The following is a 57,671-nucleotide window of genomic DNA, read 5'->3' as shown; positions in this document are numbered from 1 at the left end:
CCGATTGTCCCGCGCCGCGCCACGGTACCGGCGGGTGCCCCACCGCGCCCGGTACGGCCGGACCCCGCTGGCCGGTCGCCACCCGGGTCGACCGAGCAGGTCCCGGCTCGCCCGGCGGAGCGTCTCGGCCGCGCCGCGGCGGGACAGGCCGGGCGCGCAGCGCAGTTCGAACCGGCCGTCGGGGCCGCCGTCGACCCGCAGCATCCGGGCCCGGCCGTACGGGTCGGCGAACACCGTGACCGAGCGGATCCGGCTCAACGGCACCGTTTCCGTACGCCAGCCGGTGTGCCGGCCACGGTGCCGCAGCATGATCTCGTCGTCCGAGACGCGCAGCACGATCTCGCGGGTGGCGCGGGCCCGCAGGGTCAGCGCGGGCACCAGGACCACGATCGCGGCGAGGACCAGCGCGACCAGCGGCGCGCCGACGAACTCGCGCTTCAGGAGTACGAGGGCGATCAGGACGAGCAGGCCGACCGCGCCGCCCGCGGCCCCCAGTCCGGCGGCGAGGCCGGCCGCGGGCGCGCCGGGCAGCAGTACGGTGCGCAGCTCGTACCCGCGGGCGGGTGCGGGCGGGTTACGGGCGAGGGCGGTGCCGCGCAGGTCGCGGCGGCGGATCCCGTCGGCGAGCCAGCCGGCGGTGTGCCCGACCAGGTAGCCGGCGAGAGCGCCGAGCACGATGCGCAGCCACTCCGGCCCGGGTCCGAGGCCGTACCCGGCGGCGCCGCCCGCGACGAGCAGCGCGAGCGTGGCGACCAGCCGCGGCGCCGCGCCGACGGTACGGCCGGTGACGAGCAGCGTCACCCATCCGGCGACGGCGAGCACCGCGAGCACCAGCGCGACCCATGTCCACGTACCCGGCATGGCCGCCAAGAGTACGGGGAGGGTCTTGCCCGCGGCGTACCGAGCGGCGCAGAATAGGAATTCAACGGACGATGAAATAGCTGCCGGAGGTGGCCGTGAACGTCCCGACGGAGCCCCGCGCCGCCACGGCGGCGATCGACGAGCCCGCGATCGAACTGTCCGACCTGGTGGTGGAGCGCGGCGGCCGCCGGATCCTGCACGGGCTGACCGCGCGCATCCCGCGCGGCGCCGTCACCGGCCTGCTCGGCCCCAGCGGCAGCGGGAAGACCACGCTGATGCGCTGCGTCGTCGGCGTCCAGCGGATCCGGTCCGGCAGCGTCCGGGTCCTGGGCGCCCCCGCCGGCAGCCGCGCCCTGCGGTCCCGCGTCGGCTACCTGACCCAGGCCCCCAGCGTCTATCCGGACCTCACCGTCCGGGAGAACGTGCGCTACTTCGCCTCGCTGTACCGGCGGCCCGCCGACCCCGACGAGGTGATCGCCACCGTCGGGCTGGACGGGAACGCCGGGCAGCTGGTGCGTACCCTGTCCGGCGGGCAGTGGGCGCGCGCGTCGCTGGCCTGCGCCCTCATCGGCCGGCCCGAACTGCTCGTCCTCGACGAGCCGACCGTCGGCCAGGACCCGGTACTCCGCGACGAGCTGTGGCAACGGTTCCACGCGCTCGCCCGGGCCGGTACCACGCTGCTGGTGTCCAGTCACGTGATGGACGAGGCGGGCCGCTGCGACCACCTGCTGCTCGTCCGCGAGGGCCGGATCCTCGCGCACGACACGCCGGCCGCGGTCCGCGCCGCCGCCGGTACCGACGACCTGGACGAGGCGTTCCTGCGGCTGATCCGCCGCGGCGAGGAGGTGGCGTCGTGAGGACCCTGCGGACCGCGGCGCGGGTGCTGCGCCAGCTCACCCACGACCGCCGCACCATCGCGATGATCGTGCTCGTACCGTGCGTGCTGCTGGTGCTGCTGCGGTACCTGTTCGACTCGTCGCCGGCCACGTTCGACCGGGTCGGGCTGGTCATGCTGGGCGTGTTCCCGCTGATCATCATGTTCCTGATCACCAGCGTGGCGATGCTCCGCGAACGCACCAGCGGCACCCTGGAGCGCCTGCTCACCACGCCCATCGGCAAGCTCGACATCCTCCTCGGGTACGGGCTGGCGTTCGCGCTCGCCGCCGCCGTACAGGCCGCGCTGGTGTCGCTGGTGGCGTACCTGGCGCTCGGGCTGGACACGGCCGGCAGTGCCGCGCTCGTCGTCCTGCTCGCCATCGGCAACGCCGTACTCGGCATGGCGCTCGGGCTGTTCTTCAGCGCGTTCGCGCGCAACGAGTTCCAGGCGGTGCAGTTCATGCCGGCGGTGATCCTGCCGCAGGCCCTGCTGTGCGGGCTGTTCGTCCCGCGGGCGGCGATGGTCGGCTGGCTGCACGCGATCTCCGACGTGCTGCCCATGTCGTACTCGGTGGAGGCGTTGACGGAGGTCGGCACGCACACCCGGGCGACGACGCTGATGTGGCAGGACGCGGGCATCATTCTCGCGGTGGCCGTGGTGGCGCTGCTGGCGGGAGCGGCGACGCTGCGCCGGCGTACCGGATAGGGGTTCTCGGTGACACGGACAGGCCGGCGGCCGGGCAACCCCGGCACCCGCGAGGCGATCCTCACCGCCGCCCGCGACGCCTTCTCCCGCCAGGGGTACGCCGGGGCGTCGGTGCGGCGGATCGCGGCCGCGGCCGGCGTCGACCCCGCCCTCGTGCACCACTACTTCGGTACGAAGGACGAGCTGTTCACCGCCGCGCTGGAACTGCCGTTCACGCCGGCGAAGGTGCTGCCGCAGGTGATCGCCGGCGACCCGGACGGCATCGGCGAACGGCTGCTGCGCACGTTCCTCGGGATCTGGGACGGGCCGGGCGGCCAGCAGGGACTCGCCGCGCTGCGCACGATGCTCGCCCGGGACGCCGAGGTCGGGCTGTTCCGCGAGTTCCTCATCAGCCAGGTGCTGCGGCGCGCCGTCGAGGAGTACGGGCTGCCCGACGCGGCGGTCCGGGTGCCGCTCGCCGCGTCCCAGCTCATCGGCGTCGTCCTCGTCCGGTACGTGCTGCGCCTCGAACCGCTCGCCGGCGCCTCCGTCGACTGGATCGTCGCCACCGTCGGCCCCACCATCCAGCGGTACCTGACCGGCGAGCTGCCCGCGCCCGGTCCCGCCGACTGACGCGACCCCTCAGCGGTGCTGCCGGAAGAAGGTACGCGACGGGGTCGTGTTCAACAGCACCAGGAACGCCACCGGCAGCGCCAGCGGCGCGAGCGTCGGCAGACCCGGACCCGACCAGTACGCCCGGCCGGCGAGGGCCAGCAACGCCAGCCCGCTCAGCGCGAGTACCAGGACGCGGGCCCAGCGGCGGCCCTGCTGCAGGAAACGGGCCAGCAGCCACCAGCACACCGCGTCGACCAGCAGTACCACCGCGCCCGCGGTACCCGCGGCGACCAGCTCCGGCGGCAGCCCCTCGGCGGTACCGGTCGTGCCCTGCCCCGCGGCCCAGACCGCGGCCCCGGCGAGCGCCGTCGCCAGCCCCGCCAGGTACATCACGAACGCCGTCAGGTGGACCGGGAACGGGGCCGAGCGGCGCGCACCGAACCGGTACCGGGGGATCGGGTGCATCATCGGTGCCTCCTCACAGGTCGGCCACCGCCGATGCTGCACCCGTACGGAGCCGGTGACCTCACCGATCAGTGCCGGATCACGGCGATCGGCGGGGCCGTCCCGGGCGGGCCGTGCCTCGCGGACCGTGCCAACCGGAAGCGTGCAGTCTGGCACACAAGGTGCATGCCCGCCGACCCCGTTTCACCCGGTCAGGCGCGTTCCCGTCACCCGTCCGCGGTCCCGGTGCCGTACGCGGGGCTCAGCGGGTCTGTTCGAGCCAGGACGCGTGCAGTCGCGCGTACACCGAGCCGGGCTGGGCGACGAGGGTGGCGTGCGGTCCGCGCTGCACGATCCGGCCCTTGTCGAACACCAGCACCTCGTCCGCGGTCTCCGCGGTCGACAGCCGGTGCGCGATCGTCACCGTCGTACGGCCACGGGTGACGGCGTCCAGCGCGCGCTGCAGCCGTACCTCGGTGGCGGGGTCGACGGCGCTGGTCGCCTCGTCCAGGATCAGCAGGTCCGGGTCGGCGACGGCGGCGCGGACCAGCGCGACCAGTTGCCGTTCGCCGACCGACAGGTGCTCGCCGCGCTCCCCGACCGGGGTGTCCAGCCCGGACAGCAGGGCGGCGAGCCAGTCGGCCAGCCCCAGCTCCGCGAACGCCTCGGCGATCCGCTCGTCGGACAGGTCCGGCCGGACGAACGCCACGTTGCGGCCCACCGTCGAGTCGAACAGGAACCCGTCCTGCGGCACCATCACCACGCGGCGGCGCAGATCGGCGAACGACACCTCGCCCAGCGGTACGTCGGACAGCTCGACCCGCCCGCCGGTCGGGTCCATCAGCCGGGTCAGCAGCTTCGCGAACGTGGTCTTGCCGCTGCCGGTCTCCCCCACCACCGCCACCCGCGACTTCGCCGGCAGCGTCAGGTCCACGTCCGACAGCACGTCCGGCCCGTCCGGGTACGCGAAGCGCACGTCGGCGAACCGTACCGACAGGGGGCCGGACGGCAGCGGACGACCGGTCTCGCCCGGGTCGGCGACGTCCGGCCGGGTGTCGAGGATGTCGAGCACCCGGCGCCAGCCGGCCACCGCGTTCTGTGCCTCGGACAGCGTCTCCGTGAACACCTGGATCGGCTGTACGAACAGGCTGACCAGGAACACGAACGCGGTCAGCTCGCCGACGCTCAGGGCGCCGCCGACGCCGAGCGCCCGGCCGACCCCGGCACCGAGCAGCACGCCCGCGACGACGACCAGCGCGTTCGCCAGGCCGGACGCGCCTTCGCCCAGCGTGGTGATCACCACGCTGCGGCTCTGCGCCCGGTACTGGCTCGTCCGGTACTCGTCGACCGCACGGTTGAGCCGGGTGCGGGTCCGCTCGGCCGCCCCGTACGCCCGGATGACGGGGGCGCCGACGACCGACTCGGCGATCGCCCCGTACAGCACCGCGACGGACGCGCGGACCCGCCGGTACGCGGACTGCTGCCAGCGCTGGAACCGCGGCATCAGCAGCGCCAGCGGCAGGAACACCAGATAGACCAGGATCGTCAGCTGCCAGCTGTAGACCAGCATGACGACGGTGGCGACGAGTACCTGGCCGGCGTTCACCACCAGGCCGACCCCGGAGTACTGCAGGAAGCGGGAGATCTGGTCGATGTCCGAGGTGACCCGGCTGACCAGCGCGCCGCGCCGCTCCTCCTGCTGGTGCAGCACCGACAGGTCGTGCACGTGCCGGAAGGTGCGGGTGCGCAGCGCGGCGAGCGCGGTCTCGGTCGACCGGTAGAGCCGGTAGTTCATCAGGTACGCCGAGGCGACGGTCACCGCGAGCAGCACCGCGGCCAGCGCCGCGACCAGACCGATCACGCCGAGGTCGGGACCACCGGCCGCGCGTACGCCGCGGTCGAGGCCCTGCTGGACGGCGACCGGCACGGCCACCTTGCCCAGCGTCGACGCCAGCGCCAGGGCCAGCGTGCCGGGCAGCCCCGCGCGCAGCTCCGGCGACAGCGCCACGCCGCGCCGCAGCGTCGCCCAGGTGCCCTCGTCCGGGGTGGTCGGGGCGGTCACGCCGACACCTCCTCGGCCGTCTCGTACGCCGTGACGAGCGCGGCGTAACCCGGGACGGTCGCCAGCAGCTCCTGGTGCGGACCGCGCGCCACGACCCGCCCCTCGTCCAGGTAGACAACCTCGTCGGCGAGCGCGATCGTGGCCCGCCGGTACGCCACCACCAGAACCGTCGTGTCCGCGCCGGCCGCCCGCCGCAGGCCGGCCAGGATCGCCGACTCGACCCGAGGATCGACCGCGCTCGTCGCGTCGTCCAGTACCAGCAGGCGGGGCCGCCCGGCCAGGCCGCGGGCCAGCGTGATCCGCTGCCGCTGGCCGCCGGACAGGCTCGTGCCGCGCTCCCCGACCGGGGTGTCCGCGCCGTCCGGCAGCGCACCGACGAACCCGTCCGCCTGCGCCAGCGCGAGTGCCGCGGCCACCTCGTCCGGCCCGACGTGGGCCCGGTCCAGCGCGACGTTGCCCGCGACCGTGTCGTCGAACACGAACGGCACCTGCGACACCAACGCCACCGTACGGGCGAGCGCCGGTGCGGACAGCTCCCGCACGTCCACGCCGTCCAGCGTCACCCGGCCGGATCCCGGGTCGACCAGCCGGGCCGCGAGCGCGGTCAGCGTCGACTTGCCCGAACCGGTCGCGCCGACCACCGCCACCGTCCGCCCCGCCGGTACGTCGACGGTGACGCCGCGCAGCACCGGCTCACCGTCCCCGTACGCGAAGGTGACGTCGTCGAACGAGAGCGCGACGGCGCCGGCACCGGGCACCTCACCTGTGCCGTACCGCATCTCGCCGGTGGCGGACAGCACGCCGTGCACCCGCTCCCAGCCGGCCACCGACCGGGGCAGGTCGCCCAGCACCCAGCCGATCGCGCGCACCGGGAACGCCAGCACGCTGAACAGGAACGCCGCACCGACGAGGTCCTGGACCTGGATGTCGTTGCCGGCCAACCGGATGCCGCCGACCACCAGGACGGCGAGCGTGCCGAGGTTGGGCAGCGCGTCCATCAGCGGGTCGAACAGCCCGCGCACCCGGCCGGCGGCGATCGACGCGTCGCGCAGCTCGTCCGACACGGCGGCGAACCGGGCGGTCTCGGCCGCCTCCCGACCCGCGGTCTTGACCACCAGCGCGCCGTCGAAGCTCTCGTGCGCCACCGCGGCGACGTCACCGCGCAGCCGCTGGGCGCGCGCCTGCAACGGCGCGGAACGCCGCGAGTAGACGACGTTGACGGCGAACACGGCGGGGAACACCAGCAGCCCGACGACCGCCAGCACCCAGTCGGTGACCAGCAACGACACGATCGCGGCGAGCAGCATCGTCACCGTGCCGACCGCGAACGGCAGCGGCGCGATCGGCATGTACGCGCTCTCCACGTCGTTGTTCGCCACCGACAGCAGCGACCCCGTCGGGTGCCGGTGGTGCCACGACACGGGCAGGTCCAGGTAGCGCGCGGTCACCTCGCGCCGGTACCGCGCCTGCAACCGGTACTGCATCGCGCCGGCACCGAGCCGGCGACCGAAGATGCCGATGATCTTGAGAAGGCTGACGCCGAGGATCGCCGCCGCGCCGAGCGCCAGCGCCCCCGCGGTGACCCGGCCGGCGGTGATCGCGGGCACCGCGACCGACCCGACGACCGCGCCGATCACCTTCGCGCTCGCCACCGTCATCAGCGCGAACAGCACGCTGCCCAGCGCACCGACGGCGAAGGTCACCGGCTCGTCGCGGATCGCCCGGCCCAGCACCCGCAACCCGCGTCCCAGCACCCCGCCCCCGTACACCGCGTACCCCTCTCGTGTCGGCCGCGTCCGGGCCGTCCGGTCGTTACAGTCTTTCCCACGCCTGTGACATTCCGGCCGGGCGCGCGAGCTAGATCACGGCCGCCGGCGCCGGACCTTACGATGTCGGGGTGACGGCATACGCGCACCGTGAGCGGCTGGCACTGGTCGACCTGCTCCGCGAGACCGGCCCCGACGCGCCGACGCTCTGCGACGGCTGGACCGCCCGGGACCTCACGGCGCACCTGCTCGCCCGCGAGCGCCGCACGTACTCGGCGGTCGGCATCGTGGTGCGCCCGCTCGCCGGCCTCACCGAGAAGGTCCGCCGGGCGTACGCGGGGCGTGACTTCGCCGAGCTGGTCGACGAGCTGGCCGCCCCGCCGTGGTGGAGCCCGCTGTCCAACCCGCTCACCGACGAGCTGATCAACACCGTCGAGATGTACGTGCACCACGAGGACGTACGACGGTGCCGGAGCGGGTGGGAGCCCCGGGAGCTGCCCGCGGACCTGGAGCGGGTGCTCTGGCGCCGGGTGTCGCTGCTGGCCTCGGCCCGGCTGCGGCGGATGCCGGTCCGCGTCACCCTCGTCGCCCCCGGGTACGGGGAGCGTTCCGCCGGCTCCGGCGCGCACGTGCACCTGACCGGCCCGCCGAGCGAGCTGCTGCTGTTCGTGAGCGGCCGGCAGGCCGCCACCAGGCTCGACGCGCAGGGGCCGGAGGAGTCGATCGAGGCGCTCCGCGGGGCAAACCTCGGCATGTGAGGCGTTCGACCCGGCCGCGCGTGACCGCGGCAGGTGAGGCGTCGCCCCGGCCGCGCGTGACCGCGGCAGGTGAGACCTCGTCGCGGCGCGGTGGCCGGCGGGTGCCGCGTCAGGCGACCACCGCGGGCGGGACGAGCCGCCCGGTCGGTACGGCGTCGAGGTCGGCGCGGGCGGCCGCGATCCGGCGTACGGCCTCGGTCAGTTCGTCGGCGGAGCGCGCGTACGGCAGGCGGACGAAACGTTCGAACGTGCCCTCCGCACCGAACCGTGGACCCGGCGCGAGCCGTACCCCGTAGGCCTCGGCGGCGCGGGCGAGCGCGCTCGCGACCGGGGCGTCGAGCTCGACCCACAGGCTGATCCCGCCCGCCGGTACGGCGAAGCGCCACTCGGGCAGGTGCTCGCGCAGCGCGGCGACCAGCGCGTCCCGCTGGGCGCGCAGCATCGCCCGGCGGGCCGGCAGGATGGTGTCCGCCTTGGCCAGCAGGTTGAGCGTGACGAGCTGGTCGAGGACGGCACCGCCCATGTCGACCGCGGCGCGTACCGCGGCGAGGCGTTGCACCAGCGCCGGGGCCGCCCGCAGCCAGCCGACCCGCAGGCCGCCCCAGTACGACTTGCTCATGCCGCCGACGGTGACGACGCGCCGGTGCCGGTCCGCGGCGGCCATCGGCGGGGCCGGCTCGCCGTCCAGCCAGATGTCGGTGAACGTCTCGTCCGCGACCAGCGTCGTGCCCCCGGCGTACGCGGCGGCGGCGAGCGACGCGCGCGTCTCGTACGGCATGAGCAGGCCGGTCGGGTTCTGGAAGTCGGGGATCAGGTAGCCGAGGCGGAACCGGCCGGCGGCAAGCGTACGCAGCACGGGTTCGGTGTCCCAGCCGTCCGGGCCGACGCCGAGGGTCTCGACGCGGGCACGGGCGTGGCCGAGCGCGGCGAGCGCGTTCGGGTAGCTGGGGGACTCGACGAGGATCCGCTCCCCCGGCGCCACGAGCAGCCGCAACGCCAGGTCGAACGCCTGCTGCGCGCCGCTGGTGACGAGGATCTCGGCGGGGCTGGTCGGCACCCCGCGGCGGGTGTAAAGATCGGCGACGGCGGCACGCAGCGCCGGCACCCCGCTCGGGTGGTACCCGTGGGCCGAGGCGTACCGCGGGAGGTCCTCGGCGGCGCAGCGGGCGGCGGCGCCCAGCTCGGCCGGGGCCGGCGGCGCCGCGCAGCTCAGGTCGAGCAGCACGTCGTCGTCGGGCGCCCACATGCCGGTGGTGGACATCCGGTGCCCCTCCGGCAGGGCGGTGTCGCTGCCCGCGCCGCGCCGGCTGCGCAGGTACCCCTGCTCCCGCAGCAGCCGGTACGCCGCGGACACGGTGGTACGGCTGGCGCCGAGCTCGTCGGCGAGCACCCGCTCCGCGGGCAACCGTACGGACAGGCCGAGGCGGCCGTCGCGGATCAGGCCGCGGACCGCGGCGGCGAGCGCGGTGTAGTCCGAGCCGCCGGCGACCCGGCCCGCGCGGCGCCAGTCGCCGAGCTTGCGCGCGAACGTGACGGCACTCAGCCGCTGCACCGGTTCCATGCCACTACCCCAGCACAACGATGCCAGTACGGCAACATTGGCCCTTTCCAGTAGCGGAATTGGCCTGCGAGACTGGCCGCCATGCGTATCGACCTGGCCGGGTTACCGGCCCGTCTCACCACGGCACCGCGGGCCGCCCGCGGTCGGCGGCTCCCCCGCCGGATCGGCCAGCTCTACATCGGCCTGATCTGCTACGGCGCCAGCGCGGCGCTCATGGTCCGGGCCCGGCTCGGCCTCGACCCGTGGGACGTGTTCCACCAGGGCCTCGCCAAGCGCCTCGGACTGCCGCTCGGCTGGCTCGTCATCGCCGTCGGCGTCCTCGTCCTGCTCGCCTGGATCCCGCTGCGGCAGCGCCCCGGCCTCGGCACCGTCAGCAACGTGATCCTCGTCGGCCTGTCCCTCGACGCCACCCTGCACGTCGTACCGGCGCCGGGACCGCTGTGGGCACGGTGGGTGATGCTGCTCGCCAGCATCGCCCTCAACGGCCTCGCCACCGGCCTGTACATCGGTGCCCGGTTCGGCCCCGGCCCGCGCGACGGCCTGATGACCGGGCTCGCCGCCCGCGGCCACTCGATCCGGGTGGTACGCACCGGTATCGAGCTGGCCGTCGTCGCCGCCGGGTTCCTGCTCGGCGGCCAGGTCGGCTTCGGCACCATCCTGTACGCCGTGGCCATCGGGCCGCTCGCGCACGTACTGATCCCGCTCTGCACCGTCCGTCCGGGCCCCGCCGCGACACCCGCCCCGGAACCGGCCTGACCCGTCACGCCGCGCCGGAGCGGGCGTACCGGCCGGGGGTGGTGCCGACCAGCCGGGTGAAGTGCCGGCCCAGGTGCGACTGGTCGACGAAGCCGGCGGCCACCGCGGCCTGCGCCGGCGGTACGCCGTCGAGCAGCAGCCGGCGCGCCCGGTCCACCCGCCGGGTCGTCAGGTACCGGTGCGGCGCGATCCCGTACTCCGCGCCGAACGCGCGTACCAGGTGCGTCGGGTGCGCGTGCAGGACGGCGGCGGCCTCGGCGAGCGTGACGCCGGGCACCACCCGGGCGTCGAGCAGGTCGCGCAGCCGCCGTGCCACCCCGCGGTCGGCACCGGGTCGGGTGAGCGTGCCGCGCGGATGCAGGTGCCGGCCCAGCCGTTCCACGATCAGCGCCAGCCGGCTCTCTGCCGCCAACTCCTCGCCGACGTGCGCGAACGCCCCGTGCAGCTGGCCGATCCGCTGCCGCAGCAGCGGATCGGCCAGGTCCGGGTCGTCCACCGCCGGCCCGATCAGGCCCGCCGGCAGCGCGTCCGGCTCCAGGTACACGACGCGCTTGCGGAACCCGTACGCGGTGGCGGGTGCGCCGTTGTGCGGCACGTGCGGCGGCAACAGCGTCACCGTCCCGTCCGGGGTGCCGTGCTCCCGCCGACCCAGGTCGTACCGGACGGCGCCGGCGTCCACGATCAGCAGCGTCCACGTGTCGTGCACGTGCATCGGGTACGCGTGCTCGGTGAAACGGGCATGGAACACCTCGGCGACACCCGGCACCCGGGGCCGCCAGGCGCGGATCTCGGCGACCATGCAAGGAACGTACAAGACCGGGGCGGGCGGCCGGCGGACGCTTCGGTCATGACCCGTTTCGACACCAAGATCGCCGTACTCCTGCGCGACGACCTGGCCGCCTGGCAGCGCCTCAACGTCACCGCGTTCCTCGTCAGCGGACTCGGTACGGCGCACCCCGAGATCGTCGGCGCACCGTACGAGGACGCCGACGGCACCGGCTACCTCGCAATGTTCCGCCAGCCCGTACTCGTCTTCGAGGGCAGCAAGGAGACGCTGACCGCCGCGCACGGCCGCGCCCTCGCCCGGTCGCTGACCCCGGCCGTGTTCACGGCCGACCTGTTCGCCACCGGCAACGACGACGACAACCGCGCCGCCGTCCGGGCCGTACCGGGCGGGTCGCTCGACCTCGTCGGACTCGCCGTGTACGGCCCGCGCAACGCCGTCGACAAGGTCGTCAAGGGCGCCCGGATGCACCCCTGAGCGTCCTGGCTAGGGTGCGGACATGACGAACCCCCGGGGAGTGGCGGTCGTGACCGGCGCCGCGCAGGGCATCGGCCGGCAGATCGCCGAACGGCTCGCCGCCGAGAACTACGCCCTCGTACTGGCCGACCTGCGCGAAGCCACCGACACGTTCGCCGCCGTACGCGGGCGCGGTGCCGAGGCGGTGACCGTCACCGGTGACGTGTCCGACGACGCCGTCGTCGACGCACTCGCCGCCCGCGTCGACGACCTGTACGGCCGCGTCGACGTGCTCGTCAACAACGCCGGCGTCTCGCTGCTCCGGCCCGCCGAAGAGACCACCGCCGCCGAGTGGCGCCGCGTCCTCGACGTCAACCTGACCGGGCCGTTCCTGCTGTGCCGGGCGTTCGGCGGCCGGATGCTCGCCGCCGGCCGCGGCGCCATCGTCAACGTCGCGTCCATCGCGGGACTGCGCGGCGTCTCCGACCGCGCCGCGTACAACGCGTCCAAGCACGGGCTCGTCGGCCTCACCCGTACGCTCGCCGGCGAATGGGGCGGGCGCGGCGTCCGCGTCAACGCCGTCTGCCCCGGCTGGGTCAAGACCGAGATGGACGCCGCCGACCAGGCGTCCGGCGGCTACACCGACGACGACATCGTCGACCAGGTACCCATGGGCCGGTTCGCCGCGCCCGGCGACATCGCCTCCGCCGTCGCGTTCCTCGCCGACCCCGAACGGTCCGGCTTCATCAACGGCGCCGCCCTGCCCGTGGACGGCGGCTGGAGTGCCGACGCCAGCTGGACCTCCCTCCGCCTCCGTAAGCGTTAGGGTCGCTGCGCCGGCCTGGTTTGCCCGCTGGACTGCGCCGATCCCGACCTTGTGGCTGACGCGGCTCGGCTTGCCAGCAGACAAACCAGGCTCGGCTCGCTTCTGTCTCCCCACATCACCGGTGGGAGACTTCGGAGCCGATGTCAGCGGACGGGGTGGCCGGCTTCGGCCAGGGCTTCCTTGACCTCGCTGATGCGTACGTCGCCGAAGTGGAAGATGCTCGCGGCCAGGACGGCGTCGGCGCCGGCGGTGACGGCGGGCGGGAAGTCGGCGGCGCTACCGGCGCCGCCGCTCGCGACCACCGGTACGTCGACCACCGCACGGACCGCGGCGATCATGGCCAGGTCGAAGCCGTCGCGGGTGCCGTCCGCGTCCATCGAGTTCAGCAGGATCTCACCGGCGCCGAGATCGGCCGCCCGGACCGCCCAGTCGATCGCGTCCAGGCCGGTGCCGCGCCGACCGCCGTGCGTCGTCACCTCGTACCCGCTGGGCGTGTCGCGGCTGCGGCGCGCGTCGACCGACAACACCAGTACCTGCCGGCCGAACTGCTCCGCCACCTCGCCGATCAGCTCCGGGCGCGCCACCGCCGCCGTGTTCACGCCGATCTTGTCGGCGCCGGCACGCAGCAACTCGTCCACGTCCTCGACGCTGCGTACGCCGCCGCCGACGGTCAGCGGAATGAACACGCTCTCCGCGGTACGCCGGACCACGTCGAACATCGTCGACCGGTCCTCCGCCGACGCCGTCACGTCCAGGAACGTCAGCTCGTCCGCGCCCGCCGCGTCGTACGCCGCGGCCAGCTCGACCGGGTCGCCCGCGTCCCGCAGATCGGTGAAGTTGACGCCCTTCACAACCCGGCCGTCCGCCACGTCCAGGCACGGAATCACGCGTACCGCGACACCCACGTCAGCCCTCCGCTCCCGCATCGACCGCCGACGCGCGCAACACCGCGAGCGCCTCCGCCACCGTGAACGCACCCGTGTACAGCGCGGTACCGGCGATCGCGCCCTCCACGCCCAACGGCTCCAGCGCCGACAGCGCCCGCAGATCGTCCACTGTGGACACCCCGCCGCTGGCGATCACCGGCGCCTGCGACCGCTCGCACACGTCCCGCAGCAGATCGAGGTTCGGCCCCGACAACATGCCGTCACTCGCCACGTCCGTCACCACGTACCGCGCGCAGCCCGCCTTCTCCAACCGCGCCAGCACCTCGTACAACTCGCCGCCGTCGCGCGTCCAGCCGCGCGCCGCCAGCTTCGTCCCCCGTACGTCCAGGCCGATCGCCACCCGGTCACCGAACTCCCCGACCACCCGGTCGCACCAGTCCGGATCCTCCAACGCCGCCGTACCGATGTTGACGCGGCGGGCACCCGTCGACAGCGCGCGGCGCAACGACTCGTCGTCACGGATCCCGCCCGACAACTCGACCTGTACGTCCAGCGAACCGATCACGTCCGCCAGCAGTTCCGCGTTCGAGCCGCGCCCGAACGCCGCATCCAGATCCACCAGGTGGATCCACGACGCACCCTGCTCCTGCCAGCGCAACGCCGCCGCCCGCGGCTCACCGAACACCCGCTCCGAACCGGCCTTGCCCTGAACGAGCTGGACCGCCCGCCCGTCCGACACGTCCACGGCCGGCAACAGCGTCAACATCTTACGTACTACCCCTTGTCTACGCTCATGAGCGTTTTGCCGGTTTCCCCGGATTGTTCAATTGTTCAACTGTCTCATTGTCCAATTGTTGAACAGTTGAACAATCTAAATCAGGCGAAACATGACACCGTGGACATCGACTACAGGCCGGACACCCAGTTGGACAGCAGCGTCGCACCCACGTCGCCGGACTTCTCCGGGTGGAACTGTGTCGCCGACAGCGCCCCCCTCGACACCGCCGCGACGAACACCTCCCCGTGTACGGCGGTGGCCAGCGTCGCCCCGGCCTCGCGCAGCGCCCGCGTGGGCCGGGCCGCGTACGAGTGGACGAAGTAGCAGCGCGCGTCGGGTTCGATGCCGGCGAACAGCGGGTCGCCGGGCTGCCAGGTGACGGTGTTCCAGCCCATGTGCGGGACGCGGGGCGCGAGCAGCCGGGTGACTTCGCCGGGGAGCAGGCCGAGGCCCTTGGTGAGGATGCCGTGTTCGCGGCCGGCGTCGAAGAGGATCTGGAGTCCGACGCAGATGCCGAGTACGGGTCGGCCGGCGGCGACGCGTTCGGTGACGATGGAGCGGCCGCCGACGGCGTCGAGCTGGTTGACGCAGTGGGTGTACGCGCCGACGCCGGGTACGACGAGCCCGTCGGCGTCCCAGGCGTCGGCGGGCCGGTCGGTGACCTCGACGTCCGCGCCGACCCGTTGCAGCGCCCGGCGTACGGAGTGGATGTTGCCGGAGCCGTAGTCGAGGACGACCACGCGACGTGTCATTGCCGTACCTTCCTCACAGCGTGCCCGCCGGCAGCAGCCACGCGACGCCGCCGAGCACGGCGAGTACCGCGAGCGCGACGAACCCGATCAGGACGCCCTTCGATCGGCCCTGCTGGCGCATCGACCACGCTCCGCCGAGCAGTACTCCGCCCAGGGCGAACAGCAGGATGGGCAGGATGCTCTGCACCGCTGTCCTCTCCGCCCGCGCACCGGCGGGCCGTCGGTCGTTCCGGTTAGAGCAGTCCCTTGGTACTCGGCACGCCGCCGCCACGCGGGTCGGGCGTCACCGCCTGCCGCAGCGCGCGGGCGACCGCCTTGAACTGGGCCTCGATGACGTGGTGCGCGTCGGGGCGCTGGCCGGGCCGGGCCCCGCGCAGGACGTTGACGTGCAGGGTGATCTTCGCGTTGTGCCCGAACGACTCCCAGATGTGCCGGGTCATGCTCGTCGGGTACTGCGGCCCCACGTACGGGGCGAGGTTCTCGGGCTCCTCGTGCACCACGTACGCCCGGCCGGACAGGTCGACGACGGCCTGTACCAGCGCCTCGTCGAGCGGGACCACGGCGTCGCCGTAACGCTGTATCCCGGCCTTGTCTCCCAGCGCGGCATGGAACGCCTGGCCCAGCGCGATCGCCGTGTCCTCCAGCGTGTGGTGCGCGTCGATGTCCAGGTCGCCGACGGTGTGCACGACGAGGCCGAAGCCGCCGTGCTTGGCGAGCTGGTTGAGCATGTGGTCGAAGAAGCCGACCCCGGTGGCGACGTCCGCGCCGCCCATGCCGTCCAGGTCGATCTCGACCAGCACCTTCGTCTCACCGGTGGAACGCTCCACCCGTGCGGTCCTCGTCATGCTCCGCTCCGCAGCTCGGCGATCAGTCAGTGGTCACCGGACGTGATGCGTCCGGTCCGTCACCCGCTGGCCGCGTCGAACGTAGCGCAGCGAGGAACGCGTCGGTCTCCTCGGGGGTACCGGCGGTCACGCGCAGCCAGCCGGGCAGGCCGACATCACGCACCAGTACGCCGGCGTCCAGCAGGTCGCGCCACAGCCGGCGCCCGGTCTCGGCGTCGAACCCGCCGAACAGGACGAAGTTGGCGTCGGACTCGGCGACCGTCAGGCCCATCGCCCGTACCTCGGCGACGATGCGGTCCCGCTGCGCCTTGATCGCGTCGACCGTGCCGAGCAGTACGTCCGCGTGGGCGAGCGCGGCCCGCGCGGCCGCCTGCGTCAACGCCGACAGGTGGTACGGCAGGCGCACGAGTTGCAGCGCGTCCACGACGGCCGGGTCGGCGGCCAGGTAGCCGACCCGCGCGCCGGCGAACGCGAACGCCTTGCTCATCGTCCGCGTCACCACCAGCCGCGGGAACTCGGCCAGCAGCTCCAGCGCGGTCGGTGTGCCCGGCCGGGCGAACTCCGCGTACGCCTCGTCGACGACGACCATGCCCGGGGCGGCCGCCACGATCGCGGCCAGCGTCGCCGGGTCCACCGCCGTCCCGGTCGGGTTGTTCGGCGAGCACACGAACACCACGGCCGGCCGCTCCGACCGGATCACCTCGACCGCCGCCGCGCCGTCGATGGTGAAGTCGGCCCGGCGCGGCCCGTCCACCCAGCCGGTCCCGGTGCCCAGCGCGATCAACGGATGCATCGAGTACGCCGGGGTGAAGCCGAGCGCGGTGCGGCCCGGCCCGCCGAACGCCTGGAGGAGCTGCTGAAGCACCTCGTTCGACCCGTTCGCCGCCCACACCTGCGCGGGCGTGATCCGCCGGCCGTGCCGCGCCGTCAGGTACTCCGCCAGGTCGGTACGCAGGGCGACGGCGTCGCGGTCCGGGTAGCGGTTCAGGTCGTGGAGTTCGGCGCCGACCGCCTTCGCGATCGCGTCGGTCACCTCGGCCGGCAGCGGGTACGAGTTCTCGTTGGTGTTGAGCCGGACCGGCACCGACAGCTGCGGCGCCCCGTACGGCTCGCGGCCGCGCAGGTCGTCGCGCAGCGGCAGGTCCGCCAGCGTGATGCGGTCGCTCACCGGCCACCGCCGAACCGCGCGGTGACGGCCTGCCCGTGCGCCGGCAGGTCCTCCGCCGACGACAGCGCGACCACGTGCGGCGCCACCTCCCGCAAGGCCTGCTCCGTGTACTCCACCACGTGGATGCCGCGCAGGAACGTCTGCACCGACAGCCCCGACGAGTGCCGCGCACAACCACCGGTCGGCAGGACGTGGTTGGAACCGGCGGCGTAGTCGCCCAGCGAGACCGGCGAGTACGCCCCGACGAAGATGGCGCCGGCGTTGCGGACCCGGGCCGCGACCGCCGCCGCGTCCGCCGTCTGGATCTCCAGGTGCTCCGCCGCGTACGCGTCGACGACGCGCAGTCCGTGCGCCAGGTCGTCGACCAGGACGACACCGGACTGCTTGCCGCCGAGGGCGGTGGCGACCCGCTCGTGGTGGCGCGTCGCCGGGACCTGCCGGCCCAGTTCGGCCTCGACCGCGGCCAGCAGCGCCTCGCTCGGCGTGACCAGTACGCTCGCGGCGGCCGGGTCGTGCTCGGCCTGGCTGATCAGGTCGGCCGCCACGTGCACCGGGTCGGCGGTGTCGTCGGCCAGGATCGCGATCTCGGTCGTACCGGCCTCGGAGTCGATGCCGACCACGCCGCGCAGCATCCGCTTCGCGGCCGTCACGTAGATGTTGCCGGGGCCGGTGACCAGGTCGACCGGCTCGCACAGCCACCCGCCGTCCGCGCCGCGCAACCCGTACGCGAACGAGGCGACCGCCTGGGCGCCGCCGATCGTGTACACCTCGTCGACGCCGAGGAGGGCGCAGGCCGCGAGGATGCCGGGGTGCGGCAGGCCGGTGTCGCGCTGCGGCGGGGACGCCAGCGCGATCGATCCGACGCCCGCGACCTGCGCGGGCACCACGTTCATCACGACCGAGGAGAGCAGCGGGGCGAGCCCGCCCGGCACGTACAGCCCGACGCGGTTGACGGGAACCCAGCGCTCGGTCACCGTGCCGCCCGGCACCACCTGCGTCGTCACGTCGGTACGCGCCTGGTCGGCGTGCACCGCGCGGGCCCGGGTGATCGACTCGGCCAACGCGTCCCGTACCGCCGGGTCGAGGGTGTCGGGTGCGGTGGCGATCGCCTCGGCCGGTACCCGCAGGGACGCCGGGCGCACCCGGTCGAACCGTTCGGACGCGGCCAGCACCGCCTCGACGCCGTGCTGATGGACCCCCTCGACGGTCGGCCGGATCTGTTCGATCGCGGCCGCCACGTCGAGTTCGGCCCGGGGCAGCACGTCGCGCGGGTCCGTGAGGGAGCCGCGCAGGTCGATACGGTTCAGCACGGTATCGAGTCTATGCGTCCCGACCTGCGGGAACCCGGGGCGTACCACCTCGCGGGGTCACGGACACCGGGGACGGAGTTCACCAAACCGCGGCAAGCCCGGCACCGCGCGGCTGGTGTCACCGGGCCGGCCCGTCTCCTAGGCTCGACGACGTGACCGATGCCATCCCGCTGTTCCCGCTCGGGACGGTGCTGTTCCCGGGGATCGTGCTGCCCCTGCACATCTTCGAGCCGCGGTACCGGGCGCTCGTGGCGCACCTGCTCGCCCTCCCGTCCGGTACGGACCGCGAGTTCGGTGTGGTCGCCATCCGCCGCGGGGCCGAGACCGGCAGCCACGACGACTCCACCCTCTACCGGATCGGGTGCAGCGCCGAACTCCGGCAGGTCAAGACCTACACCGACGGCCGGTACGACCTGGTCACGGTCGGCCGGCGGCGCTTCCGGCTGCACGCCGTCGACGACACGTCCGCGCCGTACCTGCGGGGCGAGGTCGAGTGGCTCCCGGACGAACCGGCCGGCACCGCCTCCGCCCGCCGCGCCGAACGGCTCGCGCCCAGCGTGCTCGCCGCGTTCCGCAGGTACCTGCGGCTGCTCGCGGACGCCTCCGACGGCGGCTCCGACGGGGCCGACCCGAGCGGCGACCAGCTACCCGAGGACCCCGCCGTACTGTCGCACCTGGTCGCGGCGAGCGCCTCGCTCACCGTCGCCGACCGGCAACGGCTGCTCGCCGCGGTCGACACCGCCACCCGGCTCGGCACCGAACTGGCCCTGTTGCGCCGCGAGACAGGCCTGATCGCCGCGCTACGGGCGGTACCGGCGCCGCTCGCCGAGTTCGAGGTACCCACCAATCCGAACTGACCCGATCACTCCGGATGGCGGTCCGGGGCGTCCGGCCACTCGACCGGGCCGGGCGGCGCCGGCGGCAACGGCGGCGGCTCCGTACCGTCGGCAGGATCCGCGACCGTGGGCCGACCGTCACCGTTCGCGGCCTGCCCGGCGGGAGGTCGCGCGGCCGGGCTCTGCGCGGCGGGAGGTTGCGCGGCCGGGGGCTGCGCCGCCGGCGGATCGGGCCAGGCGACACCGGGCACCGCCACGTCCGGCTCGGCCGGTGGCGCCGGCGACTCCGCGGGCGCCTCCATGACCCGCGCCCGCGTCAGCGGCAGCCGTACCGGCTCCACCAGTTCCGGTACGGGCGGCTCGACGCTGCGGCGCGTCGCCGTCGCGCGCAACGCGGGGAACCGCGAACACCCGGCGAACACCGTGTACAGCAGCACACCGGCCAACGGCTGCGCCGCGTACGCCCCGTGCGCGGCGAGCTGCAGCGGGATGCCGAACCGCCAGCCCACCTCCGCGTGCCCCAGCAGGTACTGGTAGTCGGCGAGGCCGACGCGGCTGCCGACCCAGGCGGCCAGCAGCGCCGAGCCGAACCCGCCGACCCCCAGCACCGCCAGTACGAGTGGCCCGCGGTACCGGCGCAGCACGATCCAGCACAGCACCGCGGCCACCAGTCCGGCCCCGGCGGTGATCAGAACGAACCGGACGTCCGCGCCGGCGAACGTCTCGGTCTCCGGGTCGTACATGGCGCCGTCGCCGGTCATCACCATCGGCACGCGCCCCGACAGGGCGGACCACAGCAACCCGAGCGGCGCACCCGCCGCGGCGACCACCACCGCGGCAGCCGCGAGTACCAGCGCCTCGACGCTCCGGGAGGGCACCGTCCGCGCCGACGGTCCCGTCGTCATATCCATCGCGGCGATTGTCTCAGAGCCCTCCGGACGGCCACGCCCCGCAGTGGTCGGCACTACTCCAGGCAACCCGCGCCGAGCAGGCTCTTGAGCTCCGACATGAGCCCCGGGCCCGGGGTGACCCGCAGCCCGTCGTCCAGCGCGAGCAGGTGGTTACGGTCGCGGCCGAGCAGTTTGACCCGCACGGCCGTCTCGCCCCGGTTGTTCAGCAACGTGCGCTTCAGCTCGCCGACCAGGTCGGGGTCGACCTTCTCGGCGGCGATGGCGACCACGACGGCCGGTTCGGCGTTCAGGTCGGCGTCGGTGATCTCCAGGGTGCGCATGTCCATCGCGACGATGCTGATCTCCTGGTCCCGCCGGTTGATCCGGCCCTTGACCGCGATCGTCAGGTCCGGCGCCAGGAACGACCCGACCAGCTCGTACGTCTTCGGGAAGAACAGCACCTCGATGCCGGCGTCCAGGTCCTCGACGGTCGCCTTGGCCCAGGCGTTGCCCTGCTTGGTGACCCGGCGTTCCAGCGCGGAGATGATGCCGGCGATGGTCACCGGCGTACCGTCCGGCGTGTCGCCGGCGACGATGTCGGCGATCCGCTGCTCGCTGTTCTTGCGCAGGACCCGCTCGGCGCCGTCGAGCGGGTGGCCCGACACGTACAGCCCGAGCATCTCGCGCTCGAACTCCAGCGCCGTCTTGCGCGGCCAGTCGTCCCCGGACAGGTCGACCTCCATGCCGACGACCGTGTCCGGCGCGGTGTCGGTCATGCCGCCGAACAGGTCGAACTGGCCCTCGGCCTCGCGCCGCTTCACCCCGGTCATGGCCTCGACCATGGTTTCGTGGTGCTCCAGCATCGCCCGCCGCGGATGCCCCAGCGAGTCGAACGCGCCCGCCTTGATCAGCGACTCGACCACCCGCTTGTTGCAGACCGGCAGCTCGATCTTCTGCATGAAGTCGGTGAACGAGGTGAACGGCTCCTTGTCGCGGCGGGTGGCGATGATGCTGGACACCACGTTCGCCCCGACGTTACGGATGGCGCCCAGGCCGAAGCGGATGTCCGAGCCGACGGCGGTGAAGTAGTTGTCGGAGTCGTTGACGTCCGGCGGCAGTACCTTGATGCCCATCTTGCGGCACTCGGCGAGGTACACCGCCATCTTGTCCTTGGAGTCGCCGACCGACGTCAGCAGCGCCGCCATGTACTCGGCCGGATAGTTCGCCTTCAGGTACGCCGTCCAGTACGAGACGACGGCGTAGCCGGCGGCGTGCGACTTGTTGAACGCGTACCCGGCGAAGGGCAGGACGGTGTCCCACAGCGTCTGGATCGCGTCGTCGGAGAAGTCGTTGGCGCGCATCCCCTTCTGGAACGCGGCGAACTGCTCCTCCAGAACCTCCTTCTTCTTCTTGCCCATCGCCTTGCGCAGGATGTCGGCCTGGCCCATGGTGAACCCGGCGACCTTCTGCGCGATGAGCATGATCTGCTCCTGGTACACGATCAGGCCGTACGTCTCGGCCAGGATGTCCTTGAGCGGCTCCTCCAGCTCCGGGTGGATCGGCACGATCTGCTGCCGGCCGTTCTTCCGGTCCGCGTAGTTGAGGTGCGCGTTCACCGCCATCGGACCCGGCCGGTACAGCGCGATCACGGCCGTCGCGTCGGAGAACCCGGTCGGGCCCATCCGCTGGAGCAGCGCGCGCATCGCCGTACCGTCGAGCTGGAACACGCCGAGCGTCTCGCCCCGGCCCATCAGCTCGTACGTCGCCTTGTCGTCGAGTTCCAGGGTGTCGAGGTCGATGTCGACGCCGCGGTTGGCCTTGATGTTGGTGATCGCGTCGCCGATGACCGTCAGGTTGCGCAGGCCCAGGAAGTCCATCTTCAACAGGCCCATCGACTCGCACGACGGGTAGTCGAAGCCGGTGATGATCGCGCCGTCCTGCGGCCGGGCCCAGAGCGGGATCGCCTCGATCACCGGCTCCGACGACATGATCACCGCGCAGGCGTGCACGCCGGCCTGCCGGATCAGCCCCTCCAGGCCGCGCGCCGTCTCGAAGATCTTGCCGACCTGCGGGTCCGTCTCGATCAGCGTGCGGACCTCGGTGGCCTCCGCGTACCGCTCGTGCTGCGGGTCGACGATGCCGGACAGCGGGATGTCCTTGGCGGCCACCGGCGGCGGCAGCGCCTTGGAGATCTTGTCGGCGATGGCGAAGCCGGGCTGGCCGAAGTGGATCCGCGCGGCGTCCTTCAGCGCGGCCTTCGTCTTGATCGTGCCGAACGTGATGACCTGCGCGATCTTGTCCGCGCCGTACTTGTTGATCGCGTAGTCGATCATCTCGCCGCGGCGGCGGTCGTCGAAGTCGAGGTCGATGTCGGGCATCGAGATGCGCTCGGGGTTGAGGAACCGCTCGAACAGCAGGCCCAGCGGGATCGGGTCCAGCGCCGTGATGCCCAGCGCGTACGCCACCAGCGCGCCCACCGCCGACCCACGGCCGGGCCCCGCGTAGATCCCGTTCTCCTTGGCGTGCCGCACCAGGTCGGCCACGACCAGGAAGTACGCCGGGAAGCCCATCCGGTTGATGACACTCAGCTCGTACTGCGCGCGCTCGCGGTGGCCCTCCGGGATCCCGCCCGGGAACCGCTTCGCGAGGCCCTCCATGACCTCGTGCTCCAGCCACGTCTCCGCGTTGTACCCCTCGGGCACGTCGAACTGCGGCATCCGGTCGGCGTGCGCGAAGACCTCGTCGTACGACTGGATGCGCTCGGCGATCAGCAGCGTGGTGTCACAGGCGCCGGGCAGCTCGCGGTCCCACATCTCGCGCATCTCGTCCGGCGACTTGATGTAGTAGCCGTCGCCGCCGAACTTGAACCGGTTCGGGTCGTCCAGCGTGCTGCCGGACTGCACGCACAGCAGCGCCTCGTGCGCCTTCGCCTCCGCGTGCTGCACGTAGTGCGAGTCGTTCGTGATCACCGGACGCAGGTTGAACCGCTTGCCGATGTCGAGCAGGCCGGACCGCACCCGGGCCTCGATGTCGAGCCCGTGGTCCATCAGCTCCAGGAAGAAGTTGTCCCGCCCGAAGATCTCCAGGTACTTCTCCGCCGCCGCGTACGCCTCGTCGACCTGGCCGAGCCGCAGCCGGGTCTGGATCTCACCGGACGGGCAGCCCGTCGTGGCGATGATGCCCTCGTGGTACCGCGAGATCAGCTCGGCGTCCATCCGCGGCTTGTAGTAGTAGCCCTCGATGGATGCCTTGCTGGACAAGGTGAACAGGTTGCGCAGGCCGCGCGCGTTCTCCGCCCACATGGTCATGTGGGTGAACGCCCCGTTGCCCGAGATGTCGTCCGAACGCTGGTCCGGCCGCCCCCACCGCACCGGCTGCTTGTACGCGCGGTCCCCCGGCGCCAGGTACGCCTCGATGCCCAGGATCGGCTTGACCCCGGCCTTCCTGGCCTCCTGGTAGAACGCGTATCCACCGAACATGTTGCCGTGGTCGGTCATCGCGATCGCGTCCATGCCCAACCGCTGCACCTCGGCGAACAGGGGCTTCAACCGGGCCGCACCGTCGAGCATCGAGTATTCCGTGTGCACGTGCAGATGCGCGAACCCGGATGCCGACATGGCGCGCCACGCCCCCCTCGTATTCACCTGGACGAACCCGTGCCGAGCCGGACGAAGTGTTGGCCGCACCCCCGGCTCGACCCGGCAGCCTAGCCACCGGGTACGACGAAAATAGCCCCACCCGCGCCGGTCGGCGAACCCGGCTCGCCCGGCCGGGACGAACCCGGTCGGGTGACTCCCGTCTCGCCTCCCGCGCCCGCCGCGGAAGGCCACCGACACGCCGGTCGCGCCTCCCACGCGAGGCCGCGGGCGACCCGTCCCGCCGCCCGCGCGCGAAGCGACCTACGGGTGGAACGACTCGCTGATCGCGACCCCGGCGTACAGCCACGCCATCCGGGTGGCCGGCGCGAGCGTCGAGTACTCGATGGTCGAACCGGGCTCCAGCGCCGGGTCGTACGGCACGACCACCGCGGTACGGGTGCGGCTGCCGAAGTGCTGCAACAGGTCGTCGGTCAGCGCCGTACGGTTCGGCGTGGGGCAGCTGATCAGCGTGGTCGCCGAGGACACCAGTTCGCCCATGCCCTCCTCGACCAGCAGGTCGAGCATCCAGTCCGCGGTGAACGCGGCGTCCTCCCGCGGCACCGTCGTGACCACCATGTGGTCGGCGGCGCGCACCACCGTCTGCCAGTTCGGCGACTCGACGTTGTTGCCGGTGTCGACGCAGATGACGTCGTGCGTGGAGGACAGCACCGTCAGCACCCGGCGCACCGTCGCCGGATCCAGCCGGCGCGCGATCCGCGGATCCTCGTCCCCGGCCAGTACGTCGAACGAGCCGTCGCGGGTGTGCCGCAGGTAGTCGTCCAGTACGTCGGCGAGGATGCCCGGGCCCGCCTCGATCCGGGCCAGGTCGTCGACCAGGTGCCGGATGGTGCGGGCGTGCCGGGCCGTCCCCGCGCGCAGCCCCAGCGTGCCGCGCAGCTCGTTGTCGTCCCAGGCCAGGACGCCGCCGCCACGGGCACTGCCGAGTGTCGCCGCGGTCAGCACCGTCGCCGTCGTCTTGTGTACGCCGCCCTTCGGGTTCACGAACGCCACCGTGCGCGACGTGCCGAAGTCCTTGCGCAGCGCGGCGACCAGCCCGTCCACCGAACCCGTCGAGTACGCCGCGGGGCGGTGCCCGGCGACCTGCACCGGGATCGGCGTCGACCGGCGCCCGCGCGGCTCCGACGGTGCGGCGGGCCGCGGTACGTGCGGCGGCGTGCCCACCCGGGCCCGGCCGTACTCCGTCGCCCGGGGCGCGCCCACCGGGGCATCGGGCATCGCCTCGGAGTCCCGCGGCCGTCCCCGGCCCAGCAGGTTCCGCCACCGCGACCCCGAGTCACCGGCGCGTGATGCTCCGGCTCCGGTCTGATCCACGCTCGCCTCCCCGGACGATCACCACCAACAGGCTACGGAGCGATCGGCACTTTGCCAGCCCCCACCGTTTCCCGCATCTGGAAGTTCAACGAACCAGCACGCGGGTACGCGCCGGTGGTGCCGGTCATCCCACCCCGCGGCAGCCTGGTCGGCGGGCACGACGCTGTGCCCGCGAGATCACACCCAACCGTTACGCGCCGCGTACCACCCGAGCTGCAGTCGGGTCTGCACACCGGCCAGGTCCATCAGATGCCGCACCCGACGCTGCACGGTACGCATGGACAGGCCGAGCTGGCTCGCCACCGACCGGTCCGTGAGACCGACCAGCAGCAGCGACAGGATCCGCGCGTCGACCGCCTGGATGTCCAGCCCGTCGAGCTGCTCCGGCACCTCGTCCGCGTCCGCCGCCTCGGCCGGGTCCAGGTGCAGCGGCAGGCTCGTCGACCACACCGCCTCGAACAACGCCACCAGCGCGTCCAGCACCCCGCTCGGGTGCACCAGCAACGCGCCCTCCGTACCGGCTCCGTCGGCCAACGGCACGAGCGCGTCCGTACCGTCCGCGACGAGCAGGTTCAGCGGCAGCTCCTCCACCACCCGGATCCGGCTGCCCGACCGCACCAGGCCACGGCACCGGTCCAGCGTGCCCGGCTCCTCCAGCAACCCCCGACACACCACGATCCGGTACCGGACGCCCCGGCGCAGCGCGTCGTCCTGCGCCGCCGCGTTCTCCGCCCGGGTCACCGCGCGGAACGGCGGCACCGCGAACAGCAGCACCTCGCCGGACGCGCCGCGCTGGAGCTGGTCCGCCCGGTACCGGATGGCCTCGACGCCGGACACCACCTCGATCAGGTCGTCGAGCGCCCGCTCACCACCCGCCGCCCGGTACGTCTCCGCCAGCGACGCCAGCGTCACCTCCACCTGCCGCAGCTCCGCCCGGTGCTGGTTCAGCAGCGCGCCGATCGCGACCGCGGGCGGGGCCGCCACGTACCGGTCGAAGCGGCCGCCGGAACGGGCCACCAGGCCGCGCGCCTCCAACATCGCCAGCGAACGCGACAGGCCCGCGGGGTCGGTGCCGAGCTCCACGGACAGTTCGTCGAGGGTCGCGGCCGGGTGGCCGACCAGCGCGCGGTACACCCGTTCCTCCGGCGCGTCGACCCCCAGCACGGACAGCACGGCTCCCCCTCCCCGTTCCCCGCTGATCATGACACGCCGAGGGGTACCCGTCGGCGGTCACCGCCCTCACCCGCCTCCGGTGACCTCCGCGGACGGCTCGGCCGCACCCGGCGCACCGGCCGGCGACGACGGCGGATCCGCCGACCGGGACGGCGACGGCGGCACCGATGCCGGCGTACTCCCCGACGGCGACGGTGACGGATCCGCCGGACCCGGCGCCGAACCCGACGGCACCGGCGACGGCGACGGCGGCGTCGACGGGTCGTCGCCGGACTGCTCCGGCAGCAGCGGCGCCACCACCAACCTGTCCAGCCGGGTACCGGCCCGCGCCGGCTCCACCGCCCGTACTCCCGGGCGGGCCGCCAGCCGGGTCAGCGCCCCCGGTCGCCCCGACACCAGCGCTGCGAACACGCACGAACAATGCCCCGCGTACGCCTCGGCCTGCGCCCGGTACACCCGCTGCTCCGACCGGTACTGCCCGCGCTGCGGCCCGGGCGACGCCGCCAGCCGGCCGAAGTCGGTCGAGATCCGGTTCCGGTCCGCGGCCAGCCGGTCCATCCCCGCCACCACGTCCGCCGGCACCCGGCGCGCGCCCACCGCGGCGACCGGCGCCGGATACCCGGGCAACGGCACCCTCGTGTACGCCCGCTCCGCCCGCACCCCGGCCAGCACCGGCCGCAGCCGCGCCGGCGACAGGTACGCCGACAGCGAGACCAGCGCGTACACCGGACGGTCCGGGTCGCCCGAGCGGGCCAGCCGGGACAGGTCGCCGCGCGAGTCCGCGACGTAGCTCGACACCGGCTCACCAGCGGCCAGACCCACCCGCGTCGTCGCCGGCTCCGGCTCCACCGGCCGGTCCCGTACGGCCAGCGCACCGGCCACCGCGAGCGCCGCCACCACCAGCACGGCCGTACCGAGAAGGCGACGTTTCGCGCCACCGCCCAGCCACCCGAACGCCGAGGCGAGCGGTGGGATCAGTCGACGGTCGAGATCGCGCAGGCCCCGGCGGAGGCCCACACCTCAGTCCTCACCGCGCAGCACACGCAACGCGTGCGCCAGATCCTCCGGGTACTCGCTGGTGAAGCGCACCCGGTCGCCGCTGGACGGATGGTCGAACGCCAGCTCGCGGGCGTGCAACCACTGCCGGGACAGCCCGAGCCGCCGCGACAGCGTCGGATCCGCCCCGTACGTCAGGTCGCCGACACAGGGGTGCCGCAGTGCGGAGAAGTGCACCCGGATCTGGTGGGTGCGACCCGTCTCCAGCCGGACGTCCACCAGGCTCGCGGCCGGGAACGCCTCGACGGTGTCATAGTGCGTGACGCTGTTCTTACCGCCTGAGACCACTGCCCACTTGTAGTCGTGCGTGGGATGCCGGTCAATGGGTGCGTCGATTGTTCCCCGGAAAGGGTCAAGGTGGCCCTGCACGACCGCGTGGTACCGCTTCTCCACGGTGCGCACCTTGAACGCCCGCTTCAGGATGCTGTACGCGTGCTCGCTCTTCGCGACCACCATCAGCCCGGACGTGCCCACGTCGAGCCGGTGCACGATGCCCTGGCGCTCCGCCGCGCCGCTCGTGGCGACCGTCTGCCCCATCGCCGCCAGCCCGGCCAGCACCGTCGGGCCGGTCCACCCCGGGCTCGGGTGCGCGGCCACGCCGACCGGCTTGTCCACCACCACGATGTCGTCGTCCGCGTACACCACCACGAGGCCGTCCACCGGCGCCGCCACGATCGCCTCGGCCGACTCCGGCGCCGGCAACGTGACCTCCAGGTACGCCCCCGGGTGCACCCGGTCCGACTTCGCCGGCGCCGACCCGTCCAGTACGACCGCGCCGTCCGCGACCAGGTCCGCCGCCACCGTCCGGGACAACCCGAACAGCCGCGCGATCGCCTGGTCCACCCGCATCCCGGCCAGCCCGTCAGGCACCGGTACGGTGCGCAGCTCGCCCCGGATCTGCCCCGTCACGAGTCACCGCTCCGGCGCCCCGCGGTACGCTCCGCGGCCGGCTCGTCGGCCGTGTCCGCCGGCTCGACCTCCCCGGTACCGGAGGGCTCGGCGTCGGTGTCGGGCGTCCCGGCACCGTCGGCCCGCTTCGTCTCGTCACCGGCGGACCGGTTGGCCCGGCTGCCGTCCAGCTTGCGGCCCGTCAGCTCCAGCAGTACGGCCAGGATCACACCGCAGACCAGGCAGGAGTCCGCCACGTTGAAGATCGGCCAGGGCCGTCCGTCCGGACCGAACAGGCTGATGAAGTCGATCACCCCGCCGCGGAACGGAGCCGGCGCCCGGAACAGCCGGTCGGTGAGGTTGCCGGCAGCGCCGCCGAGCACCAACCCGAGCGCCACCGCCCACGGCACCGAACCAAGCCGCCGGGCGAACCGGATGATCACGACGATCACCACGACGGCCACCACCGCCAGCACCGCCGTGTACCCCGCGCCCAGGTTGAACGCGGCCCCCGTGTTACGGGTGAGGCTCAGGTACACGGCGCCGCCGAGCAGTTTGACCGGCTCGTCCGGGCGGAGCTTCGCCACGGCGAGGATCTTGGTCAGGATGTCGAGCGCCAGCGCGACGGCGGCGACGCCCGCCAGCAGGGCGACCGTACGCCGGGAGCGAGGTGCGTGGTCCGACCGGGCAGCGTCGTCGGACGGCGCACGGTCGGTACTGTCGTGGCTCAGCGCCGTTCCTCCAACTGCTTGCAGCTCACACAGAGCGTCGCCGACGGGAACGCGGCGAGACGCTCGGCCGGGATCGGATTCCCGCACCGCTCACAGTATCCGTAGTGCCCGTCGTCCAGGCGCTCCAGGGCCCGCTCCACCTGCGTGACCCGGTCCCGGATCCCGTTGGCCAGCGAGATCTCCTGCTCGCGCTCGAACGTCTTCGTACCGGTGTCGGCCTGGTCGTCGCCCGCCGAGTCGGTGAGCCGGTCCCGCTGCAGGTCCGTCAGCTGCGCCATCATGCTGTCGTACTCCGCGCGCAGCTCGGTGAGCCGCTCGTTCAGCGCGACGCGGATCTTCTCGGTCTCGGCCGCGGACCGCGTCTTGCGTCCACGTCCGGCGGACTTCGCCGGCGCACTCTTACTCGCGGCCGACTTGCTCGGCGCGGCCTTCGCGGCCGGTGCCTTCGCCCGGCTCGGCTTCGCCGCGGACGACGTGGCCTGCCCGCCGTTGGTCGACCCGCTCGCGGCCGGCTTGCGCGCGGCCGGCTTCTTCGTCGCGGACGGCTTGGTGCTGGACTTGCTGTCCGTGGTCTTGCGCGTCGCCGCGCCGGCGGCCTTCACTCCCGACTTGGTGGTCATCGTCGCCCCCTTGGCCGCGCTCGGCGCGGCGGTCGTCGTGGTTGTCGCCGGTGCGGACGGCTCGTCGACGTCGTGCCCCGTCCCACGCGGCCGGCCCGGCCCTCGGGATCGGCGGTCACCTTTCGCACCGCTGTGTGGCTGACCTGGACTGACGGGTGGTGCGGCATTGACGGGCAACCCCGGGCAGCCTGCGACCGGGGGTGTTGTGCACCACCGGGCGCGCTGGCCATCGCGGCTCCCACATACAGAACGGGCGCGGCGCGTCCGGGCGGTCTGACCGGGCGCGACGCGCGTGGAACCACTAAGGATACGGAGTAGTTGGGCGCCCGACAAACATCTGTGAATATCCGACTGTCAGCGAACCGCTGCCCTCAGTGAGCGCTATGCTGACCGGTTCAATGCCCGTTTTGTACGGGATGCCGGAGACGTGGGGGACGCCGAGTCACAGCTCCGGAGTACCGCCGAGCAGGACGGTGTCCGGCTGGCACCAGCCACACGGGTTGAAACCCAGTTCGACCGCCTCGGCGACTGGCAGCGGCTCCGAGTCCTTGCCGAGCAGGTGCGGACACCCCGTCACGTGGTACCTCGGACGACCGTCGACCACGAGTACCTCGGCAGGCAGTCGTGCGACCAGGTCCGCATCCGAACGGGACGTGCGCTGCACCGGTGGCTCGTCCATCGGATCGTCGGTCGCGTTGTCGCTCTCGACATCCGGAATGACCATCCCGTACCGGCCGGGCTCGTCCGGGAAACGCCCCACCGGAATGGTCGGTACGGACTCGGTCGGTTCGGCCGCGGTACGGTCCAGCGGCCACGGCGGCCGGTGGTCCCAGGGATCCGGATCGTTCGCCGGGTCCAGATCCGCGAACTCGCGCTGCACGGCACCCGACCGGGTCGGATCGGTCCGCGCGCCCGACACGCGCCGGCCGGGGAGGTCCGGAACCTGTCCTCCCCGGCGCAGAGCGGATTCGCCGTACGCCGGCTCACTGGCCGGCATCTCGGCGGTCTCGGTGCTCTCCCCCGCCGGCTCACCGTTGTCGCCGGCGTCATCCGCCGGCGTGCTGCGGTTCGACCTCGACTGCCGGGCGCCCACGTACAGCGCGACAGCCGCGAGCAGACTCACCGCGATCGACACCACGAGCAGCAGGTCGATGCCTCGCACCAACCCGAGCACCAGCAGCACTGCCGCCACGAGGATCAGCAGCAAGCTGGCAACGATCACGGGTCACCTCGGCCGAGATTGTCCTGTTCCAGATGAAGGAACAGGATCCTACCGGGTGCCTCCGTCGGCAGGGGGGAGGCCCAGGCCACCACGGGCCGGGGTGTACGCGCCACCGAGGCCGGCGGCGGCGAGACCACCGTTGGTCGCGGCGGGACGGCTGGCGTCGCCGGAACGGTTCAGCTCCTCCTCGATGCCCTGACCGCGGGCACCCAGATCCCGGAGCTGGCTCTCCAGGTACGCCTTGAGCCGCGTGCGGTACTCCCGCTCGAAGGCCTTGAGCTCCTCGATGTGCTTCTGCAGCGCGGCCCGCTTGACCTCAAGACCGCCCATGGCCTCCTGGTGCCGCTGACGCGCGTCGCGCTCCAGCGACTCGGCCTTGCTGCGCGCCTTCTGGGTGACCTCGTCGGCCTTGGCGCGGGCGTCGGACAGCAGCTTGTCGGCCTCACGGCGTGCGTCCGAGACGTGGTCGTCGGCGGTGCGCTGCGCCATCATCAGCACCCGCAGCGCCTGCTGCTCGCCACCGTCGCCACCTGCCGCGGCAGCCGCGGCGGCCACGGACGGCGCGGCGCCACCCTGCGCGTGCATCTGGTCCAGCTCGGCCTGCGCCTGACGGACGGCCTGCTCGGCGTTCAGCTTGTCCTGCTGCAGACGCTCGAGCTGGTCCCGCAGCTCGTTGTTCTCGGCGACCAGGTGCTCGGGGGCACCGCCACCGGCGGGCGGCGCGACGGCCCCACCCTGCTGGACGCGCTCAAGCTGGGCGCGGAGCTCGTTGTTGTCCTCCACGAGGCGGACGAGTTCACGCTCGACCTCGTCGAGGAAGGCATCGACCTCATCCTCGTCGTACCCCCGCTTCCCGATGGGGGGCTTCTTGAACGCGACGTTGTGCACGTCGGCCGGGGTCAGCGGCATCGAAACTCCTCGGTTCAGCTTGCGACCGCGTGGCTCGCTGTCGATAGGACCGGGACCGGGCCATCGTGATCCGGCTGGTCTGTCGGCAGCGCCACGGGCCGGGTTGTCACCCGGCCCGTCAGCAAGACTAACGACCGAGCAACGGTGGCAACACGACGTTCAACAGCACGTACACGATAACCAGCAGTATCAGGAAAGCCAGATCCACGCTCACGGTACCAATCCGGAGCGGTGGAATGACCCTCCTCAGGGCTTTCAGGGGAGGGTCAGTGACGCTCCACACGACCTCCATGGCGGCGGCCGCGCCTCTACGAGGTTGCCACCGGCGCGCAAACTGCAGGACGAAGCTGAGCACCAGGCGCGCCATGAGTATCAACAAGAAGGCGTATATGACCAGGTAGATGACCTGGAACAGGACCGACACGAGCGGTGTTCTCCCGGTTCAGCTCTGGTTGAAGAACCCGCCCTCGGCGATCTTGGCCTTGTCTTCCGCAGTGACCGTGACATTGGCCGGTGAGAGCAGGAACACGCGGTTGGTCACTCGTTCGATCGTACCGCGGAGTCCGAAGATCAACCCGGCGGCGAAATCGACGAGCCGCATCGCGTCCGCTTCGTCCATTTCGGACAGATTCATAATGACCGGAGTGTTGTCCCGGAAATGCTCACCGATTGTGCGCGCCTCGTTGTACGTCGTCGGGTGCACGGTCGTGATCCGGTAACCGTGCGCACTCTCGTCCGACACCACGGCACGCTCGCGCAGCTGTACCTGTGGCGCGAGCGCCAGGTTGTCCTGGGTGAGCGACGTGACGGACGCGCCGCGGTTCAGCGAACGTACGCTGGCCCGCTCGGTGCGCTCCTGCCGGTCGGCACCCGTGGCCAGGCGCGGCCGTGCCGGCTCCGGCGCGTCGAAGTCGTCGTCGGCGTACTCGGCGTCGTCGAAGTCCGCGTCGTCGAGGTCCCGGGCCGGCTCGCGGCGCCGGTGCGGACGCGTGTCGTACCGCGAGGTGCCCTCGTAACGGCTGGTGGTCTCCTGCCGGCCGGCGCCGTCGTAGCGGCCGGAGGTCTCGTACCGGTCGTCGTCGGCGTCGTAGCCGTCCTCCTCGTCCTCGACGAGGCCGAGCCAGACACCCGCCTTGCGCAGAGCGCCCATCGGGCACCTCCTCCCGTGCACCAGCCTCACCGCGTCGCGCGCCCCGTCCGGCCCGGACGGCCCCCCGCGATGCGCCGCCCGAAGGCGGACGAGATCGGTGGTTGTGAATAACAGCGGTGTAGTTCGGTTCCCGAAGCCAGGCTAACCCAGCTTCGCCCGGGTACCGAGCAATCCGCGGCCAACGCGAACGTGTGTCGCGCCGTGTCGTACCGCGGCCTCCAGGTCGCCCGTCATTCCGGCCGACACGATCGTGGCCGTCGGGACCACTCCCCGCAGCCATTCGGCCCGTTCGGCGAGCACCGCGAACGCCGGGTCCGGGTCGGCACCGAGCGGCGCCACCGCCATCAGGCCACGCAGCCGCAGCTCCTCGTGCCCCAGCACGTCGTCCACCAGCGCCGGCAACTCCCCCACCGGTACGCCACCGCGGCCCTCCGCGTCGTCCAGGCGTACCTGGAGGAGGACGTCGAGGGGGTGGTCCCGGTGCCGTGCCGCCGCACCGGCCAGCGCCTCGACCAGCGGCCGGCGGTCGACCGAGTGCACCAGGTCGGCGTACCGGACGACGGAGTTGGCCTTGTTGCGCTGGAGCTGGCCGACGAAGTGCCAGCGCACCGGCAGATCGGTCAGCTCCGCGGCCTTCACCGACGCCTCCGCGTCCCGGTTCTCGCCGATGTCGTGCTGCCCCAGCCCCACGAGCAGCCGTACGTCCGAGGCGGGGAACGTCTTGGTGACCGCGACCAGCGTCACCTCGTCCGTCGTACGCCCGGCGGCGGCGCAGGCGGCCGCGATACGGTCGCGCGCCGCCGCGAGGTTCGCCGCCAGTTCGGCCCGACGGGCCGGACCGGCGGCTGCGGCTTCGACGCTCACGCGCCGTTCTTGAGGAAGTCCGGCACGTCGACGTCGTCGAACAGCACCTTGCGCGGCGGGCGCTCGGCGGGCGTCGGCGTGGTCGGGATCGGGCTGCTCGTCGTCGTCGGCGCCGGCTTGCTCGGCCCCGGGTCGGCCGGCGGCTTCGGCCGCCCCACCTCCGCCTGCGGCTTGTACGCCGGGGTGCCGCCGTCGAACCCGGCCGCGATCACCGTGATGCGGACCTCGTCGCCGAGCGCGTCGTCGATGACCGCGCCGAAGATGATGTTCGCGTCCGGGTGCGCCGCGTCGGTGACGAGCTGCGCCGCGTCGTTGATCTCGAACAGGCCGAGATCCGAACCGCCGGCGATGGACAGCAGTACACCGCGCGCGCCATCCATGCTCTGCTCCAGCAGCGGGCTGGAGATCGCGCCCTGGGCGGCTTCCACCGCACGGTCGTCGCCGCGCGCGCTGCCGATGCCCATCAGCGCCGAGCCGGCGTTGGACATGACGCTCTTCACGTCGGCGAAGTCCAGGTTGATCAGACCCGGCGTGGTGATCAGGTCGGTGATGCCCTGGACACCGGACAGCAGCACCTGGTCCGCCTGGCGGAACGCGTCCATCATGCTCATCGTCCGGTCGCCGAGCTGGAGCAGCCGGTCGTTCGGGATGACGATGAGCGTGTCGCACTCGTTGCGCAGCTCGTCGATGCCGGTCTCGGCCTGCACCTGCCGGCGCTTGCCCTCGAACGAGAACGGCCGGGTCACCACGCCGATCGTGAGCGCGCCGAGCTTGCGGGCGATGTTGGCGACCACCGGCGAGGCGCCGGTGCCCGTACCGCCGCCCTCGCCGCAGGTCACGAAGACCATGTCGGCGCCCTTGAGTACTTCCTCGATCTCGTCGCGGTGGTCCTCGGCGGCCTTGCGGCCGACCTCCGGGTTCGCCCCGGCGCCGAGACCACGGGTCAGCTCGCGGCCGACGTCGAGCTTGACGTCGGCGTCGGACATCAGGAGCGCCTGCGCGTCGGTGTTGATCGCGATGAACTCGACACCCTTGAGTCCGACCTCGATCATCCGGTTGACGGCGTTGACGCCGCCGCCGCCGCAGCCGACGACCTTGATGACCGCCAGATAGTTGTGCGGAGGTGTCATCGGTCTGCCTTCCCTTAGCTGGTGCTCCCCGCCGAGGTTCACCGGTCTCAACTCTCACCCTCAAGTAGAGGGTTATAGTTATGTCAACCTGCACCTCGCTCCGGAACGTACTCACCAGGCGGTGTCCGGACCAAGCACCCGGGTCGGCGTGTCGTCGACGTTCTCGACCACAGTCACCGATCGGGTGTCCATCGTGGACGGTGCAGGGTCCACAGTGGACAGTTGGTCAGCGTACCGTGACGAGATCCGGGGCGCTCACGTCGATGGTCGAACCGTCCTGCGACAGCAACGCGGTCGCGGCGGCGGCCTTGCGGTCACTGCGCGACGCGTCGCCCCACACCACCGAACGGCCGTCCGACAACCGCAGCGTCACCCGGGTCGGCCGCGGCACCTCGATCCGGCGCAGGTCCGCGCGCAGCTTCGGCGTCAACGCCGCCAGTACGGTCAGGGCGGCCCGGGTCGAGTCGTCCGCGGGGCCTGGGTGCGCGACCTGGATCGTGGGCAGCCCGCGCGGCGCGGACGCCACCGTACGGAAGACGACGCCGGTGGCGTCGACCAGCCGGACCGTGTGACCCTGCGGTACCGCCGCGGCCGGGGTGCGCTCGGTGACCGTGACCACCACGGTGTGCGGCCACTCCCGGCTCACCACCGCGGTACGCACCGGCGGCAGGGTACGGACCCGGCGCGCCGTGGCGGCCAGGTCCACGTCGGCGAGCGGCGTGCCCGGCGGTACCGCGGCGGCGGTGCGGACGTCGGCGGCGAGCGCGCGGCTGCCGTCCACCCGGACGTCCCGCACCGCGAACGCCGACGTCTGGTACACGACGACGAGGGCGGCGATCACCACGGCGACCGCGAGTACGCCGGCGCCCAGGGCGAGCAGGACGCGGGAACGGTGCCGACGGGCGCGGGCGAACAGCCGGCGGACGAGGGCGGGCAGGTCGGGGCGGCGGGCGAGTACCAGCCGCCACCGACGGCGCGGGCGGGCGGCGTCGGTCACCGGACGGCGCCCACGCGCCTCGCCCGCCATCAGCCCGCTGCGCCGCGGTCGGTCAGTGCGGCCAGCAACTCGTCGCCCATCATCGAGATCGGCGGCGCGCCCATCGTCACGACGAGATCGCCCGGCCGGGCCCGGCGGAGTACCTCGTCGGCGACGTCCGACCAGGACGGTACGAAGACCTTGGCCTCGGCGGGCAGGTCCACCGCGTCGGTCAGCACCCGGCCGCCCTCACCCGGGGCGCGGGTCTCCCCCGGGCTGAACACCTCCATCACGATCGCCTCGTCGGCCAGCGCCAGCGCCTCGGCGATCTCCGCCTGCAACTCGCGCGTGCGGTACAGGCGGAGGGGTTGGAAGACGACGATCAGGCGGCCGTCGGCGGTGACCTCGCGCAGGGTGGACAGCGCGGCGGTCATCGACACCGGGTGGTACGCGTACTCGTCGTAGACGCGGACGCCGTCGGCGGTGCCCTTGTGCTCGAACCTGCGCCGTACGCCGGGGAACTCGGCGAGCGCCTCCGCGATCCGGTCGAACGGCTGCTCCAGCGACAGCGCGGTGAGCAGCGCGGCCGCACTGTTCAGGCCGAGGTGCCTGCCCGGGGACGGCAACCGGACCTCGCCCAGCTTCACCCCGTCCCGCTCCGCCGTGTACCGCACGCCGGCGGCCGACGAGGTCAGGTCGACCAGCCGGAGCGTCGCGTCGGCCGACTCGCCGTACGTGTACACGGTCCGGCCCTCGGCGCGCATCCGGTCGGCGAGCTGCCGGCTGCCCTCGTCGTCGGCGCACGCCACGAGGAAGCCGTCCGGCGTGATGCCGCGGCAGAACTCGGCGAAACCGTCCTGCAGGCCGGCGAGGTCGCCGTACGTGTTGAGGTGGTCGGCGCGCACGTTCGTCACGATCGCGACCCGCGGGCGGTACCGCAGGAACGAGCGGTCGCTCTCGTCCGCCTCGATCACGAAGTACTCACCGGAGCCGTGGTGCGCGTTCGACCCCGCCTCGGAGATCTCGCCGCCGATCACGAACGACGGGTCCAGCCCGCAGTGCTGCAGTACCAGGGTGGTCATGGAGGTGGTGGTGGTCTTGCCCTGCGTGCCGGCGACCGCGATGCCGTGCCGCCCCACCATCGCCGAGGCCAGCGCCTCGGACCGGTGCAGTACGCGCAGTCCGCGCCGGCGCGCCTCGGCCAGTTCCACGTGGTCGGCGGGGATGGCCGTCGAGTAGACGACGGTGTCGACGTCGTCGAGGTTGGCCGCGGAGTGCGTGTCGTGGATGACGCCGCCCAGCGCGCGCAGGCCGGCCAGGGTCGGCCACTCCCGCAGCTCCGAGCCGGACGTCGGGATGCCGCGGGACAGCAGCAGCCGGGCCAGGCCGCTCATCCCGACCCCGCCGATGCCGATCAGGAAGACCCGCCCCAGCTCCTCGGCCGTCGGGTAGCCCTCGTCGGTCCGCGTGTCGCTCATGCCGCCGTCCCCTTCGCCGCCAAGGCCTCCAGTACGAACGCGCGGAGCGCCTCGTCGCCGTCGCGCCGACCGTACGCCGCGGCGGCGGCGCCCATCGCCTGCAGCCGCGCGGGGTCGCCGAGCAGCGGGACCGCGTTGCGCTCGATCCAGTCCGGGGTCAGGTCGGCGTTGTCGACCAGGACACCGCCGCCGGCCTCGACCACCGGCAACGCGTTGCGCCGCTGCTCGCCGTTGCCGTACGGCAGGGGGACGTAGATGGTGGGCAGGCCGAGCGCGGCCACCTCGGCGCAGGTCATCGCGCCGCCGCGGGACAGCACCAGGTCGGCCGCCGCGTACCCCAGCTCCATCTCGGACAGGAACGGCAGCGTCACGTACGGCGCGGAGAGGTCGGACGGGATCTCGACCGGCTCGTTGCGCGCGCCCATGATGTGCAGCACCTGGAAGCCGGCCGCGGTGATCGCCTTGGCGGCACCGGCCATCGCCAGGTTGATCTGCCGGGCGCCCTGCGAGGCGCCGAACACGAACAGCGTCGGCCGGTCCGGGTCGAGGCCGAAGTGCGCGCGGGCCTCGGCGCGGCGGGCGTCGCGGTCCAGCGTCGTGATCGACCGCCGCAGCGGTACGCCGACCACGCGGGCGTCGGCCAGCGACGGCGCCTGCGCCGGCTGGTGCGGGAAACCGACCGCGACATGGTCGGTGAACCGCATGCCGAGCTTGTTCGCCACCCCGGCGGGCACGTTCACCTCGTGGATGACGATCGGGGTCTTGCGGCGCCAGGCACCCAGGTACGCGGGGACCGCGACGTATCCGCCGAAGCCGACCACCACGTCGGCGGCCACCTCGTCGAGCAGCGCCTTGCCCGCGTTCATCGACCGCAGCATCCGCGGGCCGGTCTTCAGCAGGTCCAGGTTCACCGCCCGGGACAGCTGGTAGGCGGGCACCTGACGCAGGTCGTACCCCGCGGCGGGGATGATGTCGTTCTCCAGTCCCTTCGCACCGCCGACGCAGGTGATCCGGACGTCGGGGTCGTGCCGCCGGAGGCAGTCGGCGAAGGCGAGCAGCGGGTAGATGTGGCCACCGGTGCCACCGCCGGCCAGTACCACGGAACGCAGGTCGGTCAACGTCTGTCCTTGCGGGTCGTCGAGCGGGACCTTGTACCGGCCCGCTGCCGTCGTGGGTCCGTCCCCCGTGATCCTGCCGTACGCCGTCGTGGAGCCCGCACAGCGGTCGTGGACCGTGACGAACCAGGCTTCTTCTCCGCCGGCAACGGGGGCAGCGGAGCCCACAGTATCCGGGCCAGCCGGCTCGGCGCACGGGCGTGCAGGGCGCGCGCCGCGTCCGGTTCGGCCCGGGCGAACGAGGCCAGCATGCCGACCGCCACCAGCGTCACGACCAGCGCCGTACCGCCGGCGGAGATGAACGGCAGCGGCACGCCCGTGATCGGCAGCAGGCCCACCACCGCGCCGATGTTGATCACGGCCTGCCCGGCCAGCCACAGCGTGCACGCCGCCGCGACCGTACGCCGGAACGGGTCGTCGACGCGGCGCGCGATCCGCAGTCCCGCGTACGCCAGGACGGCGAACAGGGCGAGCACCACGACGCAGCCGACGACACCCAGCTCCTCGCCGATGATCGCGAAGATGAAGTCGTTGTGCGCCTCCGGCAGCCAGCTCCACTTCTGCCGGCCCTGGCCCAGGCCCACGCCGAACCAGCCGCCGTCGGCCAGCGCGTACATGCCCTGCACGGACTGCCAGCACGAGCCCTGCAGGCTGTCCGGGCTGGTGCAGCCGTTCGCCCGGGCCATCTGCCCGAACGCGAGGATGCGCTGGAAGCGGTAGCTCTGGTCGGCGATCAGCACGATCACGCCGGCGATCGCCACCGCGAACATCCCGGCGAACACCCGGAACCGCACGCCCGTCACCCACAGCAGGCCGAGGAAGACCAGCAGCATGCACAGCATGCTGCCCAGGTCGTGCACGCCGACCAGCAGGAACAGCAGCGCCGTCAACGGGAACAGCGGCATCGCCAGCCGCTTCCACCGGGTCACCGAGTCGCCGCGGCGGACCAGCAGGTCCGCACCCCACCACATCAGCGCCAGCTTCGCCAGCTCCGCCGGCTGGAACTGCACCGGCCCGACCGTGATCCAGTTCAGGTACGTGCTGACCGGGCCCGCCTTCAGATCCGGGAACAGCACCAGGATCAGCGCGAACACCATGCACAGCACCAGCAGCGGCAACCCGAGCAGCCGGTACGTACGGGTCGGCAGCCGTTGCGCGAGCCAGAACGCCGCCAGCCCGATCGCCGCCCACAACCCCTGCTGCTGCACCCCGGCCAGCGCCGAGCCCGTACCGCCGTCGGAGGTCGTGACGTTCGTGGCCGAGTAGACCATCACCAGGCCGATCACCAGCAGCAGACCGGCACTGGCGACGAGCAGGTAGTACGAGGCGAGGGGGCGGGCGAGCAGGCCGCGCAGGGCGGCGAACGGCTCCCCGATCAGCCGGCCCACCGCCGACGGCCCTGGTACGCCGGGCGGCGCGCTGGCGTCGGCACGCGCGGCCGGCGCGTCACTGACCGTACCGGTCACGGGCACTCCCCTGGCGGTGGCGCGTGGACCGGCTCAGGAACCGGACAGCCGGCCCACCTCGGCGGCGAACCGGTCACCGCGCTGCGCATAGCTGGCGAACATGTCGTACGAGGCGGCGGCCGGGGCCAGGAGCACCGTGTCGCCCGGCCCGGCGAGCCGGGCGGCGTGCGCCACCACGTCCGCCATCGCCCCATCATCGGACCTCGCCACCTCGATCACGGGGATCTGCGGCGCGTGTCGGGAAAGTGCGGCGGCGATCTCCGCCCGGTCCGCCCCCAGCAGTACGGCGCCGGCGAGGCGGTCGGCGACCCGGGCGACCAGCTCGTCCGGGTCGACGCCCTTGAGCTGACCGCCGGCGATCCACACCACCCGGGAGTACGAGGTGAGCGAGGCCAGCGCGGCGTGCGGGTTCGTCGCCTTCGAGTCGTCCACGTACGCCACGCCGTCGACGGTGCCGACCGGCTGGTTGCGGTGCGCCTGCGGGGTGTACCCGCCGAGCCCGTCGGCCACCGCCTGCGGCGGCACCCCGTACGCCCGGGCCAGGGCGGCGGCGGCCAGCGCGTTGGCCACGTTGTGCGGGCCGGCGGGGCGGACCACGTCGGCGGCGACCAGCGCGACACCGTCGCCGTACGCCCGGTCGACGAGGACGCCGTCGACCACGCCGAGCTGACCCTCCGCCGGCTCGCCGAGGGTGAACGACACCCGCCGCCCGGGCACGTCCGCCAGCAGCGCGGCCACGCCCGGGTCGTCGGCGTTGCCCACCGCCGTACCGCCGTGCGCGGCGCCGCGCCACACCGCCGTCTTCGCCGTCGCGTACGCGTCGCGGTCGCCGTGCCAGTCGAGGTGGTCGTCGGCCAGGTTCAGGTACGCCCCGGCCCGCGGCGCCAGCGTCGACGACCAGTGCAGCTGGTAGCTGGACAGTTCGACGGCCAGTACGTCGGTGTCGGCGGCCAGCACCGCGTCGATGAGCGGGTCGCCGATGTTGCCGACCGCCCGGGTACGCAGGCCCGCCGCGGCGAGGATCGACGCCAGCATCGTCACGGCGGTCGTCTTGCCGTTCGTCCCGGTCAGGGCGAGCCAGTCGGCCGAACCCGCCGGGCGCAGCCGCCACGCCAGCTCGGGCTCGCAGTACACGGAGAGGCCGGCGGCGACCGCGGCCGTGACCAGCGGGTGATGCGGCGCGAACACCGGCGACACGACCAGGTCGGACGCCTTCGCCAGCAGGTCGGCCGGCGGGTCGACGGCCACAGCGGTCGCGACGCCCTCCCCGGCCAGCGCAGCCAGCCGTTCGCTCGGCGCCCGGTCCAGGACGGTGACCTCGGCGCCCGCGGCGACCAGCGCGCGGGCGCACGCCGTACCGCTGACGCCGGAGCCCGCCACCAGCACCGGACGCCCCGCGTACCCGGAGGTCACAGGTTGCTGCCTATGGCGTGTGCCGTGAAGTCCGCGTAGAAGATCGCTAGTCCGGCGGTGATGCCGATGCCGGAGATGATCCAGAACCGCACGGTGATGTTGACCTCGCTCCACCCGGCCAGCTCGAAGTGGTGGTGGATCGGTGCCATCCGGAACACCCGTCTGCCCGTACTGCGGAAGGACACGACCTGGATGATCAGCGACACGGTCTCGATGACGAACAGCGCGCCCAGGATGAACAGCAGCAGGATCGTCTTGGTGGAGATGGCCAGGCCGCCGATCAGGCCGCCCAGGCCGAGCGCGCCCGAGTCACCCATGAAGATCCGGGCCGGCGACGCGTTCCACCACAGGAAGCCGAACAACGCCCCGGCCGCGGCCCCGGCTATCAGCGCCGCGTCGAGCGGATCTCGGACCGCGTAACAGTACGAGGTGAGCTGGTGCGGGTCCGAACACCAGTGCCGGTACTGCCAGAACGAGATCACCGTGTACGCCAGCAGCACCATCACCGACGTACCGGTGGCGAGACCGTCCAGACCGTCGGTGAGGTTCACCCCGTTGGACGCGGCCAGTACCACGAAGATGAACAGCACCACCGCGCCGACCCGGGTGATGTCCAGCCACGGGATGTCCCGGATGAACGAGATGTACGAGCTGCCCACCGTCGGGTTGTGGATCCCGTCCGGCGAGACGCTGTCCGGGTTGAAGTAGAGCGCGACCACGCCGAACACCGCACCGACCAGCGCCTGCCCGAGCAGCTTGCCCTTGGCCGACAGGCCGGCGCTGTTGCGCCGCCGGATCTTCATGAAGTCGTCGATGAAGCCGACCGCGCCCATGCACACGAACAGGCCGAGCAGCACGATCGCGGTCACCGTCGGCTTGTGCGGCCGGCCCGGCAGGGTCAGCAACGTCAGGTGCCCCACCAGGTACGCGATGACGGTGGCGACGATGAAGACGACACCGCCCATCGTCGGGGTGCCCCGCTTCGCCAGGTGCGACTGCGGGCCGATCTCACGGATCGGCTGGTCGGCACGCAGGCGGCTGAAGTACCGGATCGCCAGCGGGGTGCCGAACAACGTCAGGACGAACGCCACCAGGGGCGCGACAATGACTGACCTCATGACGCGGGGGCCTCCCCGGAGTCGTCCCGGAGGGCGTCGACCACCTGCCACGTCCGGTACCGCGATCCCTTGACCAGGACCACGTCGCCCGGCCGAAGCTCGTCGCCGAGCAGGGCGATTGCTGCCTGCTGATCAGGCACCTGCACCGACTGTCCCTCCCACTCGTTGGAGCGGGCGCGTTCCCGCGCGCCGTCGTGGATGCCGCCGGCCACGGCCTCGACGACGACCAGACGGTCCACGCCGAGATCCGCCGCGAGCCGGCCGACCTGCTCGTGCTGAGACTGCTCGAACTCGCCCAGCTCGGCCATGTAGCCGAGCACCGCCCAGGTACGGCGGCCCGTGCCGATCGCGGCCAGCGACTGCAACGCCGCCGTCATCGACCCCAGGTTCGCGTTGTACGAGTCGTCGATGATCGTCACCCCGTCGTGCCGGGTGAACACGTCCATCCGGCGCCCGGACGCCGGCCGCAGCTCCCCCAGCGCGGTCCCCAACTCCGCCAGCGGCATGCCCAGCTCCAGCGCCACCGCGGCCGCGGCCAGCGTGTTCGCCACCATGTGCGCGCCGTACACGCCGAGCCGCACCGGTACCGAGCCGTCCACCGTGGACAGCGTGTACGCCGCGCGGCCGGCCGCGTCCAGCGTCACGTCACTCGCCCGTACGTCGGCGTCGGCGGCGGTGCCCACCAGCACCACGCGCGCCTTCGTACGCTCCGCCATGGCGCGGACCCGGTGGTCGTCGGCGTTCAGCACGGCAAGCCCGTCCGCCGGCAGCGCCTCCACCAGCTCGCCCTTCGCCTGCGCGATCGCCTCCACCGAGCCGAACTCGCCCAGGTGCGCCGCACCCACGTTGAGCACCACGCCGATCCGCGGCGGCGCGATCCCGCACAGGTACGCCACGTGGCCGATGCCGCGCGCGCTGCACTCCAGCACCAGGTATCGCGTGTCCGCGTCGGCCCGCAGCACCGTGTACGGGTGGCCCAGCTCGTTGTTGAGCGTGCCGACCGGCGCGACGGTCGACCCGAGCCGGGCGCACAGCGCGGCGACCATGTCCTTGGTGGTCGTCTTGCCGGACGAACCGGTCAACCCGACCACCGTGGTGTCCGGCAGCCGGTCCACCACCGCGCGGGCCAACCGGCCCAGCGCCGCCAGCGGATCCGCCACCAGGACCGTCGGTACGCCGGTGCGCTCCTGCGCGAGCACCGCCGCCGCGCCCGCTTCCACGGCCGCGGCGGTGAACCGGTGCCCGTCGACCTGCTCGCCGCGGAACGCGACGAACAGACCGCCCGGCCCGACCTTCCGCGAGTCGTGCTCGACCGTCCCGGTGACCACGGCGTCCGGCGCCGCGCCGTCGACGAGGGTGCCGTCGACCGCCGCGGCGACCTCCGCCAGCCGCATTCCGATCACGCGTCCCCCTCGGCGGCGCGGGCGGCCAGAGCGTCCCGCAGCACGATCCGGTCGTCGAACGGGTACACCTCGCCGGACACCTCCTGGCCCTGTTCGTGTCCCTTGCCGAGCACCGCGACGATGTCCCCGGGCCGGGCGTGCGCCACCGCCGCGGCGATCGCCACCGACCGGACACCGCCGTCCACGGCATGCCCCTCCGGTACGGCGAGGGCACCGGCGAGCACCTGCGCGCGGATCGCCGCCGGGTCCTCCGTACGCGGATTGTCGTCGGTGACGACCACCTCGTCGGCGCCGCGCGCGGCGGCCTCACCCATCAGCGCACGCTTCGACTGGTCCCGGTCGCCGCCGGCACCGACCACGCAGATCACCCGGGCTCCGGTGGGCGCGGCCGCCTCGCGGAGCGCGGCGAGCGCCGCGGCCACCGCGTTCGGCGTGTGGGCGAAGTCGACGACGCCGACGATCTCGCCCGGCGCCACGACCCGCTCCATCCGCCCCGGTACGCCACCGCACGCGGCCACGCCGGCCACCGCGGTCGCCGGGTCGACGCCCACCGCGGCCAGGATCCCGACCGCGAGCAGCGCGTTCGCCACGTTGTGCCGGCCGGGCATCGCGACGCTGCCGGGCAACGACACCCCGCCCGGCCCCGCCACCTCGAACCGTTGGCCGTACCCGTCGCGAGCGATGCGGCCCGCGCGCCAGTCGGCGGCCGGCTGCCCGTCCACCGACACCGTCACGGTGCGGCCCGGGTGGGCCAGCTTCACCACCGCCGGGTCGTCGGCGTTGAGCACCTCCACCGCGGCCCGGCCGTCGAACAGCTTCGCCTTGGCCGCGAAGTACTCGTCGACGGTGCCGTGGAAGTCGAGGTGGTCGACGCCGAAGTTGGTGAAGGCGCCCACCGCGAACCGGGTGCCGGTGACCCGGCCCAGGTCCAGCGCGTGGCTCGACACCTCCATCACGACCGTGTCCAGACCGCGCTCCAGCGCCACCGCGAACAGCGCCTGCAGGTCCGTCGCCTCCGGCGTCGTCCGCGTACTGTCCAGGCGCTCGTCGCCCAGCCGGGTCTCCACCGTGCCGATCAGCCCGGTACGCCGGCCCGCGGCGGTCAGCCCCGACTCCACCAGGTACGCGGTGGACGTCTTGCCGTTGGTGCCGGTGATGCCGATGACGGCGAGCCGCTCGGTGGGGTTCCCGTACACCGCGGCGGCGATCCGGCCGAGCTGCGCCCGCGGATCCGCCACCACCAGCGCCGGTACGCCCGCGGCGCGCGCGGCCCCGGCACCGGTCTCGTCGGTGAGCACCGCCACGGCGCCGGCCGCGACCGCGGCGTCGACGAACTCCGCACCGTGCCGGCGCGAACCGGGCAGTGCGGCGTACAGATCGCCGGGGCGGACCTCACCGCTGGCGTGCGTGACGCCGGTGACCTGCCGCTCGGCGTCGACCGGCGTCAGCGGTGCGGCCGCCACCAGCGGGGCGAGCGTCGCGAGCCGGGTCGCGGAGACGGTCCGTGGTCGCGGATAGCCTGGCACGGGCCATGACCCTACCCGGACACGGTCGTGCCCATGGCGTCGGTACTCGTCCGACGACACCCCCGGTACGCGGTGCGTGTCCGGATCGTGCCTGCTCGTACCGCTGGTGTACGCAGCGGAATCCGCCCGTCGCGGTTCGCACACCGAGGGCTATCCGTACACCCGGAACGACGGCTGCTTCGCGCCGCTCGGCGGGACCTTTCCGTGGCCCAGCGCGAACCGCATGATCTGCTGGAAGACGGGCCCCATGTTGGCGCCCTCGCCCGAGCCGCTGGTGTGCGCGAACACGGCCACCACGTACCGCGGGTGGTCGGCCGGCGCCATGCCGATGAACGACTCGATGTTGCCCCTCTGGTACGAGCCGTTGACGACCCGCTGGCCGGTGCCCGTCTTCGCGGCGACCTGGTAGCCGTCCACCGCGCCGGACAGGCCCGTCGCGCCCGGCACCGTGGTCACCGCCACCATCGCCTTGCGCTCGGCCGCCGCCACCGACGGCGACAGCACCCGGTGGCTCGCCACCTTCGGCTTCGTCACCGCGCCGTCCGGCCCGACCGTCTGCTCGATCAGGTGCGGCTGCACGTACTCCCCGTCGTTGGCGATCGCCGCGTACGCCGCGGCCAGCTGGATCGGCGTCACCGCAACGCCCAGCCCGATCGGGATCGACCCGTGGTCGGCGCCCTGCCAGGTGCTCGCCGGCCGTACGATGCCGTCCGCCTCGCCCGGCATCCCCTCACCCGTCGGCGCACCCAGCCCGAACTTCCGCTGGTACTCGTACAGCCGCTGCGCGCCGACCTTGTCCGCCACCGCGATCGTCCCCACGTTCGACGAGTACGCGAAGATGCCGGGGACGGTGATCTTCACGTTCCCGTGCCAGTGGGTGTCCTGGTAGGTCGTGTCGCCCTTGGTGACCGTCGACTTGATCGGGATCGCCGAGTCGGGCTTGATGACACCGGTCTGCAGGCCGGCGCCGATGGTGATCGCCTTGTGCACCGACCCCGGCTCGACGACCGCCTGACTCGCCCAGTCGGTGCGCTGCTCGGTGGTCGACGCACCCACGTCGCCCGCGTCGTACGTCGGGTAGCTCGCCTGCGCCAGCACCGCACCCGTCTTGACGTCCAGTACCACGGCGGCGCCCATGTCCGAGTTCAGGTGGTTGAGCTTCGCGAACAGCGCGCGCTGCGCCTCGAACTGGATGTCCCGGTCCAGCGTCAACTGCACCGAACCGCCCGGCCGCGCCGCCTTCTCCTCGTGGTACCCGTCGGGGATCTCCACCCCGTCCCGGCCCGCCTCGTACTTCCGGACGCCGTCGGTGCCGCGCAGCAGCGAGTTGTACTCCGCCTCCAGGCCGGTCAGCCCGGACAGGTCGTAGCCGGTACTGCCGATGATGTTGGCGGCCAGGTCGTGTCCCGGATCGTCGCGCCGCTCGTCCTGCTTCACGCCGATGCCGGTGATGTTCATCGCCGCGACCCGGTCGCCGACCGGGATGTCCACCCCGCGCGCCAGGTACACGAAGCGCAGCGGGTCGCCGTTGCGCAGCGTCTGCTTGCGCATCTGCTTCTCCAGCGTCGACCGCGGTACGCCGAGCACCGGGGACAGCTGCCGCGCCACCTTCGCCGCGTCGTTGATCATGCTGGGGTCGGCGAACACGTACCGCGACTCGACGCTGTGCGCGAGCACCGTGCCGCTCCGGTCCAGGATCGACCCGCGCGCCGCCGGCAGCGGCACCGTCCACAGCCGCTGCTGCAACGCCTTCGTCGCGTACGCGTGGGCGTCGGTGAGCTGGAGTTGCACCAGCCGGCCGGCGATCACGGTGAACAGCACCAGCACGACCACCGTGCCCAGCCGCAGCCGCCGTCCCGGGCTGCCGAGCCGCACCACACCGCCCCGGAACGGCCCGCTCGCCGGCGCGGTCCGCCGCGGCTTCGGCTGCTTCGCGGCCTTCGGCTTCGCGGCCTTCGGCTTCGCACCCCGCGACGCCGTCGTACGCCCGGCACCGCGGCGCGGGCGCTCCGCGGACTGCCTGGCACGCTTACGATCCCGCGCCTCCTGCTGACTGCGCCCACCCGTACCGCCGGAGCCGCGGCGCCCGGTCGGCTCCGCCCGCTCGGCCGACCGGCGGGACGCCGATCCCCGGCCGGCGGACGAGCCCCGCGACGCCGCCGAACCCGACCCGCCCCGCCCGGTACGCCGCGACTCGGTGGGCTCGCGTCGCGGCGGCTCGGCCCGCTCCGAGTCGTGCGCCGAACGCGCCCGGTCGGCCCGCCGGCTCGCGTCCGCCGGATCCGCCGACTCCCGCACCGTCCGCCCGCGCGGCCGGTACCGCCGGGCGTCGGCGAGCCCACCCGGTTCGCGGCCGGTGCCGCCACCCCGACGCAGCGGCACCACCACCCGGTCCGGATCGGATCCGCCCCTGCCGCGGCGCGGGTCCGGTCCGGGAGTACGTGGCGTCGGCATGTGTCGTGTCCTCCGGTTGCGAACGTGTCAGCGGGAGCCGGGGTCGCTCGCTGCCGGCGCGGGCTGCGGCACCCCGATCACCTTCCCGTCGGGCAGCCGGATGTACGCCGTCGTACCGGCCGGGACCAGGCCCATCCGGGTCGCCGCCGCCTGCAGGCTGCCCGGCGACTCCAGGTCCGCCAGCTCCCGCCGGTACTCCTGCTCCTGCCCGTCCAGGTTCGCCTGCTGCGTACGCATCCGGGACAGCGTCAGGGAACTGGAGTTGATCGCGGTGTTGAGCACCAGCAGTCCGACGATGCCGGCCGCGACGAGCGCCAGTACGAGCACCACGAACGGCGCGCGCGGCGCCGCGACCGGTACCGGCGGGGCGGCCCGGCGCCGCGGCCCGGCCGGCTCCGGCGCGCGGCGCTGGCTCGGTACCGCCGTGGTGTCGTCGCGCGTCGTGTCGGGCTTGGGCCGCGCCGGACGGGTCGGACGGGTCGCGGTCCCACCCCGGGCGGCCGAGGTCGACCGGGTGGGCGGCCGGTAACCGGCGTCGTCGTAGCGTCGAATCGGTTCCGCGGTCACGACCCCTCCTTCACCCGAGCACCGGGGCGTCCGCCCCGGATCCGTTCCGCGGCACGCAACCGTGCCGATGTGGCGCGCGGGTTCGCCGCCGCCTCCGCCTCGTCGGGCACCTCGGAACTCCGGCTCAACAGCCGCAGTTCCGGCTCCAGTTCGGGCGGTACCACCGGCAGGTCCGGCGGTGCGCTCGACCGGGCCCGCGTGGTCAGTTCCCGCTTGACGATCCGGTCCTCCAGCGACTGGTACGACAGCACGACGATCCGGCCGCCGACCCGTAGCGCGTCGATCGCCGCGGGCAACGCGGCCCGCAGCACCGACAGCTCACCGTTCACCTCGATGCGCAGCGCCTGGAACGTCCGCTTCGCAGGATTTCCCCCGGTACGCCGGGCCGGCGCCGGGATCGCGTCCCGTACCAGATCGGCGAGCAGCGCGCTGGACGTGATCGGTGCCCGCTCGCGCTCCCGGACGATCGCCGCCGCGATCCGCCCCGCGAACCGCTCCTCCCCGTACTCCCGGAGGATCCGGGTCAGCTCACCCGCCGGCTCGGTGTTCACCACGTCCGCCGCGGTACGCCCGGTCGTCTGGTCCATCCGCATGTCCAGCGGCGCGTCGCGTGCGTACGCGAAGCCGCGGGCCGGCTCGTCCAACTGCAGCGACGAGACCCCCAGGTCGAACAGCACACCATCCACAGTGGACAGACCGAGATCCGCCAGCGCGGAACCGATCCGGTCGTACACGGCGTGCACGGTGTCGAGCCGGTCGGCGAACGGGGCCAGCCGCTCCCGGCTGCGCCGCAGCGCCTCGGTGTCGCGGTCCAGCCCGACCAGCCGCAACTCGGGGAACGTGCTCAGGAACAGCTCGGCGTGCCCGCCCAGCCCCAGCGTCGCGTCGACGAGGACGGCACCCGGCCCGGTGAGCGCGGGTGCCAGCAACTCCAGCGACCGGGCGGCGAACACGGGAACGTGCGTGCCCGCCGGCACCGGTACGCCCGGCGTCGCCGGTCGCCGCCGGCCCCGCTCCGGCCGAGACCGGCGCGGCGCGCGCTCGTCCCCCATGCTGACCCCCTCGTGCATGACACAACCGTTGGTACTCGCCGGAACACCTCCGCCCGGTGTCCTGAACCCTGGTGCGCTGAGGGCCCGGTACGCGTCCGGGCCCTCACCATTCGCGGCGAACTCCAACGATCCGTGCCATCAGGTCCCCATCCGCTCAATCGCGCCTGGCACCGGGGAAGTAGCACCAGGAGCCGTCGAGCGGCTGGAGACCTCACGGCACGACATCCAGTCAGCCACCGCGCGCGACCCGGCCCCCGTCTCGTCGCGCGCGACATCTAGAAGCCGGGCAGCACCCCCTCCTCGATGTCGGCGAAGGACTCCTCGCTGTCCGCGAGGTACGTCTCCCACGCCTCAGCGTCCCAGACCTCGACGCGACTCGATGCGCCGATGACCGCGAGATCGCGTCGTAGTCCCCCGTATTCCCGGAGAGCTGGCGGGATCGTGATCCGTCCCTGCTTGTCGGGCACCTGATCGAAGGCACTGGCGAAGAAGACCCGGCTGTACGCCCGGGCCGCCTTGTGCGTGACCGGCGTGGCCTGCAACTGCTCCGCGAGCCGACGGAACTCGGCCATGGGGAACACGTAAAGGCAGCGCTCCTGCCCCTTGGTGACCACCAGGCCCTCCGCAAGCTCGTCCCGAAACTTCGCCGGAAGGATCAGCCGACCTTTGTCGTCCAGACGCGGGGTATGGGTGCCCAGGAACACGGCCGCCCCTTCCCCCCGGAACTGGCGCTAAGCCCGGCGGACCCGTCAAGCCCGTCCGAACGTCGCGAGCGACACCCGTCCCAGCCCACCGGCTCCCCCATCGCGCTCCACTGTACTCCACTTCCCCCCACCGTCAATCGACAATGGCCACACTTTCGAGCGACCTGTCCGACATAAGCGCAGGTCAGGGGCGTGGTGCCGGGGTGGTGGGCGGAGGCGGCCGCGGCCCTGTCCGGCGTTGCGCCACGCCGGTGAAAGCCGGCAAACCAGGCACCCGACCGCGGACCACCGCCCCGCGCCGGTACCGGTGGGGCGAAGTGGAGGGCGTACCGGCGGGCCGGTGGTGGTGTCGCGGACGACACTCCGGACGGCCCGGGGCGGCGCGCGGGGCGTTCGAACGGCTGTGCCAGACTTCGACGGACGACCGATCGCGCGACGTCGATCGGTCGTGGCGGCGAGCGGGGTGCGGCCGCCGGTCATCGTCAGCCACCGGTGCTCGCCCACCGGTAGGAGACCCTGCGGAGGAGCTTCGGTGGTGCGCGCGCAGCTCGCGACGGCCCTGGTACGTACCGCGGCACGGTTGTCCCGGATGACCGGTCGCGGTGACGGTTCCGTCATCGGCGGCCGGATCGGTCTCGCCGTCGAGCCGCGCCTGTTGACGGTGCTGGCCCGCGGTCGCCAGGTCGCCCTCGTGTCCGGGACCAACGGCAAGACCACGACGACCCGGCTGCTGACCGCCGCGCTCAGCACGCTCGGCCCGGTCGCGTCGAACTCGTACGGGGCGAACATGCCCACCGGGCACACGACCGCCCTCGCCCAGTCGCCGAACGCGCAGCACGCCGTGCTGGAGGTCGACGAGCACTACCTGCGTACGGTGCTGGCCGAGACCCGGCCGCAGGTCGTCGCACTGCTCAACCTCAGCCGCGACCAGCTCGACCGCGCCATGGAGGTCGGCATGCTCGCCGACCGGTGGCGCGAGGTGCTCGGCGCGCTGCGCCAACAGACCGACGTACCGCCGCACGAGCGGACGCACGTCGTCGCCAACGCCGACGACCCGCTCGTCACCTGGGCGGCCAGCGCCGCGCCGCGGGTCACCTGGGTGGCCGCCGGCCAGCGCTGGCAGGAGGACTCGTGGGTGTGCCCGCAGTGCGGCGCGCACCTCAAGCGCGAGGGCGTCGACTGGGCCTGCCCCGGCTGCGACCTGCGCCGGCCCGAACCGTCCTGGTGGCTCGCCGACGACGACACCGTCGCCGGGCCGGACGGCCTCCGCCAGCCGGTGTCGCTGCAGCTCCCCGGCCGGGTCAACCGGTCCAACGCGGTCACCGCCCTCGCCGCCGCCTCCCTCTTCGGAGTACGGCCGGCGGACGCGGCGCCGCGACTGGCCGAGGTCGCCTCCATCGCCGGGCGGTACGCGACGGTCGAGCGGGACGGGCGCACCATACGGCTGCTGCTGGCGAAGAACCCGGCCGGCTGGCTGGAGGCGTTCGACATGGTGGACCGGGTGTCACCGGCGGGCGCCGCGCCGCCGCCGGTGCTGCTGTCGATCAACGCCCGGGTCGTCGACGGCCTCGACACCTCCTGGCTGTACGACGTGGACTACGCGTCGCTGCGCGGGCACCGGGTGCTGGTGACCGGCGACCGGCGGTTCGACCTTGCCGTACGGCTGGAGGTCAACGAGGTGCCGTTCGAGGTGGTCGACACGTTCACCGACGCGCTCGCCGCCGTACCGCCGGGCCGGCTTGAGGTCATCGCGAACTACACCGCATTCCAGGACATCCGAGCGGAGCTGGGCCGTGCCAACTGATCGCAGCGACTCCCACCTGCGGATCGTCTGGGTCTACCCGGACCTGCTGTCGACCTACGGCGACCGCGGCAACCTGTTGATCCTCGCCCGCCGGGCACAGGCCCGCGGCATCGACGTCGAGACCATCCCCATCGCGTACGACGAGCCGATCCCGCGCGGCGGCGACATCTATCTGGTCGGCGGCGGCGAGGACCGGCCGCAGACCCTTGCGGCAGCTCGGATGCGGGCCGACGGCGGACTCACCGCGGCCGTCTCGCAGGGCGCCGCCGTGCTCGCGGTCTGCGCCGGCATCCAGCTCATCGGCGAGTACTTCCACATCGAGGACAAGCAGATCGCCGGTGCCGGGCTGCTCGACCTGCGCAGCGACCGCGGCGACTCCCGCGCCGTCGGGGAGCTCGTCGGCGAGGTCGACCCGCGGCTCGGGCTGCCGCTGCTCACCGGGTTCGAGAACCACGGTGGGCGCTGCCACCTCGGCCCCGCGGCGAACCCGCTGGCCAAGGTCCTCGTCGGCGTCGGCAACGACGGCGCGACCGAGGGCGCGTGGGCCGGCAAGGTCGTCGGGACGTACCTGCACGGGCCGGCGCTGTCGCGCAACCCGGCGCTCGCCGACCTCGTCCTGTCCTGGGCGCTGGACGTGCCGCTGAGTGCGATGCCGCCGATCGACGACACCTGGCCGGAACGGTTGCGCGCCGAGCGGCTCGCCGCCGTCATGCCCCGCTGACCCACCCACCACGCAGCCGGGCAAGGACGTCGATCCGTTGCGGCGCAACGGTTTCGCGCGCCGAGTGACCGCGCAGCAGCAGCGGGCGCGGGACGAACGCCACGGTCAGGCGCCCGCGGTGACGAGGGTGTGGAGGCGGGCCAACGGTTCCTGCGCGGCGAGGTACGTGTCGCGGTCGAGGGGCAGCGCGTTCGGCACCTGCCGCGGCCCGCGTACGCCGTCGGCCCGGGCGCGGTCCACGTCGTACGGCGCGAACCGGGTGCTGTGCACGACGAGCGCACCGGCCCGCCCGTCCGACAGGTACTCCAGGTCGGTGACGTCGGTGTAGTCGACGACGGATCCGAGGGCGGGATGGTCGCCGGCGAGTTCGGGTTTGACGATGGCGAGGCGGTCGGCGAAGGCGACGAGGACGGCGGTCGAGCCGAGCACCAGCCACGGGTACTCGCCGGGGCGGCACTGGCAGAGGATCGCGCGCACGGTCATGTCGTCGAGCCGGCCGCCGACGAACGTGGTGCCCGGCCAGCGTCGCCGTCGCCCGGCGCGCAGCGCCACGGACCGGCGCCACACCGCCGGGGCGCCCGGCGGCAGCGGCGGTACGTCGGGGCCGGGCAGCACCTCGCGCAGCAGCCGCGCGTCCGGGTCCCCGACGGTACCGAGGTCGACGGCGGACGCTCCGGGCGGCGTGGCGCGCAGCCGGTTGCTACCGGGCCGGCGCCGGGACAGCTCCACCCGGGTGCCCGCCAGCGTCACCGCGATCTGCGGTCCGACCTGGGGATTCGCGTCCAGTGCGAGGATCCGCCCGGTGGTCACCGCGACGAACAGGATCATCGGCCGGAGGCGGCGCGCCCCCACCATCGCGAGCACCCGCTCGCCCGGGTACAGGCCGCCGGACAGCCGGTCGACCAGCCGCGACGCCCAGCCCGGATCGACGTCGGCGCCCAACCGCGGAAGATCCATCGGGGTCACCGTACGCCCGGACCGGGCGAGCGTGCTCACCCGAGCTTGTCGAGTACCCGGGCCATCTCGTCCGAGTCGAACGCGCGCAGCGTGGTGGTGCGCACGTTGCCGAGCGCGCCGAGCTGCAACAGGAACGCCGTGCCCGACTCGTCGTCGGGAAACTCCGAGACGGCCACGATGTCGTACGCGCCGACGGTCCAGTACGTCTCGGTCAGTGTCCCGCCGAGCCGTTGCGCCGCCTGTTTGGCCACCTCGGCCCGGTTCAGCGACTCGCCGAACGTCCGGATCCCCTGATCCGTCCAGTTGATCAGACTGATGTACGTGGGCATCGCCCGCACCCCCGATCGGTGTGCCTCCCCCGCCTCCCCATCACGCTAGGGGCGGCGGGGGTGGCGGCACACCGTCGGACGGTCGATCGTGCCGGATCAGACGACGATGCTGACCATCCGGCCGCTGACCACGATCACCTTGCGGGGCGTACGCCCGGCCAGCGCCGCGGCGACCTTCTCGTCGGCCAGCGCCGCGGCTTGTACCGTCGCGTCGTCGGCGTCGGAGGCGACCTCGACCCGGCCGCGGACCTTGCCGTTGACCTGCACCGGGTAGACCACCGCGTCGGCGGTCAGCCACCGCTCCTCCGCCACCGGGAACGCCTGGTACGTCAGGGAACCGTCGTGTCCCAGCAGCGCCCACAGTTCCTCGGCCAGGTGCGGCGCGAACGGCGCCACCATCAGCGTCAGCGGCTCGGCGACCTCGCGCGGCGCCCCGTCGGCGGAGATCTGCACCAGCCGGTTCGTCAGCTCGATCAGCTTCGCCACCGCGGTGTTGAACCGCAGCCCCGCCATCTCGGTACGGACGCCGTCGATGGTGCGGTGCAGCAGCCGGCGGGTGTCGTCGTCGACCGGGGTGTCCACGACGCGCGGCGCGCCGGTCTGCTCGTCGACCAGGCTGCGCCACACCCGTTGCAGGAACCGGAACGAGCCGACGACCGCGCGGGTCTCCCACGGCCGCGACACCTCCAGCGGCCCCATGGACATCTCGTACACCCGGAACGTGTCCGCCCCGTACGCGTCGCACATCTCGTCCGGGGTGACGACGTTCTTCAGCGACTTGCCCATCTTGCCGTACTCGCGCCGGACCGGCTTCCCCTCGTACGTCCAGCCGCCGTCGGCCTCGACGACCTGCTCGGCGGGCACGTAGAAGCCGCGCTCGTCGGTGTACGCGTACGCCTGCACGTAGCCCTGGTTGACCAGCCGGTGGAACGGCTCGACGCTGGCCAGGTACCCCAGGTCGAACAGGACCTTGTGCCAGAACCGGGCGTACAGCAGGTGCAGGACGGCGTGCTCGACACCGCCCACGTACAGGTCGACGCCGCCGGTGGTGGCGCTCGCCGTCGGCCCCATCCAGTACGCCTCGTTCGCCGGGTCGACCAGCGCGTCGGCGTTCGTCGGGTCCAGGTACCGCAGCTCGTACCAGCAGGAGCCGGCCCAGTTGGGCATCGTGTTCGTCTCCCGGCGGTACCGCTTCGGCCCGTCGCCCAGGTCCAGCGTGACGTGCACCCAGTCGGTCGCCTTCGCCAGGGGCGGCATCGGGCTGGACGTGGCGTCGTCGGCGTCGAACGTGACCGGCGAGAAGTCGTCCACCTCGGGCAGTTCGACGGGCAGCATCGAGTCCGGCACCGGGTGCGCGGCGCCGTCCTCGTCGTACACGATCGGGAACGGCTCGCCCCAGTAGCGCTGGCGGCTGAACAGCCAGTCGCGCAGCTTGTAGGTGGTGGTGCCCTCGCCCAGCCCCTGCGCGGCCAGCCATTCGGTGATCCGCTGCTTCGCCGCGGGCACGGCCAGCCCGTCCAGGCTGATGCCGTCGTGCGTCGAGTTGCAGCAGGCCGCGTCGTTCGAGACGAACGCGTCGTCCCAGGTGGTGGGGTCGTCGCCGCGGCCGTCGTCCGGCGTGACCACGCACCGCATCGGCAGCTCGAACGCCCGCGCGAAGGCGAAGTCGCGGTGGTCGTGCGCCGGCACCGCCATGATCGCGCCGGTGCCGTAGCCGGCCAGGACGTAGTCGGCGATGAAGATCGGGATCCGCTCGCCGTTGACCGGGTTCACCGCGTACGCCCCGGTGAAGACGCCGGTCTTCTCCTTGTTCTCCTGGCGCTCCAGCTCCGACTTCGCCGCCGCCTGCTTCCGGTACGCCGCGACCGCGGAAGCCGGGTCGGTCGCACCGCCGGTCCACGCCGCCGGTACGCCGGCCGGCCACGACTCCGGCAGGATGCCGTTGACCAGCTCGTGCTCCGGCGCCAGCACCATGTACGTCGCACCGAACAGGGTGTCCGGCCGGGTGGTGAACACGGTGACCGACCCGGCGTGCTCGGCCACCGCGAACGTCACGCGCGCGCCCTGCGAGCGGCCGATCCAGTTGCGCTGCATCATCTTGACCGGCTCCGGCCAGTCCAGCGTGTCCAGGTCGTCCAGCAGCCGGTCCGCGTACGCGGTGATGCGCATCATCCACTGCGCCAGGTCCCGCCGGAACACCGGGAAGTTGCCGCGCTCCGAGCGGCCCTCCGGGGTGACCTCCTCGTTCGCCAGTACGGTGCCCAGCCCGGGGCACCAGTTCACCGGCGCCTCCGACCGGTACGCCAGGCGGTGGCCGTCCAGCACGGCGGCGCGCTCGACCGCCGACAGCTGCGCCCACGGGCGGCCGTCCGGCGTGGCCCGCTCCCCCGACTCGAACTGCGCGACCAGCTCGGCGATCGGCCGCGCGCGGCGCTGCTCCGCGTCGTACCACGCGTCGCGGATGCGCAGGAAGATCCACTGGGTCCAGCGGTAGAAGTCCGGGTCGGTGGTGGCGAAGGTCCGCCGGTCGTCGTACGCCAGGCCCAGCCGGCGCATCTGCCCCCGGTACCGGTCGATGTTCTCGTCGGTGGTCTTGCGCGGATGCTGCCCGGTCTGCACCGCGTACTGCTCGGCGGGCAGGCCGAACGCGTCGAAGCCCATCGCGTGCAGCACGTTGAACCCGGCCATCCGCTGGTAGCGGGACAGCACGTCGGTCGCGATGTACCCCAGCGGGTGCCCGACGTGCAGCCCGGCGCCCGACGGGTACGGGAACATGTCGATCACGTACGACTTGGGCAGGTCCAGGCGGGCGGCCTCGGCGGTGCCGGGCGCGGGCGCCAGCGGGCCGGTCGGGTTGGGCGCGCGGAACGTGCCCTCCTCCTCCCACCGGTCCTGCCAGCGCTGCTCGATCCCGGCCGCCAGCGCCGCCGTGTACCGGAACGGCGGCACGTCGGCGGGGCGCGCGGCGGTGGCGCCCGACGCCCCCGCCGCGGACGGATCAGCGGACGTCTGTGCCGCGGGACTCGCGGCCTGCGGGGCGCTCTCGGTCATCGTCTCCACCACCGTTGTCTGTCGTCATGTCGGAATCGGGTCGGGTGTCGGTCCGCGGTTTCGTGCATGAAAAAACCCCTCGCGCAGGAGGGGTTCGCCGTGCCGCACGGTCGGGACTCGCCCGACCGACCTCAGCACGGCCCGGTAAGGAGCAGGCCGAACGTCGCCATGCGGGCAGTCTACCGCGCACGCCACCGGCCCCCGGAGCCGATATCCGGCACGGCCGATCGGGTGGTACCGCCGGGCGCGTACGGGCGGCACGATTGCCAACGGTGACGGAACCGTTGTCGAAAGATGATCACGCGGGTTCCGCGGACCGGACGTATAGCCTGAGAGGATGCAGACGGACCGAGCGGCGGACCCCGGGGCCCAGGCTCGGGAACGGGGTGGCGGCGCCCGTCGCCCCGTGCGGCAGAACGGGGAGGCGACTCCCCCACCACCCGCGGCGGACGCACGGACCGAGCCGGCTCGCCCGGACCAGGGCTCGGAGGCCAGCCCGGACAAGGAGGACGCCGGTGACCGCGACGCACCACACCGTTGAGGAGCTCGGTGCCCCGATGCCATCGCCCGAGCTGCGCGCCACCGCGGACCGCATCGTCGGCAACATCGAGCAGGTCATCGAGGGCAAGACGGCGATCGTCCGGCTCGCCCTCGCGGTCCTGCTGGCCGAGGGCCACCTGCTGATCGAGGACGTACCGGGGGTCGGCAAGACGAAGCTGGCGAAGGCGCTCGCGCGCTCCATCGACTGCTCCGTACGCCGGGTCCAGTTCACGCCGGACCTGCTGCCGTCGGACGTCACCGGCGTCAGCGTCTTCAACCAGGAGACCCGGGACTTCGAGTTCAAACCCGGCGCGGTGTTCGCGAACCTGGTGGTCGGCGACGAGATCAACCGGGCGTCCCCGAAGACG

At 73.0% G+C, this 57,671-nt stretch carries 51 protein-coding genes and 3 pseudogenes (3 of these 54 only partly in view); 11 read left to right on the top strand and 43 right to left on the bottom strand.

What is annotated here, in order from left to right; genetic code table 11:
* A pseudogene (hisI, locus tag Aru02nite_RS01070) lies at window positions 1-43 on the bottom strand (phosphoribosyl-AMP cyclohydrolase); its annotated part reaches 374 nt to the left of the window's first position; the annotation flags it as partial.
* Window positions 1-861: the 5' portion of a hypothetical protein gene (locus tag Aru02nite_RS01065; RefSeq protein WP_203654115.1), read on the bottom strand. 3 nt of this gene lie to the left of the window's left edge; only the first 861 of its 864 coding nucleotides appear in the window; its start codon is at window positions 859-861; its stop codon lies beyond the left edge, outside the window. The pseudogene hisI and the gene Aru02nite_RS01065, both read right to left, overlap by 46 nt.
* Window positions 862-995: 134 nt before the next feature.
* Here Aru02nite_RS01065 and Aru02nite_RS01060 point away from each other — a divergent pair, with 134 nt between their 5' ends.
* The 3 genes from Aru02nite_RS01060 to Aru02nite_RS01050 are packed head-to-tail and all read left to right on the top strand — an operon-like array spanning window position 996 to window position 3,055.
* A complete protein-coding gene (locus Aru02nite_RS01060; RefSeq protein ID WP_203654578.1) occupies window positions 996-1,718 on the top strand; it encodes an ABC transporter ATP-binding protein in 723 nt (240 codons plus the stop codon).
* Window positions 1,715-2,443 carry an ABC transporter permease gene (locus Aru02nite_RS01055; RefSeq protein WP_203654114.1) on the top strand — a complete coding sequence of 243 codons (729 nt, stop codon included), beginning with the start codon at window positions 1,715-1,717 and terminating at the stop codon, window positions 2,441-2,443. Before Aru02nite_RS01060 ends, Aru02nite_RS01055 begins: the two co-directional genes overlap by 4 nt.
* A 9-nt stretch (window positions 2,444-2,452) precedes the next feature.
* Window positions 2,453-3,055 carry a TetR/AcrR family transcriptional regulator gene (locus Aru02nite_RS01050; protein WP_203654113.1) on the top strand — a complete coding sequence of 201 codons (603 nt, stop codon included), beginning with the start codon at window positions 2,453-2,455 and terminating at the stop codon, window positions 3,053-3,055.
* 9 nt (window positions 3,056-3,064) lie between these two features.
* Here Aru02nite_RS01050 and Aru02nite_RS01045 read toward each other — a convergent pair whose 3' ends face one another.
* The 3 genes from Aru02nite_RS01045 to Aru02nite_RS01035 all read right to left on the bottom strand — a co-directional run bounded on the left by Aru02nite_RS01045 (window position 3,065) and on the right by Aru02nite_RS01035 (window position 7,297).
* Window positions 3,065-3,505, bottom strand: coding sequence for a hypothetical protein (locus tag Aru02nite_RS01045; protein WP_203654112.1), 441 nt, complete (start codon window positions 3,503-3,505; stop codon window positions 3,065-3,067).
* Between the two features lie 238 nt (window positions 3,506-3,743).
* Window positions 3,744-5,543 (bottom strand): ABC transporter ATP-binding protein, encoded by a 1,800-nt coding sequence (locus tag Aru02nite_RS01040; protein ID WP_203654111.1) that lies wholly within the window; start codon window positions 5,541-5,543, stop codon window positions 3,744-3,746.
* Entirely contained in the window at window positions 5,540-7,297 is a 1,758-nt protein-coding gene (locus Aru02nite_RS01035) for an ABC transporter ATP-binding protein (RefSeq protein ID WP_203654110.1), read from the bottom strand. The genes Aru02nite_RS01040 and Aru02nite_RS01035 overlap by 4 nt, the downstream gene beginning before the upstream one ends.
* Before the next feature lie 143 nt (window positions 7,298-7,440).
* Here Aru02nite_RS01035 and Aru02nite_RS01030 point away from each other — a divergent pair, with 143 nt between their 5' ends.
* Window positions 7,441-8,067, top strand: coding sequence for a TIGR03085 family metal-binding protein (locus Aru02nite_RS01030; RefSeq protein WP_203654109.1), 627 nt, complete (start codon window positions 7,441-7,443; stop codon window positions 8,065-8,067).
* 109 nt (window positions 8,068-8,176) lie between these two features.
* Here the strand turns inward: Aru02nite_RS01030 and yczR are convergent, their stop codons facing one another.
* On the bottom strand, window positions 8,177-9,628 hold the full coding sequence (gene yczR, locus Aru02nite_RS01025; protein ID WP_203654107.1) for a MocR-like transcription factor YczR: 1,452 nt from the start codon (window positions 9,626-9,628) through the stop codon (window positions 8,177-8,179).
* Between the two features lie 81 nt (window positions 9,629-9,709).
* On the opposite strand from yczR, the gene yczE reads away from it, so the two are divergent.
* The gene (yczE, locus tag Aru02nite_RS01020) at window positions 9,710-10,384 is read left to right on the top strand and encodes a membrane protein YczE (RefSeq protein WP_239076256.1); all 675 of its coding nucleotides are present in this window, start codon (window positions 9,710-9,712) and stop codon (window positions 10,382-10,384) included.
* Window positions 10,385-10,388: 4 nt separating this feature from the next.
* Here the strand turns inward: yczE and Aru02nite_RS01015 are convergent, their stop codons facing one another.
* On the bottom strand, window positions 10,389-11,183 hold the full coding sequence (locus tag Aru02nite_RS01015) for an AraC family transcriptional regulator (protein WP_203654105.1): 795 nt from the start codon (window positions 11,181-11,183) through the stop codon (window positions 10,389-10,391).
* 48 nt (window positions 11,184-11,231) lie between these two features.
* Between Aru02nite_RS01015 and Aru02nite_RS01010 the strand changes: the two genes are divergently transcribed.
* Both Aru02nite_RS01010 and Aru02nite_RS01005 read left to right on the top strand, forming a co-directional pair.
* A complete protein-coding gene (locus Aru02nite_RS01010; RefSeq protein ID WP_203654103.1) occupies window positions 11,232-11,645 on the top strand; it encodes a DUF2000 domain-containing protein in 414 nt (137 codons plus the stop codon).
* Between the two features lie 22 nt (window positions 11,646-11,667).
* Window positions 11,668-12,450: an SDR family NAD(P)-dependent oxidoreductase gene (locus tag Aru02nite_RS01005; RefSeq protein WP_203654102.1), complete on the top strand. Its 783-nt coding sequence runs from the start codon at window positions 11,668-11,670 to the stop codon at window positions 12,448-12,450.
* Between the two features lie 143 nt (window positions 12,451-12,593).
* Here the strand turns inward: Aru02nite_RS01005 and hisF are convergent, their stop codons facing one another.
* The 7 genes from hisF to hisD all read right to left on the bottom strand — a co-directional run bounded on the left by hisF (window position 12,594) and on the right by hisD (window position 18,190).
* On the bottom strand, window positions 12,594-13,355 hold the full coding sequence (gene hisF / locus Aru02nite_RS01000) for an imidazole glycerol phosphate synthase subunit HisF (RefSeq protein WP_203654101.1): 762 nt from the start codon (window positions 13,353-13,355) through the stop codon (window positions 12,594-12,596).
* Window position 13,356: 1 nt separating this feature from the next.
* Window positions 13,357-14,103 (bottom strand): bifunctional 1-(5-phosphoribosyl)-5-((5-phosphoribosylamino)methylideneamino)imidazole-4-carboxamide isomerase/phosphoribosylanthranilate isomerase PriA, encoded by a 747-nt coding sequence (gene priA, locus Aru02nite_RS00995; RefSeq protein ID WP_203654100.1) that lies wholly within the window; start codon window positions 14,101-14,103, stop codon window positions 13,357-13,359.
* 140 nt (window positions 14,104-14,243) lie between these two features.
* Complete coding sequence (gene hisH / locus Aru02nite_RS00990; protein ID WP_203654099.1) at window positions 14,244-14,867, bottom strand: imidazole glycerol phosphate synthase subunit HisH; 624 nt, start codon at window positions 14,865-14,867, stop codon at window positions 14,244-14,246.
* Between the two features lie 13 nt (window positions 14,868-14,880).
* Window positions 14,881-15,054 carry a CG2302 family histidine operon protein gene (locus Aru02nite_RS00985; protein WP_203654098.1) on the bottom strand — a complete coding sequence of 58 codons (174 nt, stop codon included), beginning with the start codon at window positions 15,052-15,054 and terminating at the stop codon, window positions 14,881-14,883.
* 46 nt (window positions 15,055-15,100) lie between these two features.
* Entirely contained in the window at window positions 15,101-15,712 is a 612-nt protein-coding gene (hisB, locus tag Aru02nite_RS00980) for an imidazoleglycerol-phosphate dehydratase HisB (protein WP_203654096.1), read from the bottom strand.
* A 22-nt stretch (window positions 15,713-15,734) separates the two neighbouring features.
* Complete coding sequence (locus Aru02nite_RS00975; RefSeq protein ID WP_239076255.1) at window positions 15,735-16,880, bottom strand: histidinol-phosphate transaminase; 1,146 nt, start codon at window positions 16,878-16,880, stop codon at window positions 15,735-15,737.
* A complete protein-coding gene (gene hisD, locus Aru02nite_RS00970; RefSeq protein WP_203654094.1) occupies window positions 16,877-18,190 on the bottom strand; it encodes a histidinol dehydrogenase in 1,314 nt (437 codons plus the stop codon). Before hisD ends, Aru02nite_RS00975 begins: the two co-directional genes overlap by 4 nt.
* A 152-nt stretch (window positions 18,191-18,342) precedes the next feature.
* On the opposite strand from hisD, the gene Aru02nite_RS00965 reads away from it, so the two are divergent.
* Window positions 18,343-19,047, top strand: coding sequence for an LON peptidase substrate-binding domain-containing protein (locus Aru02nite_RS00965; protein ID WP_203654092.1), 705 nt, complete (start codon window positions 18,343-18,345; stop codon window positions 19,045-19,047).
* 5 nt (window positions 19,048-19,052) lie between these two features.
* Here the strand turns inward: Aru02nite_RS00965 and Aru02nite_RS00960 are convergent, their stop codons facing one another.
* The 26 genes and pseudogenes from Aru02nite_RS00960 to mraZ all read right to left on the bottom strand — a co-directional run bounded on the left by Aru02nite_RS00960 (window position 19,053) and on the right by mraZ (window position 49,901).
* A complete protein-coding gene (locus Aru02nite_RS00960; RefSeq protein WP_203654090.1) occupies window positions 19,053-19,937 on the bottom strand; it encodes a DUF2567 domain-containing protein in 885 nt (294 codons plus the stop codon).
* Window positions 19,938-19,990: 53 nt separating this feature from the next.
* Window positions 19,991-23,533 (bottom strand): DNA polymerase III subunit alpha, encoded by a 3,543-nt coding sequence (dnaE, locus tag Aru02nite_RS00955; RefSeq protein WP_203654088.1) that lies wholly within the window; start codon window positions 23,531-23,533, stop codon window positions 19,991-19,993.
* A gap of 282 nt (window positions 23,534-23,815) precedes the next feature.
* Window positions 23,816-24,808, bottom strand: a pseudogene (locus Aru02nite_RS00950) (MinD/ParA family ATP-binding protein); the annotation flags it as partial.
* A 255-nt stretch (window positions 24,809-25,063) separates the two neighbouring features.
* The gene (locus tag Aru02nite_RS00945) at window positions 25,064-26,059 is read right to left on the bottom strand and encodes a helix-turn-helix domain-containing protein (protein WP_203654085.1); all 996 of its coding nucleotides are present in this window, start codon (window positions 26,057-26,059) and stop codon (window positions 25,064-25,066) included.
* Window positions 26,060-26,125: 66 nt separating this feature from the next.
* The gene (locus Aru02nite_RS00940; RefSeq protein ID WP_203654083.1) at window positions 26,126-27,076 is read right to left on the bottom strand and encodes a hypothetical protein; all 951 of its coding nucleotides are present in this window, start codon (window positions 27,074-27,076) and stop codon (window positions 26,126-26,128) included.
* Between the two features lie 3 nt (window positions 27,077-27,079).
* Window positions 27,080-27,964, bottom strand: a complete 885-nt coding sequence (locus Aru02nite_RS00935; protein WP_203654571.1) for an RluA family pseudouridine synthase — start codon at window positions 27,962-27,964, stop codon at window positions 27,080-27,082.
* Between the two features lie 56 nt (window positions 27,965-28,020).
* Window positions 28,021-28,821 carry a signal peptidase II gene (gene lspA, locus Aru02nite_RS00930; RefSeq protein ID WP_203654081.1) on the bottom strand — a complete coding sequence of 267 codons (801 nt, stop codon included), beginning with the start codon at window positions 28,819-28,821 and terminating at the stop codon, window positions 28,021-28,023.
* Window positions 28,731-29,099 (bottom strand): annotated as a pseudogene (locus tag Aru02nite_RS00925) (TraR/DksA family transcriptional regulator); the annotation flags it as partial. The gene lspA and the pseudogene Aru02nite_RS00925, both read right to left, overlap by 91 nt.
* A gap of 697 nt (window positions 29,100-29,796) precedes the next feature.
* Window positions 29,797-30,576 (bottom strand): hypothetical protein, encoded by a 780-nt coding sequence (locus Aru02nite_RS00920; RefSeq protein WP_203654620.1) that lies wholly within the window; start codon window positions 30,574-30,576, stop codon window positions 29,797-29,799.
* Window positions 30,577-30,624: 48 nt separating this feature from the next.
* Window positions 30,625-31,485: a DivIVA domain-containing protein gene (locus tag Aru02nite_RS00915; RefSeq protein ID WP_203654077.1), complete on the bottom strand. Its 861-nt coding sequence runs from the start codon at window positions 31,483-31,485 to the stop codon at window positions 30,625-30,627.
* A gap of 127 nt (window positions 31,486-31,612) precedes the next feature.
* Window positions 31,613-31,909, bottom strand: coding sequence for a YggT family protein (locus Aru02nite_RS00910; RefSeq protein WP_275408562.1), 297 nt, complete (start codon window positions 31,907-31,909; stop codon window positions 31,613-31,615).
* A gap of 18 nt (window positions 31,910-31,927) precedes the next feature.
* Window positions 31,928-32,635: a cell division protein SepF gene (locus tag Aru02nite_RS00905; RefSeq protein WP_203654075.1), complete on the bottom strand. Its 708-nt coding sequence runs from the start codon at window positions 32,633-32,635 to the stop codon at window positions 31,928-31,930.
* Window positions 32,636-32,776: 141 nt separating this feature from the next.
* Window positions 32,777-33,499, bottom strand: a complete 723-nt coding sequence (locus Aru02nite_RS00900; protein WP_203654073.1) for a YggS family pyridoxal phosphate-dependent enzyme — start codon at window positions 33,497-33,499, stop codon at window positions 32,777-32,779.
* The gene (gene ftsZ / locus Aru02nite_RS00895) at window positions 33,496-34,629 is read right to left on the bottom strand and encodes a cell division protein FtsZ (RefSeq protein WP_203654071.1); all 1,134 of its coding nucleotides are present in this window, start codon (window positions 34,627-34,629) and stop codon (window positions 33,496-33,498) included. Before ftsZ ends, Aru02nite_RS00900 begins: the two co-directional genes overlap by 4 nt.
* Before the next feature lie 226 nt (window positions 34,630-34,855).
* Complete coding sequence (locus tag Aru02nite_RS00890) at window positions 34,856-35,656, bottom strand: cell division protein FtsQ/DivIB (RefSeq protein WP_203654069.1); 801 nt, start codon at window positions 35,654-35,656, stop codon at window positions 34,856-34,858.
* A complete protein-coding gene (murC, locus tag Aru02nite_RS00885) occupies window positions 35,656-37,083 on the bottom strand; it encodes a UDP-N-acetylmuramate--L-alanine ligase (RefSeq protein WP_203654067.1) in 1,428 nt (475 codons plus the stop codon). Before murC ends, Aru02nite_RS00890 begins: the two co-directional genes overlap by 1 nt.
* Window positions 37,080-38,201: a UDP-N-acetylglucosamine--N-acetylmuramyl-(pentapeptide) pyrophosphoryl-undecaprenol N-acetylglucosamine transferase gene (locus Aru02nite_RS00880; protein WP_203654065.1), complete on the bottom strand. Its 1,122-nt coding sequence runs from the start codon at window positions 38,199-38,201 to the stop codon at window positions 37,080-37,082. Before Aru02nite_RS00880 ends, murC begins: the two co-directional genes overlap by 4 nt.
* On the bottom strand, window positions 38,198-39,664 hold the full coding sequence (gene ftsW, locus Aru02nite_RS00875) for a putative lipid II flippase FtsW (RefSeq protein WP_239076254.1): 1,467 nt from the start codon (window positions 39,662-39,664) through the stop codon (window positions 38,198-38,200). Before ftsW ends, Aru02nite_RS00880 begins: the two co-directional genes overlap by 4 nt.
* Before the next feature lie 33 nt (window positions 39,665-39,697).
* A complete protein-coding gene (murD, locus tag Aru02nite_RS00870) occupies window positions 39,698-41,077 on the bottom strand; it encodes a UDP-N-acetylmuramoyl-L-alanine--D-glutamate ligase (protein ID WP_203654063.1) in 1,380 nt (459 codons plus the stop codon).
* A complete protein-coding gene (gene mraY, locus Aru02nite_RS00865; RefSeq protein WP_203654061.1) occupies window positions 41,074-42,195 on the bottom strand; it encodes a phospho-N-acetylmuramoyl-pentapeptide-transferase in 1,122 nt (373 codons plus the stop codon). The genes murD and mraY overlap by 4 nt, the downstream gene beginning before the upstream one ends.
* Entirely contained in the window at window positions 42,192-43,598 is a 1,407-nt protein-coding gene (locus tag Aru02nite_RS00860) for a UDP-N-acetylmuramoyl-tripeptide--D-alanyl-D-alanine ligase (protein ID WP_203654059.1), read from the bottom strand. The genes mraY and Aru02nite_RS00860 overlap by 4 nt, the downstream gene beginning before the upstream one ends.
* Window positions 43,595-45,124 carry a UDP-N-acetylmuramoyl-L-alanyl-D-glutamate--2,6-diaminopimelate ligase gene (locus Aru02nite_RS00855; RefSeq protein WP_203654058.1) on the bottom strand — a complete coding sequence of 510 codons (1,530 nt, stop codon included), beginning with the start codon at window positions 45,122-45,124 and terminating at the stop codon, window positions 43,595-43,597. Before Aru02nite_RS00855 ends, Aru02nite_RS00860 begins: the two co-directional genes overlap by 4 nt.
* Window positions 45,125-45,274: 150 nt before the next feature.
* A complete protein-coding gene (locus Aru02nite_RS00850; RefSeq protein WP_203654057.1) occupies window positions 45,275-47,578 on the bottom strand; it encodes a peptidoglycan D,D-transpeptidase FtsI family protein in 2,304 nt (767 codons plus the stop codon).
* Window positions 47,579-47,605: 27 nt separating this feature from the next.
* The gene (gene ftsL / locus Aru02nite_RS00845; protein ID WP_203654056.1) at window positions 47,606-48,145 is read right to left on the bottom strand and encodes a cell division protein FtsL; all 540 of its coding nucleotides are present in this window, start codon (window positions 48,143-48,145) and stop codon (window positions 47,606-47,608) included.
* Window positions 48,142-49,215: a 16S rRNA (cytosine(1402)-N(4))-methyltransferase RsmH gene (gene rsmH / locus Aru02nite_RS00840; protein WP_239076253.1), complete on the bottom strand. Its 1,074-nt coding sequence runs from the start codon at window positions 49,213-49,215 to the stop codon at window positions 48,142-48,144. The genes ftsL and rsmH overlap by 4 nt, the downstream gene beginning before the upstream one ends.
* A 257-nt stretch (window positions 49,216-49,472) precedes the next feature.
* Window positions 49,473-49,901: a division/cell wall cluster transcriptional repressor MraZ gene (mraZ, locus tag Aru02nite_RS00835; RefSeq protein ID WP_203654055.1), complete on the bottom strand. Its 429-nt coding sequence runs from the start codon at window positions 49,899-49,901 to the stop codon at window positions 49,473-49,475.
* Window positions 49,902-50,490: 589 nt separating this feature from the next.
* Between mraZ and Aru02nite_RS00830 the strand changes: the two genes are divergently transcribed.
* Entirely contained in the window at window positions 50,491-51,705 is a 1,215-nt protein-coding gene (locus Aru02nite_RS00830; protein ID WP_203654564.1) for a Mur ligase family protein, read from the top strand.
* Window positions 51,695-52,426, top strand: coding sequence for a type 1 glutamine amidotransferase (locus Aru02nite_RS00825; RefSeq protein WP_203654054.1), 732 nt, complete (start codon window positions 51,695-51,697; stop codon window positions 52,424-52,426). Before Aru02nite_RS00830 ends, Aru02nite_RS00825 begins: the two co-directional genes overlap by 11 nt.
* A 105-nt stretch (window positions 52,427-52,531) precedes the next feature.
* On the opposite strand, the gene Aru02nite_RS00820 is transcribed toward Aru02nite_RS00825, so the two are convergent.
* From Aru02nite_RS00820 to leuS, 3 genes are all read right to left on the bottom strand, one after another.
* Window positions 52,532-53,383: a hypothetical protein gene (locus tag Aru02nite_RS00820; protein WP_203654053.1), complete on the bottom strand. Its 852-nt coding sequence runs from the start codon at window positions 53,381-53,383 to the stop codon at window positions 52,532-52,534.
* A gap of 35 nt (window positions 53,384-53,418) precedes the next feature.
* Window positions 53,419-53,712 carry a GYD domain-containing protein gene (locus tag Aru02nite_RS00815; protein WP_203654051.1) on the bottom strand — a complete coding sequence of 98 codons (294 nt, stop codon included), beginning with the start codon at window positions 53,710-53,712 and terminating at the stop codon, window positions 53,419-53,421.
* 96 nt (window positions 53,713-53,808) lie between these two features.
* Complete coding sequence (gene leuS, locus Aru02nite_RS00810; RefSeq protein WP_373324834.1) at window positions 53,809-56,661, bottom strand: leucine--tRNA ligase; 2,853 nt, start codon at window positions 56,659-56,661, stop codon at window positions 53,809-53,811.
* 659 nt (window positions 56,662-57,320) lie between these two features.
* Between leuS and Aru02nite_RS00805 the strand changes: the two genes are divergently transcribed.
* On the top strand, window positions 57,321-57,671 hold the start of the coding sequence (locus Aru02nite_RS00805) for an AAA family ATPase (protein ID WP_203654563.1). It continues 627 nt past the right edge of the window; only the first 351 of its 978 coding nucleotides appear in the window; the start codon lies at window positions 57,321-57,323; its stop codon lies off the right edge, out of view.

It is taken from the genome of Actinocatenispora rupis, from assembly GCF_016861975.1.
Lineage (GTDB): Bacteria > Actinomycetota > Actinomycetes > Mycobacteriales > Micromonosporaceae > Actinocatenispora > Actinocatenispora rupis.
Note: the sequence above shows the minus strand (reverse complement) of the source record. Positions and strands in the feature narration are given on the sequence as shown.

Coding starts and splice junctions, on each gene's coding strand:
- Aru02nite_RS00830 (WP_203654564.1), top strand. CDS start 50,491: ATGACCGGTCGCGGTGACGGTTCCGTCATCGGCGGCCGGATCGGTCTC.
- rsmH (WP_239076253.1), bottom strand. CDS start 49,215: ATGCACGAGGGGGTCAGCATGGGGGACGAGCGCGCGCCGCGCCGGTCT.
- Aru02nite_RS01005 (WP_203654102.1), top strand. CDS start 11,668: ATGACGAACCCCCGGGGAGTGGCGGTCGTGACCGGCGCCGCGCAGGGC.
- dnaE (WP_203654088.1), bottom strand. CDS start 23,533: ATGTCGGCATCCGGGTTCGCGCATCTGCACGTGCACACGGAATACTCG.
- Aru02nite_RS00815 (WP_203654051.1), bottom strand. CDS start 53,712: ATGCCCACGTACATCAGTCTGATCAACTGGACGGATCAGGGGATCCGG.
- hisB (WP_203654096.1), bottom strand. CDS start 15,712: ATGACGAGGACCGCACGGGTGGAGCGTTCCACCGGTGAGACGAAGGTG.
- Aru02nite_RS00850 (WP_203654057.1), bottom strand. CDS start 47,578: ATGCCGACGCCACGTACTCCCGGACCGGACCCGCGCCGCGGCAGGGGC.
- Aru02nite_RS00820 (WP_203654053.1), bottom strand. CDS start 53,383: ATGGATCTTCCGCGGTTGGGCGCCGACGTCGATCCGGGCTGGGCGTCG.
- yczE (WP_239076256.1), top strand. CDS start 9,710: ATGCGTATCGACCTGGCCGGGTTACCGGCCCGTCTCACCACGGCACCG.
- Aru02nite_RS00890 (WP_203654069.1), bottom strand. CDS start 35,656: ATGGCGGGCGAGGCGCGTGGGCGCCGTCCGGTGACCGACGCCGCCCGC.
- yczR (WP_203654107.1), bottom strand. CDS start 9,628: ATGGAACCGGTGCAGCGGCTGAGTGCCGTCACGTTCGCGCGCAAGCTC.
- priA (WP_203654100.1), bottom strand. CDS start 14,103: ATGTTGACGCTGTTGCCGGCCGTGGACGTGTCGGACGGGCGGGCGGTC.
- hisH (WP_203654099.1), bottom strand. CDS start 14,867: ATGACACGTCGCGTGGTCGTCCTCGACTACGGCTCCGGCAACATCCAC.
- Aru02nite_RS00960 (WP_203654090.1), bottom strand. CDS start 19,937: ATGGATATGACGACGGGACCGTCGGCGCGGACGGTGCCCTCCCGGAGC.
- Aru02nite_RS01015 (WP_203654105.1), bottom strand. CDS start 11,183: ATGGTCGCCGAGATCCGCGCCTGGCGGCCCCGGGTGCCGGGTGTCGCC.
- ftsZ (WP_203654071.1), bottom strand. CDS start 34,629: ATGACACCTCCGCACAACTATCTGGCGGTCATCAAGGTCGTCGGCTGC.
- Aru02nite_RS00935 (WP_203654571.1), bottom strand. CDS start 27,964: ATGCGGGTGGACCAGGCGATCGCGCGGCTGTTCGGGTTGTCCCGGACG.
- Aru02nite_RS01010 (WP_203654103.1), top strand. CDS start 11,232: ATGACCCGTTTCGACACCAAGATCGCCGTACTCCTGCGCGACGACCTG.
- Aru02nite_RS00915 (WP_203654077.1), bottom strand. CDS start 31,485: ATGCCGCTGACCCCGGCCGACGTGCACAACGTCGCGTTCAAGAAGCCC.
- murC (WP_203654067.1), bottom strand. CDS start 37,083: ATGAGCGACACGCGGACCGACGAGGGCTACCCGACGGCCGAGGAGCTG.
- Aru02nite_RS01045 (WP_203654112.1), bottom strand. CDS start 3,505: ATGATGCACCCGATCCCCCGGTACCGGTTCGGTGCGCGCCGCTCGGCC.
- mraY (WP_203654061.1), bottom strand. CDS start 42,195: ATGAGGTCAGTCATTGTCGCGCCCCTGGTGGCGTTCGTCCTGACGTTG.
- Aru02nite_RS00905 (WP_203654075.1), bottom strand. CDS start 32,635: ATGGGCGCTCTGCGCAAGGCGGGTGTCTGGCTCGGCCTCGTCGAGGAC.